The organism is Hominibacterium faecale, from assembly GCF_020734085.1.
Lineage (GTDB): Bacteria > Bacillota > Clostridia > Peptostreptococcales > Anaerovoracaceae > Hominibacterium > Hominibacterium faecale.
The window spans coordinates 1-57,671 of sequence record NZ_JAJAGH010000004.1 but is presented as its reverse complement, the minus strand read 5'-3'; the positions used below and the strand labels follow the sequence as shown (position 1 = coordinate 57,671).

The 57,671-nt window shown below is 46.4% G+C and carries 44 protein-coding genes, 2 pseudogenes, 2 CRISPR repeat arrays and 1 riboswitch (1 of these 49 running past the window's edge); of the genes and pseudogenes, 10 read left to right on the top strand and 36 right to left on the bottom strand.

All coding sequences use genetic code 11. The features are described 5' to 3' along the window. The 5 genes in view from LG211_RS05145 to LG211_RS05125 are tightly spaced (at most 42 nt apart) and all read right to left on the bottom strand, a layout consistent with a single transcriptional unit that may run on beyond the window. Nucleotides 1-277, bottom strand: partial view of a hypothetical protein gene (locus LG211_RS05145; RefSeq protein ID WP_269477099.1) — the 5' portion only. It extends 3,530 nt beyond the left edge of the window; the window shows 277 of its 3,807 coding nt (coding positions 1-277); the start codon lies at nucleotides 275-277; its stop codon lies off the left edge, out of view. Between the two features lie 12 nt (nucleotides 278-289). Further along, entirely contained in the window at nucleotides 290-1,087 is a 798-nt protein-coding gene (locus LG211_RS05140) for a hypothetical protein (RefSeq protein WP_269477098.1), read from the bottom strand. A gap of 13 nt (nucleotides 1,088-1,100) precedes the next feature. Further along, nucleotides 1,101-3,074 (bottom strand): alkyl/aryl-sulfatase, encoded by a 1,974-nt coding sequence (locus LG211_RS05135; protein WP_227755232.1) that lies wholly within the window; start codon nucleotides 3,072-3,074, stop codon nucleotides 1,101-1,103. 42 nt (nucleotides 3,075-3,116) lie between these two features. Beyond that, a complete protein-coding gene (locus tag LG211_RS05130) occupies nucleotides 3,117-3,434 on the bottom strand; it encodes a four helix bundle protein (RefSeq protein WP_227755233.1) in 318 nt (105 codons plus the stop codon). Nucleotides 3,435-3,439: 5 nt separating this feature from the next. Then, the gene (locus LG211_RS05125; RefSeq protein WP_269477097.1) at nucleotides 3,440-4,576 is read right to left on the bottom strand and encodes an InlB B-repeat-containing protein; all 1,137 of its coding nucleotides are present in this window, start codon (nucleotides 4,574-4,576) and stop codon (nucleotides 3,440-3,442) included. Nucleotides 4,577-4,796: 220 nt separating this feature from the next. Here LG211_RS05125 and LG211_RS05120 point away from each other — a divergent pair, with 220 nt between their 5' ends. After that, complete coding sequence (locus LG211_RS05120) at nucleotides 4,797-7,340, top strand: winged helix-turn-helix domain-containing protein (protein WP_269477096.1); 2,544 nt, start codon at nucleotides 4,797-4,799, stop codon at nucleotides 7,338-7,340. A gap of 88 nt (nucleotides 7,341-7,428) precedes the next feature. Here LG211_RS05120 and LG211_RS05115 read toward each other — a convergent pair whose 3' ends face one another. From LG211_RS05115 to LG211_RS05095, 5 genes are all read right to left on the bottom strand, one after another. After that, entirely contained in the window at nucleotides 7,429-8,553 is a 1,125-nt protein-coding gene (locus LG211_RS05115; protein WP_148394965.1) for a 4-hydroxybutyrate dehydrogenase, read from the bottom strand. Nucleotides 8,554-8,614: 61 nt separating this feature from the next. After that, nucleotides 8,615-9,931: an acetyl-CoA hydrolase/transferase family protein gene (locus LG211_RS05110; protein WP_148394963.1), complete on the bottom strand. Its 1,317-nt coding sequence runs from the start codon at nucleotides 9,929-9,931 to the stop codon at nucleotides 8,615-8,617. A 41-nt stretch (nucleotides 9,932-9,972) separates the two neighbouring features. Then, nucleotides 9,973-10,236 carry a hypothetical protein gene (locus tag LG211_RS05105; protein ID WP_148394961.1) on the bottom strand — a complete coding sequence of 88 codons (264 nt, stop codon included), beginning with the start codon at nucleotides 10,234-10,236 and terminating at the stop codon, nucleotides 9,973-9,975. A 192-nt stretch (nucleotides 10,237-10,428) separates the two neighbouring features. Next, nucleotides 10,429-11,901, bottom strand: a complete 1,473-nt coding sequence (locus LG211_RS05100; protein ID WP_227755235.1) for a 4-hydroxyphenylacetate 3-hydroxylase family protein — start codon at nucleotides 11,899-11,901, stop codon at nucleotides 10,429-10,431. Nucleotides 11,902-12,026: 125 nt separating this feature from the next. After that, complete coding sequence (locus LG211_RS05095; protein WP_227755236.1) at nucleotides 12,027-12,299, bottom strand: NifU family protein; 273 nt, start codon at nucleotides 12,297-12,299, stop codon at nucleotides 12,027-12,029. Between the two features lie 226 nt (nucleotides 12,300-12,525). Here LG211_RS05095 and LG211_RS05090 point away from each other — a divergent pair, with 226 nt between their 5' ends. The 3 genes from LG211_RS05090 (at nucleotide 12,526) to LG211_RS05080 (ending at nucleotide 14,725) form a co-directional block, all read left to right on the top strand. Beyond that, complete coding sequence (locus LG211_RS05090; RefSeq protein WP_148394955.1) at nucleotides 12,526-13,149, top strand: thiamine diphosphokinase; 624 nt, start codon at nucleotides 12,526-12,528, stop codon at nucleotides 13,147-13,149. A gap of 299 nt (nucleotides 13,150-13,448) precedes the next feature. Then, on the top strand, nucleotides 13,449-13,994 hold the full coding sequence (locus LG211_RS05085; RefSeq protein ID WP_148394953.1) for an ECF transporter S component: 546 nt from the start codon (nucleotides 13,449-13,451) through the stop codon (nucleotides 13,992-13,994). Beyond that, on the top strand, nucleotides 13,988-14,725 hold the full coding sequence (locus tag LG211_RS05080; RefSeq protein ID WP_269477095.1) for an amidohydrolase family protein: 738 nt from the start codon (nucleotides 13,988-13,990) through the stop codon (nucleotides 14,723-14,725). The genes LG211_RS05085 and LG211_RS05080 overlap by 7 nt, the downstream gene beginning before the upstream one ends. 187 nt (nucleotides 14,726-14,912) lie before the next feature. On the opposite strand, the gene thiT is transcribed toward LG211_RS05080, so the two are convergent. Next, the gene (thiT, locus tag LG211_RS05075; RefSeq protein ID WP_148394951.1) at nucleotides 14,913-15,548 is read right to left on the bottom strand and encodes an energy-coupled thiamine transporter ThiT; all 636 of its coding nucleotides are present in this window, start codon (nucleotides 15,546-15,548) and stop codon (nucleotides 14,913-14,915) included. Between the two features lie 69 nt (nucleotides 15,549-15,617). Beyond that, nucleotides 15,618-15,721: riboswitch (TPP riboswitch) on the bottom strand. A 125-nt stretch (nucleotides 15,722-15,846) separates the two neighbouring features. On the opposite strand from thiT, the gene LG211_RS05070 reads away from it, so the two are divergent. Both LG211_RS05070 and LG211_RS05065 read left to right on the top strand, forming a co-directional pair. Next, entirely contained in the window at nucleotides 15,847-16,773 is a 927-nt protein-coding gene (locus LG211_RS05070; protein WP_269477094.1) for an AEC family transporter, read from the top strand. A gap of 9 nt (nucleotides 16,774-16,782) precedes the next feature. Continuing rightward, nucleotides 16,783-17,358, top strand: coding sequence for a GDSL-type esterase/lipase family protein (locus tag LG211_RS05065; RefSeq protein WP_148394947.1), 576 nt, complete (start codon nucleotides 16,783-16,785; stop codon nucleotides 17,356-17,358). Nucleotide 17,359: 1 nt separating this feature from the next. On the opposite strand, the gene LG211_RS05060 is transcribed toward LG211_RS05065, so the two are convergent. From LG211_RS05060 to addA, 3 genes are all read right to left on the bottom strand, one after another. Continuing rightward, a complete protein-coding gene (locus LG211_RS05060) occupies nucleotides 17,360-18,253 on the bottom strand; it encodes an acetamidase/formamidase family protein (protein WP_148394945.1) in 894 nt (297 codons plus the stop codon). 205 nt (nucleotides 18,254-18,458) lie between these two features. Beyond that, nucleotides 18,459-18,992, bottom strand: coding sequence for a hypothetical protein (locus LG211_RS05055; RefSeq protein WP_148394943.1), 534 nt, complete (start codon nucleotides 18,990-18,992; stop codon nucleotides 18,459-18,461). A 71-nt stretch (nucleotides 18,993-19,063) separates the two neighbouring features. After that, entirely contained in the window at nucleotides 19,064-22,549 is a 3,486-nt protein-coding gene (addA, locus tag LG211_RS05050; protein ID WP_269477093.1) for a helicase-exonuclease AddAB subunit AddA, read from the bottom strand. A gap of 407 nt (nucleotides 22,550-22,956) precedes the next feature. Continuing rightward, a CRISPR array of direct repeats spans nucleotides 22,957-24,192; the repeat unit is 33 nt; unit sequence ATTTCAATCCACGCACCCCGTATGGGATGCGAC. Between the two features lie 560 nt (nucleotides 24,193-24,752). On the opposite strand from addA, the gene gpmI reads away from it, so the two are divergent. After that, nucleotides 24,753-26,291: a 2,3-bisphosphoglycerate-independent phosphoglycerate mutase gene (gene gpmI / locus LG211_RS05045; protein ID WP_269477092.1), complete on the top strand. Its 1,539-nt coding sequence runs from the start codon at nucleotides 24,753-24,755 to the stop codon at nucleotides 26,289-26,291. A 1,001-nt stretch (nucleotides 26,292-27,292) separates the two neighbouring features. Here the strand turns inward: gpmI and cas2 are convergent. The 12 genes and pseudogenes from cas2 to LG211_RS04985 form a co-directional block, all read right to left on the bottom strand. After that, nucleotides 27,293-27,583 (bottom strand): CRISPR-associated endonuclease Cas2, encoded by a 291-nt coding sequence (cas2, locus tag LG211_RS05040; RefSeq protein ID WP_227755242.1) that lies wholly within the window; start codon nucleotides 27,581-27,583, stop codon nucleotides 27,293-27,295. Nucleotides 27,584-27,595: 12 nt separating this feature from the next. Next, complete coding sequence (gene cas1c, locus LG211_RS05035) at nucleotides 27,596-28,627, bottom strand: type I-C CRISPR-associated endonuclease Cas1c (RefSeq protein ID WP_253019625.1); 1,032 nt, start codon at nucleotides 28,625-28,627, stop codon at nucleotides 27,596-27,598. After that, nucleotides 28,624-29,298, bottom strand: coding sequence for a CRISPR-associated protein Cas4 (gene cas4, locus LG211_RS05030; protein ID WP_269477091.1), 675 nt, complete (start codon nucleotides 29,296-29,298; stop codon nucleotides 28,624-28,626). The genes cas1c and cas4 overlap by 4 nt, the downstream gene beginning before the upstream one ends. Nucleotide 29,299: 1 nt before the next feature. Next, nucleotides 29,300-30,148 (bottom strand): type I-C CRISPR-associated protein Cas7/Csd2, encoded by an 849-nt coding sequence (gene cas7c / locus LG211_RS05025; protein WP_269477090.1) that lies wholly within the window; start codon nucleotides 30,146-30,148, stop codon nucleotides 29,300-29,302. 14 nt (nucleotides 30,149-30,162) lie between these two features. After that, complete coding sequence (gene cas8c / locus LG211_RS05020; protein WP_269477089.1) at nucleotides 30,163-32,022, bottom strand: type I-C CRISPR-associated protein Cas8c/Csd1; 1,860 nt, start codon at nucleotides 32,020-32,022, stop codon at nucleotides 30,163-30,165. Further along, on the bottom strand, nucleotides 32,009-32,746 hold the full coding sequence (gene cas5c / locus LG211_RS05015) for a type I-C CRISPR-associated protein Cas5c (RefSeq protein WP_227755247.1): 738 nt from the start codon (nucleotides 32,744-32,746) through the stop codon (nucleotides 32,009-32,011). Before cas5c ends, cas8c begins: the two co-directional genes overlap by 14 nt. A 21-nt stretch (nucleotides 32,747-32,767) precedes the next feature. After that, nucleotides 32,768-35,212, bottom strand: coding sequence for a CRISPR-associated helicase Cas3' (cas3, locus tag LG211_RS05010; protein ID WP_269477088.1), 2,445 nt, complete (start codon nucleotides 35,210-35,212; stop codon nucleotides 32,768-32,770). Nucleotides 35,213-35,485: 273 nt separating this feature from the next. Beyond that, nucleotides 35,486-37,168: direct repeats of the CRISPR family, unit length 32 nt; unit sequence ATTTCAATCCACGCACCCACAAAGGGTGCGAC. Nucleotides 37,169-37,346: 178 nt separating this feature from the next. Further along, nucleotides 37,347-37,649, bottom strand: a complete 303-nt coding sequence (locus tag LG211_RS05005; protein WP_269477087.1) for a YunC family protein — start codon at nucleotides 37,647-37,649, stop codon at nucleotides 37,347-37,349. Nucleotides 37,650-38,268: 619 nt separating this feature from the next. After that, complete coding sequence (locus LG211_RS05000; RefSeq protein ID WP_269477086.1) at nucleotides 38,269-39,768, bottom strand: NAD(P)/FAD-dependent oxidoreductase; 1,500 nt, start codon at nucleotides 39,766-39,768, stop codon at nucleotides 38,269-38,271. A 151-nt stretch (nucleotides 39,769-39,919) separates the two neighbouring features. Beyond that, the gene (locus LG211_RS04995; RefSeq protein WP_269477085.1) at nucleotides 39,920-41,377 is read right to left on the bottom strand and encodes an aminotransferase class I/II-fold pyridoxal phosphate-dependent enzyme; all 1,458 of its coding nucleotides are present in this window, start codon (nucleotides 41,375-41,377) and stop codon (nucleotides 39,920-39,922) included. Beyond that, nucleotides 41,374-42,366 carry an APC family permease gene (locus LG211_RS04990; protein ID WP_269477084.1) on the bottom strand — a complete coding sequence of 331 codons (993 nt, stop codon included), beginning with the start codon at nucleotides 42,364-42,366 and terminating at the stop codon, nucleotides 41,374-41,376. Before LG211_RS04990 ends, LG211_RS04995 begins: the two co-directional genes overlap by 4 nt. Before the next feature lie 25 nt (nucleotides 42,367-42,391). Then, nucleotides 42,392-43,009 (bottom strand): annotated as a pseudogene (locus LG211_RS04985) (amino acid permease); the annotation flags it as partial. Nucleotides 43,010-43,217: 208 nt separating this feature from the next. Here LG211_RS04985 and LG211_RS04980 point away from each other — a divergent pair. Beyond that, nucleotides 43,218-44,870, top strand: coding sequence for a helix-turn-helix transcriptional regulator (locus tag LG211_RS04980; RefSeq protein WP_269477083.1), 1,653 nt, complete (start codon nucleotides 43,218-43,220; stop codon nucleotides 44,868-44,870). A gap of 66 nt (nucleotides 44,871-44,936) precedes the next feature. Here the strand turns inward: LG211_RS04980 and LG211_RS04975 are convergent, their stop codons facing one another. Continuing rightward, on the bottom strand, nucleotides 44,937-45,347 hold the full coding sequence (locus tag LG211_RS04975; RefSeq protein WP_269477101.1) for an MFS transporter: 411 nt from the start codon (nucleotides 45,345-45,347) through the stop codon (nucleotides 44,937-44,939). On the opposite strand from LG211_RS04975, the gene LG211_RS04970 reads away from it, so the two are divergent. Next, complete coding sequence (locus LG211_RS04970; protein WP_269477082.1) at nucleotides 45,331-46,518, top strand: sigma-54 interaction domain-containing protein; 1,188 nt, start codon at nucleotides 45,331-45,333, stop codon at nucleotides 46,516-46,518. The two genes, LG211_RS04975 and LG211_RS04970, sit on opposite strands and share 17 nt — an antisense overlap. Before the next feature lie 115 nt (nucleotides 46,519-46,633). On the opposite strand, the gene LG211_RS04965 is transcribed toward LG211_RS04970, so the two are convergent. Beyond that, nucleotides 46,634-47,059, bottom strand: a complete 426-nt coding sequence (locus LG211_RS04965) for a LysR family transcriptional regulator substrate-binding protein (RefSeq protein WP_269477081.1) — start codon at nucleotides 47,057-47,059, stop codon at nucleotides 46,634-46,636. A gap of 100 nt (nucleotides 47,060-47,159) precedes the next feature. On the opposite strand from LG211_RS04965, the gene LG211_RS04960 reads away from it, so the two are divergent. Beyond that, on the top strand, nucleotides 47,160-48,095 hold the full coding sequence (locus tag LG211_RS04960) for a DMT family transporter (protein ID WP_253019614.1): 936 nt from the start codon (nucleotides 47,160-47,162) through the stop codon (nucleotides 48,093-48,095). Nucleotides 48,096-48,227: 132 nt separating this feature from the next. On the opposite strand, the gene LG211_RS04955 is transcribed toward LG211_RS04960, so the two are convergent. The 8 genes and pseudogenes from LG211_RS04955 to LG211_RS04925 all read right to left on the bottom strand — a co-directional run. Beyond that, nucleotides 48,228-48,860 carry an HAD-IB family phosphatase gene (locus LG211_RS04955; RefSeq protein ID WP_227755257.1) on the bottom strand — a complete coding sequence of 211 codons (633 nt, stop codon included), beginning with the start codon at nucleotides 48,858-48,860 and terminating at the stop codon, nucleotides 48,228-48,230. 84 nt (nucleotides 48,861-48,944) lie between these two features. Further along, entirely contained in the window at nucleotides 48,945-50,261 is a 1,317-nt protein-coding gene (locus LG211_RS04950) for a RuBisCO large subunit C-terminal-like domain-containing protein (protein WP_148394918.1), read from the bottom strand. 32 nt (nucleotides 50,262-50,293) lie between these two features. Then, the gene (locus LG211_RS04945; RefSeq protein WP_269477080.1) at nucleotides 50,294-51,736 is read right to left on the bottom strand and encodes an aspartate aminotransferase family protein; all 1,443 of its coding nucleotides are present in this window, start codon (nucleotides 51,734-51,736) and stop codon (nucleotides 50,294-50,296) included. A 16-nt stretch (nucleotides 51,737-51,752) separates the two neighbouring features. Continuing rightward, entirely contained in the window at nucleotides 51,753-53,291 is a 1,539-nt protein-coding gene (locus LG211_RS04940; RefSeq protein ID WP_148394916.1) for a xylulokinase, read from the bottom strand. A 65-nt stretch (nucleotides 53,292-53,356) separates the two neighbouring features. Then, on the bottom strand, nucleotides 53,357-53,902 hold the full coding sequence (locus LG211_RS04935) for a TetR/AcrR family transcriptional regulator (protein WP_227755259.1): 546 nt from the start codon (nucleotides 53,900-53,902) through the stop codon (nucleotides 53,357-53,359). A 628-nt stretch (nucleotides 53,903-54,530) separates the two neighbouring features. Next, complete coding sequence (locus tag LG211_RS04930; RefSeq protein WP_269477079.1) at nucleotides 54,531-56,687, bottom strand: leucine-rich repeat domain-containing protein; 2,157 nt, start codon at nucleotides 56,685-56,687, stop codon at nucleotides 54,531-54,533. A 166-nt stretch (nucleotides 56,688-56,853) separates the two neighbouring features. Continuing rightward, nucleotides 56,854-56,916, bottom strand: a complete 63-nt coding sequence (locus LG211_RS20105) for a hypothetical protein (RefSeq protein WP_417448592.1) — start codon at nucleotides 56,914-56,916, stop codon at nucleotides 56,854-56,856. Continuing rightward, nucleotides 56,913-57,671: pseudogene (locus tag LG211_RS04925) on the bottom strand (hypothetical protein); the annotation flags it as partial. The gene LG211_RS20105 and the pseudogene LG211_RS04925, both read right to left, overlap by 4 nt.

Sequence of the window (57,671 nt, the reverse complement as noted above, 5' to 3'; positions counted from 1 at the left end):
GGTCAGCTTCGCCTGCAAGGAACAGATTGTCCGCATCTACTACAAACTGTTCAATGTTTTTCAGTGTTTCGTTTTCCGTATTGTCGATCGCCTCGCCCATCAGCTTTAAAAATACTCCATTGACTACGTTTAGTGTTGCATCTAACACTTTTCCTATGGCCCAATCCGCAACAACCTCAGCGTGGGCTTCATTTTTCTTTACAAAAGCGCCGCCCAGCAAATAACTTGTCACTAAGGCAAAGCATATAACAAAAATCCCTATTCTTTTTCTTATCACTTCGCTCACCCCTTACTTTTCTGTATTTATCGCTTTATAACGGCTGAAATCGGGAAAATCGATTGTCAAACCCGAATTAATGCTGCGATACTCTATCTGCGCCTGATAACTCTCCCGGAGCGGTTTCTCTCCTTTGCTGTCAGGATCCATGCTGTAGACACAATCCATCTGTACTGTTTTCGGTATGTTTCCTTGATCCGCAGTAATCCGAAGCTCTAGCTTTTCTATATCTGCTGCCGTATCCGAGGCCGCAGCTCCGGATGGAACCGCGATTTTTCCCAGGTATTCCATAAATTGGCCGTCGTCTACCGTCAGCTGATAGACATACCCATCTTTTTCTTCCTTTTTGTCCAGGTTTTTTAGGGTTTCTTCATTGATTCCATCCAATAGATATTGACCCAGAGCAGCTGCAGTGACGGGAATTTGGTCTGCGGCAGCGCGGATTTTTTCAGTCCCGGTATCAAGGTAAGCTTGCTTTCCTTTTATGTAGATGGTAGATTGGCGTTCCACCCCATCTATGGTTTCTTTCTGACTGATTTTCATATCCGTCCCTTTGTTCTGGTTCGCGGCCAGTTCGGCTTTTACTTCGGTTTTTGCCGTCGTAGTTTTTGAAGCGTCACCAGATTTCATCGTGCTTTCGATCTTGGCATGGATTTGTGCGCTGCTGATTGTACGCAAGTTTTCCTGCAAGCTCTTTACGGCGTCAAGCGCTTCTTTGCCGTCCATTGAAGCATCGTCCGTTTTCCCGCAGGCCGTAAGCGCTGCGCCTAATATCAGCGCCAGCCCCAGACATACAAGTTTTTTCTTCATGACTGTTTCCTCCCTATGGCTCTACAATGTTAAAGAAATACTCGAATTCCACCATATGCTCGGTCAGCTTTTTGATTACGTCCTGATCGCCTGTGATTTTAATGGCTTTTTTCTGCGCCGCTTCATCTTTTCCAAGGATAGCGGCCATGCCCGCTTTCGGCATGGTCAGTGTGGCGTCTGCGTTCTTTGAGCTGGTGTTTTTTTGATAGAGCACTACGCCGGATTTGACGGTGAGCAGGTATTTGCTTTCATCAGTAAAGTCCAGGTTGATGGTCAGATTCAGATCCTGGGCCGCGTTGGAATCCAGCAGGATGCCCATATAGTCCAGCATCATTTCCGGGGTCATGGATTTTTTCAAATCCGCGCTGCCGGTTGCTTTCAGGTTATTGTCGCTGGTGGTACCCTGCCGCAGCTCTTTGGCTCCCGATAGGTAGGCGTTGCGCCAGGTACCGGACTCGGCTTGATAGGCCAGCTGCTCCAATGCGTCAGCGCACAGGTAACGGGCCTCCTTGTTTTCCGGATCCGCAAAGACCAGCACATTGGTAATTTCCGCTACCCATTGGTACTCACCTTTGTCAAAATCCTTTTGGGCTTTTTTCAGGATCTCGCCGGTATCGCCCATGTATTCCACATATTTCTTGGCGCTTTCGCTGACCGGCAGTTTGTTCAGGTTCACCGGATTGGCGTCGTACCAGCCCATGTAACGCTGATAGACTGCCCTTGCGTTGTGCGCGACAGTGCCGTAATACTGGCGGGTGTACCAGTTCTTTTCCAGGTTTTCCGGCAGCTTGATCATGTGGGCGATCTCGTCGGAATTGTAGCCCTGATTGATGTACGTTAAGGTCTGATCATTAATAAATTTGTACATAGCCGCCGTGTTTTCCATGTACTGGCCTATGACTTTATTTCCCCAGTGAGGCCAATTGTGGGACTGGAATACTACCTCCGCCTCTTTTCCGTATCTGCTGAGGGCTTCCATGATATATTCTGCCCAGGCGTTGCCGTCCCGCACCTGCGCGCCTCTTAAGGTATAGAGGTTATGCAGAGTGCCGGTGCAGTTTTCTGCCATCCACAGGGCTTTTTTATCAGCGAACCAGGTGTTCATTTCCGCCGGCGCTTCGGTGCCAGGGGTCATCTGAAATTCCATGACAACGCCGTCGACAGTCCTGGTTTCGCCGGTCTTTTTGATTTCATCGCTCGGGGAGATATAGGAAACGGTTCCCGTGGACTGGCCTAATCCGATGCCCATGGCCATGGAGCCTTTCGGTCCTTTGTCAAGGATGGTCCCGTACTGATAGCCGGCCCTGCGTCCCATGGCATTGCCCGCGTAGACGTTCTCACTGACCGCGTGCTCTTCGAAGCCCTGGGGCACGATGATCGGGATTTTGTCTCTCTTCACTTCCTCCGCAGAAACAATGCCTTTGATGCCGCCGTAATGGTCCACATGAGGGTGGCTCATGACAATTCCCTTAATGGGTTTCCTGCCCAGCTCTTTGTCAACCAGCTGCATAGCGGCTTTGGAACATTCGGTGCTCATGAGAGGATCGAAGACGATCCAGCCGGTCTTGCCTTCGATAAACGTGATATTGGTCATATCGTAGCCGCGGACCTGGTAAATACCGTCTGTTACTTTGAACAAACCGTAGAGATGGTTGTTCTGGGTGTTTCGCCAAAGGCTGGGGTTCACAGTGTCCGGCGCCTCTTTGTTTTCCACAAAATTATAGGCTTTCTGGCTCCAGATCACTTTGCCGGTTTCATCTTTCAGCTCCAGATTCTCGGGAGCCGCGATGAGTCCCTTTTCCGCGAATTCCTTTTCTTGCTGATCCTTAAAGTCCAGGGCCGCATATACCTGACCGTTGGCTTCTTTGGTGGTTGCGCTGGCTTCCTTGGATGTATCGCTTAAATCCGCCTGGCTGCCGCAGCTTGCGCCGGATACGGCCAATACGGCTGTCAGCACTAACATGCAGATTCGTTTTTTCTTTTTCATATCTGCCTCCTTTCCCACATCACATTCCTTGTTTTGCACTGCTTAAACAGTCGCATTCAGCAATTTGATTAATTCCTCTCCGTCTTCTCGGATATGAACACTCTGCAGCTCAGTCAGATAGCCCCCGTATACCGCCATCTCAATGATGTAATCGGCTTCTTTGATCTTATAGAGTGCCAGCTTGCGGAGGATGTCTTCTGCCGTTTCCCCCTTGAACAGCTCCTGGCAGTTCATTCCTGTCTCAAGGCCGCAGGCCAGAAGCCGTTCGCAGAGAGGAAAGTTTTTTCCGCTATCCTTTAAATAGCGAACCACTTCCGCAGTGCGTATGGCATAGTTGAATCCTTTTTCGCTAATATTCAATCTGATCACCTCCCGGCTTTCCTCATAACCAGTATTCCAGTCATGGCCGCAGCGGACAGGAGAGCAAGCGCCAGCCAAAAATAAATGGGAAAAGCATCTCCCGTGGCCGGACTGTCGCTTTGATCCGGGGGATCAGATTTATCAGAGCCCTTATCTGTCTGCGCGGCGGACTGAACCTGTTTTTTCTCAAAGACCACGTGGAGAACGTGATCTTGAATCACATTATAAAAGGTATAACCCTGCAAGGCCCCCAGTTCTTTTCCGTCCGCCTTTACTGATTTGATCTTCCAGCCTTTCGCAGGTGTGAAGGTGAAAGCAGCATCCTTTCCCTCGGTCACCTCAGTCAATCCCGATGGCGCTGCCGTACCGTTTCCTTCAGTGGTTACAGTAATGGAATGCAGCGGCGCAAAAACTGCCGTCATTTCAATCGCTGTGTTTTCCGGCAGGGTAAAAGAAATCGGATTAGTTGTTGGATCGATCTTCAAAGACGCGGCTACGGACGGCTCCGCATCAATGGCGTACTTCCATTTTACAAATCCGTAACCGGACGCCGGTTTTGCTTCCAGAGACATCGCGCCATGGAGTGACAATTGTTCCAGATGCGATACGGTACCGCCGCTGTGCGGTTCACTGGCCGTTCTTATGATCCTATTATTTCCGGGCAACCTTACTTCCTGCAGGGGGTTACCGGAAAGATTCAATGACGATAGCTTGCCAAGGCTGCTCAGGTCAGCGCGCGTAAACTGATTATCCGACAGGTCAAGAGTTGCCAGCTCCGGGTTCGCCAGTGTGATCTCCCCGGAGAGGCTATTTCCGGACAGATCCAGGTTTGCAAGGCTTGGTAAAGATGAAAGAAGATTCTTGAGCTCTCCATAGAGGTCTTTGTTTTCTAACTTTAAAATTTTTATGGACCGATTGCCGTTGTAGTGGTCCCACTCAAGAACAAACGGCCAATCATCCATCGGCTCGCACGCATCACTTTTTGACGCCTTTAAACCACGGCTGTCAGAAAGCGTATCGATCGCCTCGATATCTGGTTGATAGTACTGATAGCTCCAAGCGGCCCACACCGCAGTTGGCACCAAGGTAAATGCCAGCAGGAGCATAATGATTGCTGCTGCAAAGCTTCTTTTCTTTTTCATAATATCCTTCTTTCGCGTTTCCAAAATATCTTTAGATAAATTTTAATGGATTCTGCCTCTAATTAAAATCGTCCAGTATGAGGTTTTCTTTGCAAATTTTTCGTTAAAAATATAACAGTATGAGTTTTTTAATGCAAACATTGTCGAAGCCCGTCTTTTGTCGTATACTAGAGCTACCAGTTCCTTTGACCCCAGAATCTTGCATTAAGGAGACAGAAACATGTCCGAATTGAATTTTCTCAGCGATAAATTTGCTCCCAATATTTTGCCAGAAGTTTACGCGCCCCGCCTTAACCTGCGTTCCGCCTTCCACCATGCGGCTGAGAAGTCCGTGGTCTATGTCAGCGCTCCCGCCGGCAGCGGAAAAACCGTATCCACCCTGCTCTGGCTAGCGGAGAGCAAGAGAAAGCCGGTTTGGATCGGCCTTGATTCTTACGATAACGCACCCTCTGTTTTTTACAAGCAGATGGCCACCGGTATTTTTTCCATACAGCCGGAAAATCAGGCCATGAAGCAAGTCTTAACGGATCCTGCCTTTTCCGCCTCCCCTGTGGAGCACATGGTGCAGCTGCTGGCGGAAATGGTGCCGGAAGAAGGCTTTTATGCTCTGGTTCTTGATGATATGCACATGATTACAAGCGGCGAGATTCGTAAATCCCTGCCCTCTGTGATCCGCAGGCTCCCCCGCTCTTTTGCCGTGCTGATACTCTCACGCCATGAACTGCCCGAAGAGTTGGAACCTTTGATCCATGACCGAGGTGTGCAGATCATTACGCCGGATCATCTGCGGTTTTCTGAAGACGAGATCCGTGAATATTTCGGCAGTCTGGGACGTTTTTTGACTCCCGAGGAATCCCGCTTTGCTTATCAGGCTACGGAGGGCTGGGCCATGGGCGTCAACGCTATGGCAAAAAGCGGAGAAATCAGCCCCAAAAGCGGTTATATCTTTGATCAGTATTTTAAGGCGCAAGTATGGGATAAATGGGAGGAGCCGCTGCAGGAGTTTTGTCTCACTACCTCCATTGCAGATGAATTTGACATTGAGCTGGCTTCTATCCTATCCGGGCGCAGCGACGCAGACTATATCATGGAGCAGCTCAGCAGGACAAATTCGTTCCTCAGCCGTCTCCACGGCGATACATACCGTTACCACCATCTGTTTCTGGACTTCCTTCGGGAGCAGCTGTCCAAAAGCGGCCGCAAAACCAGCAGCCTGTATAAAAAGGCCGCTGAATATTATCGTGACAAGAAGGATTATTCCCGCGCCTTGCGTTTTTGGCTGGACAGCGGCGACTATAATGGCATCGATACCTATCTTTATTTATTTCTTTTTGAAAATAATAAGGGGATTATTGCTGATTACGCGGATTTTCTTCGAACCTTCTTTGTCAAGGATTTTCCCCAAGCGGCATTTAAACAGGTGCCGGCGCTGCATATACTGAGCGCTTGGTATTACTACCTCACCAGTCATCATCGGGAATTTGAGGAGCATATGGACGCGGTCTATAAAGCTCTTCCCCGGATCGCCCTGGGAGATTCCAAATTTGTGGAATATGCGATTTTGGCCTACAGCGTCGATCACCGCACCGGCATGCTGACCAAAATCCGCCAATTCAAGCGGTTCGGCCGCTATGTAAAAAAATTCACAGAAGGCGGTCTGGCCACCAACATCGCTTCCTTCAGCCACAATATGCCTTACATGCATCGGAGCAATCTGGACTATTCGGACTTGGCTCTGGATCCGGACAGTATGGAAAAGCTGGATAAAACCTTTGCCGTGCTTCTGGGGGCTGAGTGGAATTATATTAAATATGGAATTACCGCTTGTTTTACTTTTGAAAAAGGCCGGTTAAAAGAGGCGCTGACTGAAAATGAACAAGCGCTGACTGCCTTTGGCGAAGAAAATAAAGATGAGGGGCTGATCTGCATGCTGATCCTCCAGCACAGTATCTTATGGCGGCAGCGCAGGTATATACAGGCTCGCCGGGTGTTGGACCGGCTCACGGAAATCACCCGTACCTCCGCCCAGTTTTTCATCCCCAATCTGGAAGCGTATCGGACTCGGCTCAAGCTATACGAGGGAAATAAATCAGCCGCTTCCGCCTGGCTGGAAAATTATTATGTAATCGAGACCGATCATATTGAGTTGTTCCGTTCTTTCCAGCATTTTACCACTGCGAGGGCCTATGTGGTTTTGGAGGACACGGAAAACGCACTTCATTATTTATCTTTACTGAAGGACTTTGGAAAGAATGTCCGTCGGCCCCTGGATCTGGCCGAAGCCTGCGTTCTGCTGGCATCGCTCTTTTGGGCCGTGGGAAAGAAAAGGGAAGCGGAGGAAGAATTGGAAGAGGCCCTTTTGGTGCTCCAGCCCTTTGGCTTTATTCTTACTGCTGCGGATGAAGGCGCTTCCATCCTTCCGGTGCTGAAAAGGCTTTGGACAAAAATCAATCGGAATGATTATAACGGAGAGCTTCGGCGGACCTATGTGCACGAAATTTTGCTGGCGGCCCACGAAATGTCCAAACAGCAAAAGGGCATCACCTTCCACCTTGCAATTAACAGCAAGCCCATTAAATTGTCCGCTCAGCAGCAGCGCATGATCGAACTGCTGGCGGAAGGGCATCGCAATAGTGAAATCTGTCAGTTGACCGGTCTTAAGCTTCCCACTGTAAAGACTCACATTTCGGCAGCCTATAAAAAGTTGGGCGTCAACAACGCTATGGATGCGATTTTGAAGGCCCGGGAGCTGGGCCTGCTTTAAAGCAATTCCACGAAAAAACCGCGGCACCAGCATGTGATCATGCCGGCGCCGCGGTTTTTATAATACGATTCTAAACTTGTGCTTTTTCTTAGTACAGGTTCGCAAAGATTTCTTTGATTTCATCGTCTGTCAGGAATACATAGTTGTTTCCTAAAAGTCTCTGCTGGTTATCAACTGTTGACTTAGTGAACTCATCGATCTGAGCTTCTGTCATGCCATATTCCTTAAGCGGTTTCTTATCCAGGAATTTACCGAGGAATTTATCCAATTCTTCGTAAACAACGTCCAGTCCGCATCCAAGAGCATCAGCAAAGATTTGGTTCGCTTTTGCAATCTTGCCGTTCGGATCCTTTCTCATGTACATCTTGAATACTTCTGTGAAGAACTGGAAGTTCGCTTCACCGTGAGGAACGTGGAAAGCAGCTCCGATGGAATAGGACAGTGCGTGTACGGCAGCGCATCCGGCATTACCAAAAGCGATTCCAGCATAGTTGGATGCCAGTAAAAAGTCTTTCAGGAAAGGCTTTCTGTTTTCAGCTGTATTTCCGCCGGCAGCAACGATCGCTTTATAACCATCCATGATCATTTGGATCGCCTTCAGGGAATACATTTCTGTAAACGGAGAAGCTTTCGGTGACAGATAAGATTCGATGGCGTGAATCAGAGCGTCAACCGAGCTTGTTGCGAATACATAGTCAGGAAGTCCCTGGAGAGATTCCGGAATCAGAACTGCAGTATGAGCATATGTTTCCTCTACTGCGATACCTTTCTTCGTATGTAAAGCTTTCAGTTCCGCAATAGCAACGTTGGTTACTTCGGAACCAGTTCCGCAGGTTGTCGGAACAACGATCAGTTCCTTCATTCTCTTAGGAGCGACATCGCCGGTGTACAGATCGAGAGCTTTTGTCGGGATATCCAGAGCCAGGACTTTACAGATATCTACGATTGTACCGCCGCCAAATGCGATGATTCTGTCATATTCATACTGGTCCATATCCTTTTTCATAGCGTCCATCATTTCATCGGACGGTTCGCCTTTTCCGTATTTTTCCTGGAAAATAACCGGCATATCGATTCCCAGCGGTTTTACATACGGGTCATACATCCACTGGTTTGTAACCAGCAGGTCGCCTTTGCCTAATTTGAATTCATCGTTGAATTCCTTAAACGTGTCAAAATAATGAATTGCAGGTACTACTCTTAAAGCTTGCATAATGTTACCTCTCTTTTCTTTTAACAATTAACTTTAAACCATTAACCATGCTTTCGCATGTTTAGAATTCATCCTTAAATCTTTCTTTGAACTGTTCTTTCAGTTCCTCTCTGAAATCAGGGTGAGCGATGTTAATCAGCTGTCTTGCTCTGTCTTTCAGCGTTCTGCCCTTCATCTCAGCAATACCGTATTCGGTGATGATGTAGTCTGCATCGCATCTTGAAGTTGTAACTGCAGCGCCGTGATCGATGAATGGAACAATCTTGGAGATCTTGCTGCCGTCTTTCTTATTAGTTACGGAAGGCATTGCAATGATCGCTTTACCTTTTCCATCATGAGTCATGGCTGCGCCACGTACAAAGTCAACCTGGCCGCCGACGCCGGAAATCTGGTTGGTACCGATACACTCGGAAACGATCTGTCCCATAAAGTCTACCTGCACGCAAGCATTGATACATACCAGGTTCTTTAACTTAGCCACAGTTTCAGGATGGTTTACATAGTCTACCGGTCTCATTTCGACCATCGGATTTTTATCGCAGAAGTCGTACAGCTTCTTGGTTCCCATGAGGAAAGTTACGACCATTTTACCTTCGTCGATCCCCTTTTCACTGCAGTCGATTGCGCCCTTTTCATAGAGGTCAACAACGCCGTCAGCGATCATTTCTGAGTGGATACCCAGGTGTTTCTTTTCGCCCAGCTGAGAAAGTACGGCATCCGGAATGGCTCCGATACCCAGCTGCAGAGTTGCTCCATCCTCAATGAGGGATGCGCAGTTCTTGCCGATCGCTTCTTCAACCGGTCCAATTTTCGCCGGCTTGCTTTCGAAGAGCGGATGTGAATTTTCAACAAACGCATCGATTTCGCTTACATGTACGAATGTATCGCCGAATACAACCGGAACCTGATCGTTTACTTCTGCTAAAACTGTTCTGCAGGATTTGATCGCCTGCATCGTGTAGTCGGAAGAAACGCCTACGCAGCAGAATCCGTGTTCGTCCGGTTTTGATACGGAAACCAGCAGTACATCTTCATGGAAAATGTCCTGTCTTATGTATTTCGGCACTTCATGGAAGAATACCGGAACGAATTCACCATGACCCTGAGAAATGGATTTTCTCGTGCTCGGGCTTGTAAACCAGCCTTCGAATGTGAATACGTCGTGGTTTTCCGGCAGGGAATATTCGCCCTTGCCCAGTGTAACCATGTGAGATACCGTGATATCCTTATAAAGGTGCTTGTTCGCAACCATTGCGTCTACCAAAATCTGAGGTTCGGCAACAGCATGAGCAAACAGAACACGGTCGCCTGACTGAATCAGTTTCATCGCCTCATCAGCAGAGCATTTTCTGCTTTCATAAATTTCTTTCCAGTCCATAGTTTTGCATCCTCCGTTTAAACATTAACTTTTTTCTAATTCTAATTTTTTTTTTCGATTTCATCGCAGATCCGTTCAATATGGGTCTTATCCCACATTTTCAGGACACCTAATTTTGTCTTGAACTGATCAAAAGACGCACAGCAGTTGGTGCATCCGCCGATGACCAGCAGCAAATCGTGCAGTTCACCCTCCGCAGCATGAACGAAATCAATATCTTTCAGCTGTTCTTTTATTTCTTCAAGAGCTTTGCCCCGGTCATATCTTGGGTTACACCCACCGCAAAACCTTACTCCGCACTTCATTTGCCATAACTCCTTTTGTCGTCAATTATTTTATGCGCCGCCGCTTCCATCCGCACGCGCTGCATTACTGGGCAGCCCGGCCGTCCGGAAACGCGCAGGCGTCAAATTTTTCCTGCCCGATATCGTTAAAAAATAAGCCGCTACGGTATGATGCCCACAGCGGCCTATTATCATTTTTGTTACTACCGCAGGTTATTTAATTCCGGCAATAGCTTTTGCTAATTCTTTCTTACCTTCAATGTTGCCCTGACGGGAAATCATGATTCTCTGAGCCTGCGGGGATCCTGCGCCGTGCATGGATTCTGTTCTGTATCCAACAGCAGCAGCTCCTAAGCAAATGTTTTCTAAGAATCTTAATACTCTCATTCTTTCTTCAGTTGTGCATGCAGGTGATGCAGCAAAGAACTTGTTGCAGATTTCGCCGATTGTTTCGCCGTTTCTTCCTACCTTCAGGTCGGACTTGAAGTCAGCTTCGGATGGCATTGTTACCATCAGGCCGCCGGCAATATCTTCAGCCAGTCTTACGATCTCGTAAGGGAATCTGGTTACGTTCTGCTTACATACGTTTGCCAGCAGCAGGTCGATCTGATAGTTGCCAGCTTCTGTTGCATAACCTTCTGCGGAGCAAGCGATACCGCAGCAGTACAGAGTTTCGTTCAGGTGAGTCATTTCAATCAGCTTATCTTTAACGTGAGAAGCTTTCTGAGCTCCATTGTATTCAGCAGCCAGAGCAGCAGCGCCGATTACAACATCGCCTACGCCGACTTTACATCCGCCGTAAGACTGTCTGTGGTATCCGGCGAACCGTTCTACCATCATACCCGCGAAGTCATATTCGCCAGCCTGGAAGATGTACTTATTCGGAATGAATACGTTGTCGAATACTACTAATGCTTCCTGTCCGCCGTATTTTGCGTTACCCAGGTCTACATCAGCGCCTTCTTCTAATTTTCTGGTGTCGCAGGACTGTCTTCCGTAGATCATGTACATGCCTTCAGCATCGGACGGACATGCGAAGGATACTGCGAAGTCTTTGTCCTCTTCTTTCATAGCCTGTGTAGGCATGATGATATGCCAGTGAGAGTTGATGGAACCAGTCTGGTGAGTCTTAGCTCCGCTTACTACGATACCGTCATCTCTTCTTTCAACGATATGTACGAACAGGTCAGCGTCCTTCTGCTTGTGAGGCGGAAGTCCTCTGTCGCCCTTCGGGTCAGTCATGGCTCCGTCTACGATCCAGTCGTTCTTCTGAACCTCGATCAGGAAGTTTTTGAAGTTTTCGTGGTAGTTTGTACCATATTTTTTATCTGTTTCAAATGTTGTTGAGAATACAGCATTGAAAGCGTCCATACCTACGCATCTCTGGAAACAGGAAGCAGTCTTCTGTCCGAGCAGTCTCTGCATCTTAACCTTTTTTCTCAGGTCATCTGCGCTCTGGTGAAGATGTGCGAATCTGTTGATCGTTTCGCCAGTGAGGCTGGACTTAGCAGTCATCAGGTCAGCATACTGCGGATCCTGAGCCAGATCATAAGTCACTGCTACACAGTTGATGGAAGGCCGGATGATTGGATGATCCACCCAATTTTCGATCTCTTCACCAAACATGTAAACTCTGGTCTTCAGCTTTCTTAAGCTTTCAATGTACTGTTCTCCTGTCATAAGCATAATAAAATCACTCCTTTTTTATTCTTAGGTTCCATGCAGGACAATTCCAGCATGTCCCCCAGCATTAACCGTTTATAACTTATGCAATTCTTATACCAACCGAAATGCATTTGTTAACATGCCAATTATTTCCGCAAAAGTTTTTTCGCCATGTCGATCAAGTCTTCACTGACAGATGTGTCAAGAATCACATCTTCGACTCCCTCGCAATTTTCCATCACAATACTTTTTACCACATCTTCAATCGTGTATTGAGCGGATGGACAGGAAGCGCATGCCCCCGTCAGTCTCACTTTTGCGATATTATTCTCAAATCCGGTGAGCTTTGCCCCGCCATAATGGGCTGCCAGCACCGGATCAACTTTTTCTTTTAGAACTTTTTGAATTTGTTCTTCCACTTTTTTATCACCTCGAATTTTGTCATTTCAATTCGCATATCGCTTTATTGATTATATCCCTATCTCGTTCTTTTTTCAAGTGGATAATAGCTAAAAGTTTGTCTTATTTTAGGATTTTTGTTGCGTTTTTACAATTATTTTTTGGAAAAGCTTTTTCGTTTTGTGCTATAATGAATTTGTTCGTTATTTTCAGATTATTTAAAATAAGAATCAGGGTATCTCAATTATGAAAAAATGTATCATTATTACTTCTTATATAGAAGGTGAACTCCGCCAACTACTCAGCAATGAGCAGCCGGGATTCGTAATCTGTGCTGACGGAGGCTACAACCACGCGAGTAAAGCCGGTCTTGTCCCGAATTTTTTGATGGGTGATTTCGACTCTCTTACGGAACGCATTCAACCTGGAGTGGAAATTGTCACTTTCCCCTCAGAAAAGGATGACACGGATACAGGTCTTTGTCTCCAAGCCGCTCTCGATCTGGGATACCGGGACATCCTAATCATCGGCGGCATCGGCGGCCGTTTCGACCACGCAATCGCCAACATTCAGCTCATGGCCGGTGCTGTCGATCAGGTGGAACGCATTGCTATAAAAGACAAGAAGAATTACTGTACAGTCTTGAAAAACGGGGGTCTTGAATTGTCGAAAAAACAGGGGCAGCATGTGTCTTTGTTCGCCTTGTCTGATGTGTGTGAAGGCGTCACGATTTCCGGAGCCAAATATCCTTTGACGGATTATACGCTCTCCCGAACCTTCCCCCTGGGGGTCAGCAATGAATATCAGGAAGACACGGTCCGTATATCCGTACAAACTGGAACTCTATTAATTGTACTTTCTGAAGATTAGCAGCATCTGTATTGTATGAATAGCTGAAAACTGTATTTAAGGAATTGTACGGAGGGCCTGTACGGTTGTCTGGGATTGCACTAGTTTCGCGGCTTTTGTCGAAATTAGTGCATTTTTTTAAGCTTTCAGAGGTCGAATTTTGTCAAACGAAACAAAAATGCGGACATTTGAAGATTTCAGGCCTGCCATCCTCCCTTTTATTTTTCAAATCTGTTCTTATAAAAATTCTCATTTTTGTCTCTTTTCATAAATACAGACCAGTAGTATGCTGTTAACAGAAAAGAACTTGGAGGAAAAAAATGAGACAAACAGAACGAGTAAAAAATTTGTGCGAGACAGCGCTGTTCATCGCGATTGTCTTCTTCGGCGTATTCATTATTAAGTTTCCGGGGCCCTTCGGTTATGCCCATATCGGAGATTCCATGATCTTCCTTTCCGTCCTCATGCTGGGCGGCAAGCGGGGCGCCGCGGCCGGCGGGCTGGGTGCGGCCATTGCTGATATTGTCAGCGGATACACGATTTGGGCTCTCCCAACGCTGATTTGTAAAGTCTTAATGGCTCTGGTGATGGGCGCGATGATCAAGCACCATGTCTTTGGGCTGAAAGGAAGAAGCTTGTGGATCGTGGCAGCCGTGACCGGCGGATTGACCCAGGGAATCGGTTACGTCATTTTCTGGTACGCGCTCTTTGGGAAAGCTGCTGCCATTGCCGCTGTTCCCGGGCTGACATTCCAGGCGGTTTCCGGCATTATCATCGCTTTCGTAATCACAGAAGCGCTGCAGAAAACCAGCCTCAAAAGGCATTTTATTTACACCACGGACGGAAAAGGAGCAGAAACATGTTAGAACGTATGAAAAGCTTTAAGAAAATCGATGCCCACAGCCATATCGGATATTTCGGTGGCTGGTCGGATGTTGGAATCACACCGGAAGAGCTGATTGCGCAAATGGATGAATATAACGTGGAAAAAACCGTTATTTGTACATATCCCATCAAAGAAAGCCTGGACGCGGTGGACAAGTATCCCGACCGCTTTGTCGGCGCTGCCTGGGTAAATCCAAACGATACAGATCCTCTGGGACAAATCAGGGATGCTGTTGCAAACCATGGCTTTAAAGCGATCAAACTGCACCCTCTGATGCACAGCTATCTGCCCAACGACGAATGCGTATTTCCCATCGCTGAGCTGGCTATGGAGCTGGAGATTCCCCTTATGATCCACACCGGACACCCGCCTTATTCCCTGCCCTGGAGCGTAGCACAGCTAGCGGATTTTTATCCCGATCTGCCCATAGTCATGATCCATATGGGACACGGCAACGGCATGTATGTCCAGTCGGCCATCGATATGGCGAAAAAGTATTCCAACCTGTATCTGGAAACCTCCGGGATGCCCATGCATACCAAGATCAAAGAAGGCTATGAAAAAGTCGGAAGCAGTCGCATTATGTGGGGACTGGACGCGCCCTTCCACCATCCTACCGTGGAAATGCAGCGAACGATTGTCAGCGGACTTTCCGACAAGCAGCTGGAAGATGTCTTTTACAACAATGCTAAAAAATTATTAAAACTATAAAAACACTTTCTGAGATGCGGGGCCGCGCGATAGCCCCGCCTTTTTATAACGCAGGAAATATCGATGCAATCGATATTGACGGAGTTTCAAAGAAAGTACATTGCGAAGCGTCGGCCCCTGCGGCCGACATGTGTGCATAGGGAGCTATGCTCCCGTCATGCACACTTTTTTTACTTCCAAAATTTCATTAGCTTAACAAGAACTGTTTTTTCAAGCCCTGCAGGCTTCGTCTCAACGGCGGTATGGCCAGTAAGGCTACGGTGATAGCCGCTTCCGCTCCCAGATAGGCGAAATTATACCAGCAGGACCAGGTTACCGCATTGAACCCCTCCGGCACATACGCGCCGAAAAAGATAATGCCTGAAAGCGCGGAGCATATGTAACGTCCCAGCACACCCAGCAGATATCCTCCGATCAGGCCGCCCTTTTTGTTTCGCAGAATACCGGCAAGGCCGATGGCGCCAAAAGCCAGTGGATAATCCAGTAATAGCTGCACAGGGTGAATGACATAGGGGCTGAAAATCAAATCCACTAGCCCCACACACATCCCAGCCATCACACCCCTTCGAACGCCGAAAAAGTAGGCGCACAGAGCGATCGGCAGCATGCCGAAGGCCGACACATCGCCGCCCTGAGGCATGGGAAACAGCTTTACCTGTTTTAGGACCACGGCCAATGCCACTAAAAGCGCAGAGGCCACCATCGCTTTGGTATCCGGTTTTTTCCCTTTGCCGGAAATCAAAATCCCTGCAAACAATAAAACGATAATTGCGATCGCCGCTGCTTGGCCTGAAACAGACTCAAAAAATGTTTGTAATGACATAAAAAATCCTCCTTTTCATCAGGAGGGGAACTGAGAATTGTTCCAAATCGGAAATAAATTTCTTCCGGAATCGGAAATAAATTGCTTGCCTGCGCCGGCATTATCCGGATCAGGTCTTGAGGGTATGGCCGCCCATGCGGCTCCTCTCAGCCAAAGCTCCCCTAGCATTTTGTTAAGTTTTTATTATTATACGCCTGACTTTCCTTCGTTGTCAATGATACAATGTTTGCTCCCCGCTCTTGATTTGGTGCGCCAACTAAGGCTATAATGGATTTACCAAAAAAGAGAGGTAACCGTTTTGATAAATGGAATCATAAGCGTCCTGGTAGTATTTCTTTTGCTGGGAGTAGGCTTTTATTTTACAAAGACAAAGAAGTGGCCGGATAATACCAATCAAGTGTTTTCGACGGTCGTTGTTCAAATTGCAGCGCCGGCCCTGGCCGTAGTCAGCATTGAAAACCGGTTTACGCCTCAGATGCTGGCTTCATCCGTGATCAACCTGCTGATCATCACAGCATGCTTGCTGTTCTTGCATCTTCTGGGCAGAGTGCTTTCGAGTCTGATGAACCTGCCCCAAAAGAAGAAAGCCGTCTTTGACACTACCTTTACCTTCAACAATTCCATGTTTATCGGGCTGCCTATTATCAATATCATCTTTGGACATGACGGACTGCCTTATTTATTCACCTTTTATTTGGTTACGATTGTGCTTTTCTGGAGCCTGGGGGCCTGGACCCTTTCACAGGCTTCGGACCAGACCAGCCTCAAGGCGTTTTCCGTTCGGCGTATTTTCATCCCCGGCCTGATTGGCGTGATGATCGGCTGCCTGCTGGCCGGATTTGAGCTGAAGCTGCCGGTTATTTTTGAAACGGCCCTCTCCTATCTGGGGGATCTGTGCGTACCACTTTCCCTGCTGGTAATCGGGGCCAATCTGGCGCTCTCTTTGTCAAAGGGCATGGCTAAGATCACCATCGATCAGCTGCTGATTCTGGCCGGTAAGTTTATCATCAGTCCTCTGCTGGCCTGGGGCGCTTTCACCTTGGCTGGCATCAGCGGTCTGCCGCTTCATGTATTTATATTGTGCGCTTCCCTTCCCTGCCACGCTCAGACGGCCATTCTGGCACAATTTTATGATGTGGAAGGCGAATATGCATCCAACCTGGTCAGCTTGTCCACTCTGGTCAGCCTGATCACCATACCCGTTTATGCAAGTATTTTACTTTAGGAGGTTTTTATGCGTACCGTTTGTTTAGGCGACAGTTTTACCCAGGGATTCGGCGTCAACCGGGACGAAAACTGGGTATATCTTTTGAACACACCCTGCAGCACCTTTATCAATAAGGGCATCAGTGGTGATACCACCGGCGGAATGCTGGCCCGCTTCTGTTCCGATGCCGTACATGAAAAGCCCAACTACCTGTTCATCACAGGAGGTTTCAACGATCTGATCTCCGGCGTTTCGGAAACAGTACCCCAGGCCAATTACTTTGCCATGGTTCATCAGGCGTTCCACAATAATATGATCCCGGTTGTCTGCACGGCTCCCCCTTTTGATCCGGATGCAGCAAGAGCCGGCTGGCCGGAGCTAACGGACTTCGACCTGGTAAAAGACCGTTATTTAGCTTTACGAAATTGGCTGCTTTCCTTTGCAAACGCCTTCGATCTGTTTCATGTGGATTTTTACGGAGAATTTGAAAAAGTCCTCTCCCGCAATCCAGGAAAGGACTTTTATATCGATGGCATTCATCTTACCTCTGAAGGTCATGAACAAATCGCTGATATTGTGCTCAAGGCGCTCTACAGTTTTTAGCTTAAAATTCGATCTGCCCCAAGTAGCCCTTGGGTATCACAAAGCGAACCGTTTTCAGCGGATCTACCACCTGGCAGAATTGAAGCTGTCCGGCCAGACTCATTAATATGGTCAGGTCCGGATCGCTCATATCCACTCGCTCTTTCAGGAACAGAAACATGGTTTCCGTCGCGTCCGAAGCCGCCTGATCCAAGGATTCTCTAGAAACGATCACTGACCAATAATCCCGATCTTCCAGCACAGGCTCTGTCTGTGCTTTTTCTTTGATTAATTCCAGCGTAACAGTGACTTCCGCCGGTATTTCCAGTCCGGAAACGCCGATCTCCCCATCGCCCATAGCCGCATGGAGGTCTCCCATGGCAAAGAGCGCGCCGTCGACCGCCACAGGGAAGTAAATGGTCGCTCCTTCTGTCACCATTTTATTGTCCATATTTCCTCCATGATGTCCAGGCGTTCCCGCATTGATCGATTTTCCTGATTCCGGGGCCACTCCAATTACGCCGATCATAGGGTTGAGAGGAATATCGATCCCTGGAGCAAAATGTGCCTGGCCGTCGGAGACTGGGATTACACGGGTATGGCTGTCTTTGAGCAGATGGCCCAAAATACCCATGCCTTCACCGCACACGGATGTGCCTTTCTCATTGAGCTCGATCTTATCGATGGTGACCTTAAGGGTATCTCCTGGCTGGGCGCCTTGAACATAGATCGGTCCAGTTGCCGGATTAGTCCGGTCCCAATCCAGCGTTTCCATCTTGTCTTCCGGGCTTCTCAATTGGTTGGCGAAACAGTCCATCGTTTCGATCAGGATGGTCGCGCCTGGAGAAACCGTCATAACTGGTTCGTTCTGATCAGAAAACTGATAGATGGTTTTGTCGCTTTTCAAATGAAGCATCGTTTTCCTCCTTCGATATACAAAAGATCCTATTTTTTCTTTAAATGCGAAAACATATATAAATTGTCCTATGTAATAGTGTAAGGGATTTTACAGCGGGTGTCAAAGGCAAATCTCTCGCTGAGAAAAGATATTGGCAAAAGATAAAAGAATCCCCGCAGCCTGCTAAGAGGCACGAGGATGTCCTGACTTTTTTATTTATCTCCTAGCTTTCTTTTTTCTCTCCCTCTTGAAGTTCTACCGAATCGCCTTCCTCTTGTGTTTCCGGTTCGCCCGCTGCTTCCTCCAGCGCTTCAGCCTCCATTTCTCCTTCCGGGGTTTCAAGCTCCGCGTCTTGCTGCGGTTCCTCTTCGGTTTCCAGTGCTTCTTCCTTTGGTACAGCTCCTGTCAGCTGCTCTTTAAAGGTATTCTCCAGCTCAATCTGCTGTTGAGCCACTTCCGGTTTTGGTGAAAGAGCATCCACCTTTTTTAAAATAACGGCAGCTGCAAAAAACAATATGGCAAATCCCAGATAGTTTCCTGTACTGGAAGCCACATATTGAATTACATCTTTAATTCCTTCCGATATGGACATTCCATAGCTGGCGTAATAACTCGATACATAGGTAATCGAATAATACAGCATATAAATGACGCATATCAGCGATAATCCGGCACACACATACAGCCCGATCACACCTTTTCTGCACAACGAACTTTTCTTCTTTACTTTCACTCCGATCTCGGCTTTATCTCCCATTTCATTACCTCTTTCTTATCGTTTTCCTCATTATGACAGGATAAGGTGTCGACCGGTTGAGGGAATTGCGTTCATCCGTTGTTATTTGTGTGATAGCTGATCCAGTCATTTTCACTAAAAAGGTATAAACATGCTTCCGCGACCGGCTTTTGACGGATAATTTCCAAAGCTTCCTGATAGATTTGGACTTGGCCCTCATATGTTTGTTTCAGTTTCCGCAGCGCCTGTTCTCGATCTTTTTTATTTACATAACTATTTTTATAGTCAATTAAAACTAAATAATCTTCTTCCTCAAAATAGCAGTCAATCACACCCTGAACCATTACTTCTGTGCCGTCCACCTCTTTCAGCAGATTGAATTCCGTTTCCTTGTACAGCTGATCGGCTTTGGCCGCGCGCACACCAATGTCGCTTTGGAAAAATGCCGCTATTTTATCGCATTCCACGGCCTGCGCCTCATCCGGCAGCAGAAGTTCCTGTTCTTCCATCCGCTTAACTTGGGTGCGCACATATTCCTCGCCCTTCCCTGCCCTTGTCTGCGACAGCGCCTGGGCAAAGTTAATACACTCCATGACTTTATGCATAATCGTCCCCCGCTGAGCTGCGGTAAAGTCTTGCGTTCCCTGTAAAAATGCCGGAGACCTGAGAGCGATTTCTTCTTCTGCATGCTCGCTTCCCATTCGGCTCAGCTCTGTAACCGAGTATTTGGATTTTTTGGATAAAGCGGCCAAATTCTTATACTGAAAGGAGAACCTTCGATCGATTTCCTGGTACAGCGGCTCCTGCAAAAGCGATTGGTCCGCGCTCTCTAAAAAATAGTTCCTGACCTTTTCACGGTTCTGTCCCCGCTGCCGGCTTTCTCCGGTGAGCTGAGTCCTATCGTGCAGGTGTAGATCCAACTCTCCTTCCTGGATCAGCGGAATTAAATAATCGAGAAAGCAGTTCTTGGCTGGAGACGGTTTAGGCTGTCCATCTTCGATGGTTTTGCTGGTGCCTAAAAGGATTAGCTGGTCCATAGCTCTTGTAAATGCCACATAAAGGATTCGAAGCTCCTCTTCCAAATCTTCTTGGCGCATCTTCCGTTCAATGGCAGTCTGCATAAGGGTCTTTCGATACCAGTGCTCCTTATATTCCACCCGGGTCAGGCCCAACCCCAGGTCTTTATGGGCAATGAATCCTTTCCCGGTTTTATTGAAATTAAAACGTTTTCCCAGGCCAGCTGCAATGACAACTGGAAATTCTAGGCCCTTGCTTTTGTGAATGGTCATAATTCTGACAATATCGTCGTTTTCATTGATGAGCTTTACCTGTCCGGTGGGCACTTTCCGGTTTTCCAGCGCCTGTATATAGGTAAGAAACCCATAGATGCCGCCCCGTCCGGTTTCCTGGAAATCTTTGGCCTTATCCGCCAGCGCTCTCAGATTAGCCTGCCTTTGCTGTCCGGCCGGCAAAGCGCCGCAATAGGTGTAGTACTCTGTTTCCCACATCAATTTCCATATGAACTCTTCCAGCGGCAGTACCTGCGCCATTTCTCGGTATATCCGTAGTTTTTCTAGTACATCGGCACATTTTTCCGAAAGCTCTCGCTCCTCTGTCCCATCAGCAAACTTCTGGAATGCTTCAAAATACGAGACATCTTTATATGCAAGCCGAACGTGGATCAGTTCATCGATAGAAAAATGAAAGATCGCTGAACGTAACACGCTTAGAAGGGGAAGATCCTGGCGTTTGTTATCGATCACTTTTAAGAGGTTGAGAAACACTTGGATCTCGATGGTATCAAAATATCCGCCGCTGTCGTCCACATAAGAAGGAATATCCAGTTCCGTAAAAATTTCCTGAAAGACATCAGCATAGTTCTTCGTTCCTCGCATCAAAATTACAATATCCCGTTTTGTAACGGCTCTCTGGCAATTTTTTTTCACATCAAAGATGGGTTTTCCAAGCAGTTCCCGGATAATACCGGCGGCTGCATGGGCTTCCAGCTGGGCATTTTTCATCTCAGCCACATCTTCATCCAGGTCCATGTCCTCGGTAATTCTGCTGTCTACAATATGAAGCTGCGTCTTGTAATCCAGCTCACCTTCATAAGGAACACCCTGATACAAAGCGGCATCCTGATCGTAGCCTTTCATGATTTTTTCAAATACGCCGTTTACAGCAGCGATCACTCGGCCCTTGCTTCTAAAATTTTGGTTCAGGTCAATTTTGGTGTCAAATTTGTTTTTGCCGGAGGCGTATTGCTGGTATTTTGCCTGGAAAATCTCCGGTTCCGCCAGCCGGAACTTATAAATGCTCTGTTTGATATCCCCCACCATAAAGAGGTTATTTTCTCTTCGGATGCGGTCGATCAAGGTATCCTGCAATACATTGCTGTCCTGATATTCATCGATAAAAATGCAGGCAAACTTTTCTCTGTACTCTTTGGCAGCTTCCTCGTGTTCCAGAATTTCGAGAGCATAATGTTCAATATCGCTGAAATCAATCAAGTTCTTTTCCAGTTTTGCCTCGCGAAAACGACGGTCAAATTCCAAAAGCAAGTTCTGCAAATAGCGCGCGGCTGGATAGACACTCTGCAAATCCTCCACATAGGTATCCATGGTCTGGGCGAAATATCGCTCTTTCAACCCGCTGATCATTTTTTTGCTGAAATCCCGGCTGGCTTTCATCTCTTCTTTTATTTGCTCGTAATCTTCTTTTTCGGCTTTTCCCGCACGCATGGTATTGGCTTTAAAGGTAGCAAGGAGCCTCCCTATCCCTTCCAAATCTCCGGTTTTCGCCATTCTTTCCAAAGGCTCAAGGGCCTCCAAGTCCTCTTGATTCTTATGATAGATGCCTTCCGTTCCCGCCGTTTCCGCCAGTTGGCCAGCCTGTCTGAAGCCGTCAAGAATTTGGGAAACGCTTGTTTTCAGGTCTTGCATTATGAACTGGGCCAGGGGGCTTTCGCCGAACCGTTCTTTTGAGAAATCCAGGTCTTTTATATGCGTATCCAGCCATTGAAGCGGATGGGGTATGCTGCGGATGGTGGTGTAAAGGTTCAATAAATTTTCTTTGAGGGCGTGTTCGCTGCGGTCAGAAGCGTAGGCTCGGAGAAACTCCAGAAATTCCGGGTCTTCTGCTTCAAAATAATCCGAAAAAAGTTGATCGATCGTGTCCCATTTCATGATTTCCACAGTGCCTTCATCGCCGATTTTAAAGTTGGGCTCAATGTCGATCAGATAAAAATATCTGCGAATTACTTCCAGGGCAAACGAATGGAAGGTGCTGATATTGGCATTGGCCGCCAAATCCAGCTGTTTTCTCAAGAAAGCTGAACTTTGCGGGTCCTCCTCAATGGCTTTTGTGATGGCGGCAATGAGTTTTTCTTTCATTTCTGAAGCAGCCGCATTGGTAAAGGTCACGATCAGAAACTGGTTGAGGCCGATCCTGTCTTTTAAAATCAGCTGTTTGATCCGCTCTACAAGCACCGCCGTTTTTCCTGAGCCGGCGGCAGCGGAGACTAGTATATTATGGTCGCGCAGGTTAATGGCTTCTTGCTGCTGTTTTGTCCATTTCATCCTACTATTTATTCCTCCTAATATATGAATGTAAAGATCCAGCACCCAACATCCGGTTGGGGCTTCGCCTTCTCATTGTTCAAGTTTCTGTTTTGGTGTTGGTCAGTTGTTTGGTTGCGGCTGGCTTTTAGATGGAATTGACAGCATCTTATTTTACCGCTGATTCCGTCATTACTGAGAGGTTAAGAATAGGATACCTTACGGGCCGCATCTCAGCAAGTTTTATTTGGTTTCTACTAACCCTTTTTTCAATCCGGCGTTCAAGATATACTTCGTGGAAAAGCAGGATCACTTGTATGTCAGCTGGCCCAATATCGTGATTGCTGCCAGGAAGCGCTTATTCTGATAGTTATTGGTAACGAAACGATTCAATAACAACTGGAGTTTCAAAAAATTATCATTTTGTCATTTCAATCCACGCACCCCGTATGGGATGCGACCTGTCCTAGCATCTGATTGGCCGGTTCGTCCCTGATTTCAATCCACGCACCCCGTATGGGATGCGACTGGTATAGTAGGGGATAGAGTTCAATTTACATTAATTTCAATCCACGCACCCCGTATGGGATGCGACCAGATGGTATGGTCAGAGAATGAAAATATCAAGTATTTCAATCCACGCACCCCGTATGGGATGCGACGATAAGTATGGTTGTTCTCATTTTGTTACTATTATTTCAATCCACGCACCCCGTATGGGATGCGACCAAAATCTGTTTCTCTTGTTGATTAGGCTGCGATGATTTCAATCCACGCACCCCGTATGGGATGCGACCTCCAGTGGCCGGGTGAAAACGGCACACACACCATTTCAATCCACGCACCCCGTATGGGATGCGACCGATCAAGAATAGTAGTGTGATCCGGTGGCTGTTATTTCAATCCACGCACCCCGTATGGGATGCGACAAAGCAAGCGCAGCTGAGACAGCAGCGACCAATGCATTTCAATCCACGCACCCCGTATGGGATGCGACTGTTTTACTATTTATGTAATTTTCAAATGGATGCATTTCAATCCACGCACCCCGTATGGGATGCGACCGATCAGATGAAAGTGGGCGTCGCCATCGTGCGATTTCAATCCACGCACCCCGTATGGGATGCGACGCGGCTGGCTGACAACAACGGCGTTTCGATGACGATTTCAATCCACGCACCCCGTATGGGATGCGACCCAGAATAAATCAAATTAGAGTATTGCAATAAATATTTCAATCCACGCACCCCGTATGGGATGCGACGTGTGTAAAGGAGCTGGTAGTATGGCAGTAAAAAAATTTCAATCCACGCACCCCGTATGGGATGCGACGGAGGGAGCGTAATGAAAAACATTACAGTAAAAATTTCAATCCACGCACCCCGTATGGGATGCGACTTCCATAATCCTTCAGATCGTTTACCCAGTCTTATTTCAATCCACGCACCCCGTATGGGATGCGACTAAAGCTGTCGGCGGAGGACATGGAGCGTCTGATATTTCAATCCACGCACCCCGTATGGGATGCGACACGGATGAGCAAAGGTATCCAGACAGCAATGGCATTTCAATCCACGCACCCCGTATGGGATGCGACAAAATGTCAGCATTGCAAGTTTTGTATTGTCCTGATTTCAATCCACGCACCCCGTATGGGATGCGACTGCAAAACTATAAAGCATACCTCATATATTCATAACTAGTTTGTTTTTAACCTACCCAAATTCCATAACATCTCCAAAATTACTATCATTTATACCCCAATTTCACCTTTTAACTGGTGCGAAAGCCCCTGGGAATCCATGTTCACTTGCCTTTCGCACCACCAGCTAAAGCGTTCCTTATTCATTCAACTGCTCCTCATCAGCAAGTTCCTCCGCAGAGCGCACCACGCACACTAGAGAAAACGGCACGTCTATCCGCTTCAACCACGATATTTACCAATTTCTCTGCCGTAATTGGAATATCTCTTTAAGCAAAGAGTATTCAATACATCTTATTGTACCATATCTATCTATTGATTCGGCAAATAATTCGAAGAGATTTTTAAAGCTGCATTAATTGGCCTGTACCTCTGGGATAAGCAAAATTCGGATGATGACGATCCCACAAGGCAAAACTGGTCAGTGAAAGCGTTTAAAAACAAGTAGGAATCTATTCTGGAATTTGATATAATAAATAAGATATTGGTTTATAAATTTCTCTTAATATGGAGGTAACATACATGAATAGCTTCAAACGGCCGACCATGCTGATGATCTTGGATGGTTTTGGCTATAACAAAGATACTTATGGAAACGCCATTGCGCAAGCATACACACCAGAATTGGACAAAATTTTTGCTAAATTCCCGAAAACCACATTGCAGGCGTGCGGCCTAGCAGTCGGTTTGCCGGAAGGGCAAATGGGAAACTCGGAAGTTGGTCACTTAAACATAGGTGCTGGTCGGATCGTATACCAAGAACTGACTCGCATTACGAAAGAAATCGAAGATGGTGTGTTTTCTAATAACACAGTCATGAACGAAGCAATGGAGCACGTTCTTAAGAACCACTCCGCGCTCCATCTCTTGGGATTAGTGTCTGATGGAGGAGTTCACAGCCATATTAATCATTTATTAGCCTTGATCGACATGGCCGTTGAAAAAGGAGTTAAGGAATTATACGTCCATTGCTTCTTAGATGGCCGAGACGTGCCTCCCTGCTGCGCTGCTGCATATATCCAGCAGTTGGAAGCGCATATGAACAAAGTCGGTCTTGGGAAAATTGCGTCCATCGCTGGCAGATACTATGCCATGGACAGGGACAAACGATGGGACCGTGTAAACGCAGCTTATGATACCATGACACTTGGAAACAACCTTCGTGCTGCTTCGGCGGATGAAGCGCTAAAGGTTGCCTATGAAAGGGATGAAAACGACGAGTTTGTTCAGCCTACATTCATAGACCATGGACAGGTCGTGAATGATAATGATGCAATGATTATGTTCAATTTCCGGCCGGATCGGGCACGGGAAATAACTCGCGCTTTCGTTGCAAACGAATTTGATGGTTTTCAACGCAAGAAAAAACTTGAGAATCTTTATTATGTTTGTATGACTCAATATGATGCGGAAATGCCCAATGTCCATATTGCTTACCCCCCGCAGTCTCTCAAGGCCACGTTGGGCGAATATTTGTCTGATTTAGGACTGACTCAGCTGCGCATTGCAGAAACAGAAAAATATGCACATGTCACCTTTTTCTTTAATGGTGGTGTGGAAGCGCCCAATAAAAATGAGAAGCGTATCCTGATTCCTTCCCCAAAAGTAGCCACATACGACCTTCAGCCAGAAATGAGCGCCTACTTAGTCACGGAAAAAGTTTTGGAAGAAATCGCTTCTGACAAGTATGATGTAATTATTCTCAACTTCGCCAATGCCGATATGGTCGGCCACACCGGCATCATGGAAGCTACCGTTGCTGCTATTGAAACATTGGATAAATGCGTGCCCCAGATTGTGGACGCTGTTTTAAAAAAAGACGGACAAATTTTGTTGACTGCAGATCACGGAAATGCGGATAATATGTTGGACGAAAACGGAAACGTTGTTACAGCTCATTCGTTAAATCAAGTACCGCTGTTGCACATTTCCGATAACCCTGTTCAACTGAGAGACGGCGGAAAATTGGCAGATTTGGCTCCAACGCTGTTGGACCTGATGGGCATTGCTATACCGAACGAGATGACTGGTGAAAGTCTGATAAAAAAGAATAAACTATGAAATGATACAGGAGACCTCAAGTCTGGAATTTGAGGTCTCTTTGCAAAAAATTAGTAACTGCTTAAAATAAGAAACAAATAAAACTTACTTAGACATGCGAAGTGGTCCAATTCAGCTTCATCCAAAACTATCAGGATTTAAGAGTAATTATCTTTATATTGATACTTTTTCTATACAAGCTTGAAGAAAGTCGGCAAAGTATCAAATTTGGAAGAATTCAAACCAATCTTTGACAATTTTTAAGTTGCTTACTTCCAATCGATGTGATTTGGGACAGTAAACTATCAAACTAATTCTTTCCTATCTGAAATTTCGATATTGACAGATTCTAAAGACTTGTTTTTTTCTGCTGACCCAATATGCAAATCACGTCGCTGCAAATTATAGCTCTCCCTTCGACAATGTCGTTAAAAAATAGCAAGAACTATATGATCAGTATATAAATCCTTTTTGGTCACATATACAATACAGCCTCTATATGGTTTATGCTATCATATTTTGCGTTCGTATTTCAAATCTAGTATTTATACACCCTGTAGTATGGTACGGCACAAATATCTCGCAAACTGCTATGAGATCCCGCTTGCATTTCAATCCACTACCCCCGTATGGGATGCGACGCCTATTGCAATTACTTAGATGTAGCGGTTTGTACATTTCAATCCACGCACCCCGTATGGGATGCGACTGAGGGCTCTTATTTTTTACGCTGAACAAGATACATTTCAATCCACGCACCCCGTATGGGATGCGACCTCTCCAACACCGCACAATCGATCCATTCTTTGCAATTTCAATCCACGCACCCCGTATGGGATGCGACTGCAAAACAACACAAAATTTCAAATAGATTCTGTACAATCTTGCTTTAAATACGAAACTTTCAATTCAATTCCCTGAATAACTAACCATTTTCTGTAAAAACTCAATCGAATTTTAGTGCGAAAGACCCGGGGATTTCATGTTCGCTTGGCCTTCGCACCAAGCGCATCAGGCTGCTTTCAGACCATTAAAACGCCTTCTGCCTCATAACCCACCTTGGCCCCAAAATGTTCAACCTTATTCGCATAGTTATTTCCAAGATAATAAAACCGAAGGCTGTCTACTTCCGTATCAATAATAGATAACAACTTGTCCTTCAAAAGCAGCACCTGGGACGGATCGAGGATGCATTCAAACACAGAGTTCTGCACCCGCTGCCCATAATTCACACATTCTTTGGCCACTTTCCGTAGTCGCCGCTTCCCGCCGCTATTCTGAGTGGATACATCATAAGTAATCAATATCAACATAAAATCACTCCTTTATTTCCATAAAAACGGCGGATACGCTTCCAGATCCCCACGGATTGTCCTCGCCAAGAGCAGCGCCTGAACATAAGGCACCAGACCCCAGGGAATTTTTTCCTTTAAAAAGGGATGAGTCAGCGTCTCCTTTTTATGAGACTGCCACGCAGAAAAGAACTGCTTTCGGCCATCTTCGTTGAGCAAAACCGCTCCATCGCCTTGACAGTCGAAATGCTCCCCTTTTATTATCTTTTTATTTACCAAGGTGAGCACAAAGCGATCTGCCATAATTCCCCGCAATTCTTCCAGCATGTCTAGAGCCAGCGAGGTTCTTCCGGGCCGATCGCAGTGAAGAAAACCCACATATGCATCTAGCCCCGCGCCTTCCAATGCTCCGGCGCACTCATTGCCCAAAATGGTATAGGCAAAGGACAGGAGCGCATTGATATTGTCCATAGGCGGTCTGCGGCTGCGCCCATGGAACTTAAAGTCCTCTTTCTGATTGATGATCAAATTATCAAAGACAGAAAAATATTTGGAAGCCAGCTCTCCCTCAAGGCCTCGCAGAGAATCCAAATTTTCGCAGTTTTTGATATGAGGCAGACCTTCGTTCAAGGATTGAGAAACTGCTTTCACCCGGTCAGTATCAATACGCATGCCGTTGTCCCGAATGGTACGTTCCAAACTCCAGCGGCAGTTGAACACCTTCCCGATGATCATGTTTTTGGCATATGAAAGGCTTTTTTCTTCATGATCGGAAATCCGATATTGTTCTTTCCGCAATAAAACATTGCCAAAGGACGTCCCTGCAGTACGGGCCAAAAATTTACCGCGGGGAGAATAAAAACTCATTCCCACTTCTCTGGATGCGCATGCTCCCATCAGGGCAGGTGATGCTCCCTTATAGCTAAAGCTGACGATATTTTCCAGAGTGTGGAGGGGAAAGCGTCCTGCCGTTTCTTCTTCACGCAGAACAACAACATTCTCTCCGTCCAGTGCCAGATACACATCCTCAGAAAGGACATACAACGTATTCAAGAGTTTTTTCATTCACCTTCACCCGCCTCACCGATCTGATCATTTATGTACTTGGTCACATCCAGATTTTTATTCAGCTTGGGCAGACAGAGGTCTTTCAGCGAGCAAGATCTGCACTTTTTCGTGGTTTTTACCTTAGGTGTATATCCTCTTTTATAAAGCCTGTGCATTTCCTCACAGATCTCTTCCACATGGCTGCGCAGTTCACTGGTAAAAGCCACTTCCTCCCGCCGTTTGTTCTCTCCATAGAACAAATATCCCTTTGATATTTCGGTCAGAAACATTTCCTCCAGGGATATCGCCTGTGCACAAAGCTGAACTTCATCCTCCAACCCATCTTTTTTCGTGCCCCGCTTGTATTCCACCGGCACTACCTGCCAAAGTCCATCGTAACCTTCCAGGTTTATGCCTTGCTTCCTTTGGTGAAACTCCACCACATCGCACTGCCCAGAAATTCCAAGGCTGGCGGAGGCGATGCGAAGCCCCCGCATAATAAGCAGCTTTCCCCGCTTTTCAACCGACATTTCTTCATGAGCCTTTTTATGCATCAGTTCGCCGGCTGTGGTCCTGTAATTTTCCGCCCACTGCTGCTCAATATGAATTAACGCCCACTGCCTCCTGCAAAACTCAAAGTGCTGGATACCGGAAAGCAGCAAATATTCCTCTTCTTCATAGCGCGGCATACTAAATCCCCTCAATATATTCAGGTTCCAGGCCCTCCAATGGAATAATTCTGATATCATAGTCGTCGATGGAGGTTGGAACTTGAGATGGATCCTTTTCCTTGATTTCCAGGCTGCGATGAACCTTTGCGGAAGAATACTGTCCGATCTTATTATTATGCTTCCACCAATATACTCTGATCACTTCCATGCTCCCGTCCGGTCTGGCCGAAGAAGCATCGTTGACGAACAAAGTTCTGAGGCATTCTTTTAATTTCTCAGCATCCTCAGCCGAAAAACCGGTTTTTTCAGCCAGCTGAACGTTGATGGACCCTTTTATTTCATACAGCCCAAAATTGACCATATGTTTCATACCCATTGTATCGGATCCTTTTTTCTTATCATCCTCACTGTTTACGCTCTTTGTGATCTGCATGCTGGACACATCTACCGGTGTGATGCTCCTGGCCTGGTGAATGGATACCGGACCTCTGACACCAACGGAGACACCCTCCTTTGGTGCTGCGCCTTTAAATGCAAAAACCTGTCCAAAAGCACGAACATCGAACCAGGCCTCGCAAGCCTGTTTTGCAAAATCTTCCTTACTGAGCTTTTCAGGAAGTGTGTTTTTCGCCCGGTCATTTAGATTAGAAAAACCGTCGTCCGCACGATCATCAGACTGAACAAAAATTGACTCGCCTTCATCCTGAAGCCGGTTACGCAGTTTCCGTTTTATACAAACATCGGAAATTTCCCCATATCCTTCATAGGTTGTTCTCGGCCGGTTTCCATTCAGCGGATCACCGTTGGGATTGGCATTGCGGACTGCTGCTAATACAGCAAAATCGATTTTATGATTTAAAGTACTCATTCTATATTCCTCCTCTATGCATCTTTTTTACTCTTATACAATTCCGCCCTTTCCAGCCAATAGCCGGTCAGATACAGTTCGTTCAAAGCCTTATTTTGTTCTATACGGGATTCTGCTCCCAGGATTTCGGAAATCGTTCCGATTTCTTTTCTGAAATAATTCCTTGTTCCCGGTGTCATGCGATTGAAATAAGGGTTCAGCGCCTCTTCGATGATTTTACGGGTTGCACCCGGGTGCTGTGCAAAGGCCGTCTGGAAACGAATGGCATTCGGTTCCCGTCTTTCCTTATCATCATATGTACTTCGCTCAGCTAGTTCATAAACAGCCAGGAGCATTCCGTAAAGAAAACTTCTTCGGTCCTGCCCCGTCAGCTTTTCCAGATTTTGTTCCAAATTCATTTCGATTTCCACTCCTTTGTCTTTGTAGTATTTTGCAATTAATGCACATGCGGTCGATAAAATCCGTTCCCGGTTGCCGTAAGTATACCCCTGCGGATGGGATGCCTTTTGAAAAATAGCATGAGTAAAGTCACTTGGAATACGCTGCTGATCCACGATACAATGAAATAATCTCTGGTACTGCATAATCATCAGCTTGTCATCCACTTTTACCATTCCCCCTTGTTCGCTGCCGAAGGCATAAGCTACGATTTTGCCGATAGCCGGTGTTTTCACCTCCTGATGGGGCTTTTTCTGACTGTCGAAGGTGGTAAACTGCCAGCAGCAGCTTTCGTACCAGCTGCGAATCCGTGCAAAATAATCCATTGCATTCAGCTGATTATAATAGGTGATTGAAAGGCGGCCAGTCGTCGCTGCCTGCAGGGTAAGCAGAGCGATCTCGTCTGTTGCATTAAAGTTATCCGCATAACCATTTAAAAACTTCTGTAATTTCTTGCGATATTCCGGCATGGTATTGGGCCGAACATCTTCCTCATATTCCAAGTCCTCCCCTGCTCTCGGCATCTTGATATTTTTCAAATTCCAGCAGATATACGTCCTTTTATCGCTGTTTCCTATCGAATAGCCCTGCTGCTTAGCAAGCCACTTCAACGCATTGTGCGCTTTTTGAGATGCTTCGTATCCGAAGGCATATGCCTGTTCACCATCCCGGAAGCGGCCTCGATAAGTGAAGTCCGTATTATCGTTGGCAGAAAATAGTTTTGCTCCGTAACTGGAGGCGAGAATCCCCTTGGGATGGTTATCCGAGACGGCCGCTGGTTTTGCGGTCAAATAACAAATATCTTCCCGTCCTTTTTTCTCGTGAATATAGTAGTCCTGCCATGCTTGGAACAACGTCTTGTCCAGCCAGCATTCTTCCGGTTCTTCTGTGCCGAAAACAAGAAAACGAACCATACATTTATCATAAGTTCTACCCGCAATCTTGTCTTTAGTCAGTTTTCCCGTTTCATCCAGATTGACAATGCCATATTCCGATAAATCTTTGATCAATCTCTTTTGGGAAAGGTATTTGCAGATTGCGCTCACCTTCTCATAGCAAAACTCCGACCCGTTCCATTGTTCCAGTTCTTTCATATAGGCTTCAAATCGATTTTTTCCGGTATCCGCTTCTTTCTTAGTGGCCGCATACCATTGATAGTCCCCTGCCAAATAGGTAAGGTTGTCGCACAATGGATGAGGGGCAATGCCGTTAGCGCGGCCGGCAGAATCATCAGTTACCGGAATGATCGTCTCAGCATCTTTTTTATCCGAAATAATACTGGCATCTTTGAAAGTTCCCTCATCATCGATAGTCACTTCGATCTGGATGCTGGCAGTCATGTGAGATATAGGGCAAAGTGGATATTGCGTATAAAAATTGGCGACCATCGCTTGATTGGATTCGTAGGTGTCATACAGCATTTTAAAGAGACTCATCGATATCCCTCCCCGTCTTATCCACACTTTGAAAATTGCAGTGTTCTTCGCCGAAAGCCTTCATGGACATTTCCCGCACAGGTCGGTGAATACAGCTTTGCGGCGGAGCAAAGTCGATCACGCCCGAACGCATAATGCAGTGCCATAGACGAACGGTCATTTTCCCTTTTGTTTCCTCGCAATAAGCTTCATCCGCATAAGTGATTCCATGATACATCATACCAAAATCCAATTCCGGTATCTCATCATATGCGCCTTTTCCTTCTCCAAAAACACAAGGCTCCACATAGCCCTGACACTCCCTGGTGCCGAGAAAAATATCCCGCCTTCCGCCTTTTTTAATCATGCGCTTGGCGATATTATGATGCTTGTTTTCATTTCGGTCCTGGGAAAGCTCCGGCCGGTTTTCATTCCAGATAAAATGGGCCTTGACCTGATAACAGCAGTTTTTCAGATATGTATAATAGGAAAGGTCATTTTTATTGCTGGTGTATTTGATGGGCCGAATTCCTTTGGCCTCGGTCTGTATTGGATTCATGATCCGCACCGAATCAATTACCCAGACGAGCGTAGGTTTCCAGTAGATGCTTTGTAGAATTCCCTTCAGCGCTTCGTAGGTCGGAACCTGATAGGTGAATTTTTCTCCGCCCACTCTTGTCATGGGGTCGGAAAAAAGCGCATAATCTCCGGAGACTTGAAATTCCACAAAATTATCGTGCTTCATAGACTTTCTCCTTCCTTTGCATTACATGGACAAAAAATCATCGGACTGTACGTATTCGTCAGGACAAACACCGGTGTCATCGTTATAAGCGGTTTTGTCCAAAATGATCACCCCCTCTATGAGGTCGTCTGCTAAACGTCCATTTTCTCTCAACTTGTTCAATTCATATGGAAACAGGCTCACGGTATAGGGTTTCATGGCATCCAGCTGTTCTTTTTGATAAGCATAGTTCCATTTTGCCTTTTCGGAGCACAAATTCGCAATGTATGTATCAACCTTCTCATCGTATTTTACCACAACATCCGTCTTATCATCGTCAAAGACTTTGCAGTATTTGCCTGCTGTTTTAAATGCTTGTCTAAAATAAAACGGCGGGCACTCAGCCTCCATGGTTTCACAGTCCATGAGCATGGTGCGGATAAATTGTTCGGTGTCGTCGATGGTAACTGGGTATTTGAATTGCATTTTAACGCGAGTATCGCCAAACAAGCGTTTGTAATAAAACTGGATTAATTCCTGCGACAGGATGTCGTCTCCATACAGCTGCGGCTTTTTCTTAAAGTCATAAAGTACCTTGCTGCAGCATTTTTGCGCGGTTTCAATCTCCTTCAGCGGCCCCAGGGATTCTTCCTTCAGTTTTACAAGAAAGGCATCGCAGATATGCTGCCAATCATTATTTCGATTGCATCTTCCCGCTGCTTGTACGATGTTGTCAATGCCTGCCCAAATTCGGATAACGCTTTCAAAGGAAAAGTCGATACCAGCTTCTACAAGCTGTGTGGATATGCAGATCACTTTTCGATCTTCGTGAAGCCCGGGCGTCCTGCCAATCTTATCAAGAATGTCCTGCCTGTGCTGTTTGCACATGGCGGTTGATAAGTGATAAATCTCATAGTCCCTTGGACATGCTATTTTTACTTTCTGATACAGCCTCCTGGCTGTGGTTTTCGTATTGCAAATAACCAGAATGGAATCTCTGTCTTCGATCTTTTCCCTTGTGAAATCAGTGAGTTCGTCCAGTGTCATGCCCGGACCTTCTGTTTTATCAATTAACCTGACTCTCTTAAAGACCTCCATTCTTTCTTTGTCGATTTGGACGATATCCGGGTTATCCGCCAGGTGAAGCGACAGGCTCACTCGCTCAAATGCCGGTTGTGTTGCGGAACATAGGATTACGGTGCTGCCGCAGAAATCCGCCAGAAAGTTAATTGCAGTGGTGAATAGTTCGGTAAATTTTAACGGAAGGGATTGTACTTCGTCGATGATGATTACGCTGTTGCATAGCGATTTCATCCTGCGAACAGCGGAAGTTTTATGGGAGAAGAGGATATTCAAAAGCTGCACCATGGTCGATACCACAAAAGGAGCTGCCCAGGTTTCCATCAATAGTTCGTTATTGCCCAGCTCGTCTTGCTCCATGTTCGTGTTTACGATATTGGAATGGTGTTCTAAGACCAAATTATGATCCTTCACATAGTCTCTTATATCTTTGCTGTTTTGATCCAGTACGCTCAGCAAAGGTATGATAAAAATGATGCGGTCTTTTTCATATTCCGCAGCATGATTCAGTGCGTATCTCAGCGAGGCCAGTGTTTTTCCCCCGCCGGTAGGAACCGTTAATCGGTAGATACCGCCTCTCTTGAAAGCGGCCTTTTTGCATTCTTGTGAAATATAGGAGCGCGCTTCATTGATCGGCGAGTCCTTTTTAAAATCTTTTATTTTCTCTTCCATGTGCGCGCATTGTTCTATCCAAAATCTGCGGTCCGGCTGAAGTTGTTCAAGCAGGTTTCCGCTCATAAACTCCGCCGTATCTCTTCGATCCCCTTCAATAATTGCGGATAAAATCAACCTCTCAAGATAGCTGTACATCATCCGCTCACTCCGATTGTTGGGGGTTTTATTCTGTTTGCCGATGGCTTCCAGAAAATGTTCAACTTCTTCGCAGGCCTGTTGGAATAAGGTGTCAATTTGTTCTTCGTCAGCGACTTCTCGAAAGAAATTTTCTTTTACTTCCTGATAGCCGATTTCTTCTGCATCGCACTCCATTCGATGCAGAAATCCATTGGTCTTTTCCTGATCGGTCGGATCTTGTATGTCAAACAGTCCGTGATGAGACCCCATGGCAGCAGCAAGGATTTCGCAGGTTATCCGCTCAATTTTCGGCGCGTCCGGTGAATGGTAGCGTTCCATAATGTAGCGAACTGCCGCAAAGGTGTGGTTAACGCTTCCCCGTGCCGGCTGTCCACCTGCATATTGCTCCTCAAGGTATTTGGTAAACCTCTCTCTGGCCTTACCCATGTCATGAAGCAGCCCGCCAAGATAACTGATAAAAAAGAGTCCGATTCCCTTTAGCGCTTCCCCGGCGTATTCAGCGACTTTTACAGAGTGCTCTTTTATGGTCTGTTCGTTTCGCTGTTCATTGATCTTTGTAATATGCGCGAATAGTTTGCTGTTTTTCATACCCATGCTCGCTTCCATAATTTTCTTACTTGTATCATACCATAAATGGAATTCAATCGTGGATAAAAAGTGAAATTTTTCGTCTATTATGACGATTATTGGAGGGATTGGGTTACGAGATAACGATCTTGTCTGGTGCCATGCTCATAGCATGCTGAATATTGCCTTATTTGAACAATTCAAAAGCATCTACAATACAGGGTACCGGCAACTTGGAGTATATGGGGATGCCAGGAGCTAATTACATACCTGCAGTGCACTCGGCTGTGAGATTTTGCCATTTCAATCTACGCACCCACAAAGGGTGCGACGTAAAATGGAAGCTGCTTTAATCGAAGCCATTACATTTCAATCCACGCACCCACAAAGGGTGCGACAATATTGCCCTGTTGGCCGATGTGATGGGGCACTGATTTCAATCCACGCACCCACAAAGGGTGCGACCGGCGCTGTCCGATATGATATTTTGTTCAACATCATTTCAATCCACGCACCCACAAAGGGTGCGACAATATTTCCGGTCGTATCCGGTCCACTTGATCCGATTTCAATCCACGCACCCACAAAGGGTGCGACATAGCCACCGCCAATTTATTCAGCGGCTAGTATATATTTCAATCCACGCACCCACAAAGGGTGCGACCTGTTTCGTCAATCGGCAAAACAAACCAAGCGAAAGATTTCAATCCACGCACCCACAAAGGGTGCGACCAACAAGCTAGTGCTTTCAACTTCCAAAGCTTTATTTCAATCCACGCACCCACAAAGGGTGCGACAATCTGTAAATTATGTTTTTTCCTATTGTCTTTTATTTCAATCCACGCACCCACAAAGGGTGCGACTCGATTTCAAAAGTCTGAGTATCTGTATGTTTAATTTCAATCCACGCACCCACAAAGGGTGCGACCCAGCAAGCGCATCCGTTAAAGTATTCGCAATTATTTCAATCCACGCACCCACAAAGGGTGCGACGTCGCAGTTTCCCGGTATATCTGCAAGTACGTCACATTTCAATCCACGCACCCACAAAGGGTGCGACGTCTTAGAGTGTCAGAGCTTTCACAGATAAAGCGTATTTCAATCCACGCACCCACAAAGGGTGCGACGTTGTGTCAGGTTTAAACCGTCAAGGTATTCCTGAATTTCAATCCACGCACCCACAAAGGGTGCGACGCCGGTACTGCACTATTTTGTCTGCCATAAACAATTTCAATCCACGCACCCACAAAGGGTGCGACCTTATCTTCCATATTATTATCGAGAGTAATTTGATTTCAATCCACGCACCCACAAAGGGTGCGACAAGCTGGGAAAGAGGAAAATGTTTGAGATAAAAGATTTCAATCCACGCACCCACAAAGGGTGCGACATAAGTCCCAGTACGAACAACCAGGTGCCAAATATTTCAATCCACGCACCCACAAAGGGTGCGACCAATTTTTAAATCGAAGAATCATATTTATAGATATTTCAATCCACGCACCCACAAAGGGTGCGACTTGTGCAGATTGTAATCAAGCAATGGTAAGAAATATTTCAATCCACGCACCCACAAAGGGTGCGACTTGTAAATGTGCTCTGCTTCATCCACCACTTCCAATTTCAATCCACGCACCCACAAAGGGTGCGACATGACAGAGGCGATGCTTGCCGCGATACCGTCAATATTTCAATCCACGCACCCACAAAGGGTGCGACCGTTTCTCTTGTGCCAGTTTCTCAGATTCCGCTTATTTCAATCCACGCACCCACAAAGGGTGCGACTCCGGCATCCTTACAACTCCTTTCTATGACTTAATTTCAATCCACGCACCCACAAAGGGTGCGACCGCTTCCAATTTTCATGATATACTCTGCAATAATGATTTCAATCCACGCACCCACAAAGGGTGCGACTATTGTTATTCCCGTTGCCTTCTTGTTCCTTTTGATTTCAATCCACGCACCCACAAAGGGTGCGACTGCAAAACTGTTAAAAATATCTCCGATATTTATTACTATTTTGCTTTTACTCTACTTGTTTTCAAACTACTTTCCCAAATCTCTTACAATTTACGATTAAATTCAGCTTATTCTAGGTGCGAAAGCCCCAGGGAATCCATGTTCGCTTGCCTTTCGCACCTCGCATTTACAATTTCCCTTATCCGTTTAGTTTTACAACAGCCTCTGCGCCTTTCATCCCAACGGTAACACCCAGTTTTTCAGCTTCGGGAGTTACCGTTTTTACAGTGTTTTCCAACAGTTCATCAAAGCTGCTGCCACTGATGATCGCAGCGGCGTCGCTAAACTTTTCCGCTGCGGCTTGATTCAAATATCCACACATAATATATCCCCTTTTGCAAAGTAAAATCAGCATATTGGGGTGTCCTTCACCGCCGGGTTCTTTGATCGAAAGCCCTTGTATGGTTTGTCCGGAAACGTTTAGCAATTCAATCTTTATCATAATTTCAATCCTTTCATTCATTTCCTATTTACAAAATATTCGTTATTTCTTTAATTGTAACATATGAAACCACTGATGCGGCAAGCAATTTTCAAAATACCATTCTGACCAGCGAGAGTGAATCATGCTTTTTAAATGGAAGTGCTATCCTTTGGAAAAAACAGAACAATCTTTTTAAAATTTACGCCTTTTTCAACGATTGAGCCCTCTCAAATTAAACTTCGAGCAGCCAGACGGCCTTTTTCTCAATATGAGGCCTCTCTGGCCCACAACTTTGCGAAAAAAGTACAAAATTTTCATGAAATTTTCCCAGTTACCAAGTCCAGCAGGGAACAGTCTCGGATCAAATTTCAATCTCCGCACCCTGTAAGGGATGCGACGCTTCACCTTGGGCATTTGTCGTTATCTCATCTTTATTTCAATCCACGCACCCCGTAAGGGATGCGACGGCATCTGTTACTATTACATCCATTCCTAAAACTATTTCAATCCACGCACCCCGTAAGGGATGCGACTGCGATTACCCAGAAGCTTTCGATCTCCGAAGCTATTTCAACCCACGCACCCCCCATATTGAAATTCCGCTTTCACTGCTGGAACACGACATACGTCTTTCCATTCACTCCTTTTCGGGAGGGCGGCACTTACGGATAATCTGTTCAGCAGCCTTAATCCCATCTACGGCCGCCGACATAATACCACCGGCGTATCCCGCACCTTCGCCGGCCGGATAAATACCTTGAATTTCAGACTCCATCCCCTCGTTTCGCAAGATGCGGACCGGAGAAGAACTGCGGCTTTCCACAGCGGTCATCCTTGCGCTTGGATTATCGAACCCGCGCAGTTTCTTCCCCAGATGAGGCATAGCTTCTTTTATCGACTGAACTGCGAAATCAGGAAGGCTGGCTGCCACCGGATTCATTTTATCCGAAAAGGCTCCCCAGGTTGTGCGCGGTGGATTGCCGTTCTCAAATGCCATCCGTTCATATTTTTCCTGAAATTCCACCCCTGCCAGCACATCGGCGGATGGGAAATCAGAAGTTCTCACATCTACCAGAAGACCGCTGTTGGCAAACCGGCTGTCCCGCGCGTGGTTGCTCATCCCATTGGTCACCGTCATTCCTTTCTGTGAAGCAGCCATAATCACTTCGCCGCCCGGGCACATGCAAAAAGTATAAACACCTCTCCCATTTTCACAATGGTAACTTAGCTTGTAATCCGCCGGGCCAAGCAGCTCCGCCAGAGCCGGGTCCCCGTACTGAGCCCTGTCGATCCATTCCTGAGGATGCTCGATTCTGACGCCGATGGAAAAGGGTTTTTGCTCCATTGGAAGCCGCCGCTTTCTGAGCATGCGCAAGGTATCCCGGGAGCTATGGCCCAAGGCCAGAATCAAATGCTCCGTATGAAAAATCGGCCCGTCATTGATGACTGCACCATGCAATTCACCGTCCGACACCAGCAAATCCGTGACTTGGCTTTCAAACAAAATTTCGCCGCCCTGTTCCTGGATTCTTTTGCGCAGATTTACAACCACGCGGCGCAGCACGTCCGTTCCGATATGGGGTTTATGCTTGTACAAAATATCCCGGCTGGCTCCGGCATCCGCAAAGGTTTCCAGCACTTTAAAAATTCTTGGGTCTTTGATGCCTGTCGTCAGCTTTCCATCGGAAAAGGTCCCTGCGCCGCCTTCTCCAAACTGCACATTGGAAACCTCGTCCAGCTGGCCGGTCTGCCAGAACCGCTCCACATCTTTTACCCGCTGCTCCATAGCCCGCCCCCGCTCAGCAACAATAGGCCGGTAGCCCATCTCTGCCAAAATCAACGCCGCAAACATTCCGCAGGGACCGAACCCAACAATGAGCGGACGCTCGCTCATGGGAGTGTTTCCCGACTTTGCATATTGATAGGTCAGATCGGGCGCCAAAGGCAGTTTGAGCTTTTTATCACAGGAAAAGTCCACCGTATACACCAAACTGATGCGGCTTTTGTCCCTCGCATCCACCGACTCCCGGCGGATAATCCAATCCGTGACAGCCGCCCCGGTTTTCTTTTTTATTTTTTGTGGGATCAGGCTTTGATCCTCTCCCGGTTTTAAACGAATTTGATGAATTCTATACATTTTTTGCTGTCCGGGGCAAATCAACTCCCCGTATCCTTTCCAGGGCAGACCCCGTAATTTTTCAAAGACAGCACTATTATATCGCACAATCCTTCCGCGGACAAGATACATAAAGAGCCGGACAGTATCAAGCCAGCATTGTCATTTTCTTTCACTTTACAACCCGGACCATATCCAACGTGCCGCCGTGGATCCCATGAAGATGCCTTCCTTGCTCATTCTGATCCCCTAAAAATCTTAGAATCTCATCATTGATCCTTTCTCCCGGGCAAATGGCCGGTATTCCCGGCGGATAAGGCACGATCATCTCAGCGCTGATGCGGCCGCAGGCATCTTCCCATGGAATCTTTTCCGTCTGGGACACATATGCCTGACGGGGCGTCATAACGGCCTCCGCCATTTTGGGCAGTTTATTCCTCCATTTGGCAAGGGGCGCTTCTCCTTTGTGCCGGACGGATATCTCCCGGCACGCGGCAATGAGTCTGTCCAAATCAGAGCGCGTTCCACCCAGGCCGACCATACAGACCACATAAAAGTTATCCGAAAATTCGATCTGTATGCCGTAATCATCGATCAGCGCGCGCTCCAGCGCATAACCGGTAACGCCCAGGTCTTTTGCGGAAATGACCAATCTTCCCGGCTCCATATCAAAAATATGACAGCTTCCGGCAATGCGCCGATCAAGAACCGAAAATCCTTCTATGGATTCAATCTCCGCTTTTCCGTATTCGACCAGGTTATAGACCCGTTGGAGAACACCTTCCCCCTGCACGGCCATATAATGGCGGGCAAGATCCAGCGAAACCTCCAGCAGCGCCGACGGGCTTGTGTTTTGGGCCATCTGTAAGTTAAAGCGCAGCCTGTCCAAATCGATCCGATCGCTGTTCACGTGGACCATGGAGCTTTGGGACAGGGACCCGGAGACCTTGTGAGTGCTCTGTGTTACAAGGTCCGCCCCGCAGCGAAGTCCGCCGGCCGGATATTTATCATGAAAGTACACGTGGTTGCCGTGGGCCTCATCGACCATATGAACGCCCCCGCGCATATGTACAATTTCTGAAATCGCATTCAGATCACTGTATACGCCGTGATAAGTGGGCACGACTGACAGGACCGCTTTTGCTTCCGGGTGTTCTCCATAGACCCTTTCGATTTCAGCTGGATCCATGCCTCCAATGAGCCCCAGCTCATCGCTCACATCAGGGAATGCGAAAACAGGTACCGCGCCGCTGATAATCAGTCCGTATATGACGGATTTGTGACAGTTTCTCGGCACAATGATCGTTTCTCCTTCCGAAACCACCGAGCAGATGGCTGCGATATTTGCGCCGGAAGTGCCGTTTACCATGAAAAAGCTTTCCTTGGCTGCCCAAGCTTGGGCAGCCAGCCTCTGCGCTTCCATGATAACCCCGTCCGGCTCGTTCAAATCATCCAATCCGTCCACCTCGCAGATATCCATTTTAAAGATATTTTCGCCTGCAAAGTCCGTCCACTTGGGGTTTATGGCCCTGCCCATCATATGGGCCGGCATAAACATCGGCGCAATGTCCCTCTTTGTGTAAGCGATGATCGCATCAAATAATGGTGTTTTATTTTGATCTAAACTCATGATACCAACTCCTTTGCTAAACAATGATCCTTTTTCCGTCCAACGGCAAAGACCGCAGCGCCGACCAAAGTCATGACGATTCCATAGATGAGCAGAATGTTGAGCATGCAGTCAAAATCGCTCAAGAATCCTGTTCCGTAGGTCTGGGCATAATATTCAGGGCCCCAACCGCCTTCGTACCATCTTAGAAACGGTACGCTGATCATGGAATATACGCCGACAAACAGGCCGAACACCCCGATCCTGACAATATCGCCGGCAGCAAGACCGGTCGCCGGGTTGATGGGATATAAAACTGGATTTTCTTTATAAAAGCCGCCATAACATTTTTTAAAAAAGATATAAAAAACCACAGCAAGGGGCAGCAGCATGATCCCTCCCAGAAAGTAGTCGGTTCCATTGATCAGCATGACAAAAGCAGCAGCCGCAGCTGGCGTATACCCGCAGTATTTCAAGCCCAGCTTGCCTCCGGGAACTTTGAACAAGGCTTTGTCTCTCTGCTCCAGCGGAATCTTTTTTCTGATTCGCAGCAAGGACAGGGCCACTAGCGCGTAAGTTCCCAGGCTGAAAGCTACCTCCAGCAAAACAAGGGCCGTAAAATCATACTTGAGCAATAAGATTGTCACAGCTGAATATACAAGAATACTTACGTAAGGCACACCTTTGTTCTTTGATACCTTGCTCATAAATCTGGAGAAAAGATTGGCATCCGACAATACGAAGAATCCCCTCGACCCCGATGCGATCTGGCTGTTGAAGATGGCCAGGTTTGACGCAATCGCAACCACGCAGAAGAATAAACCCATGTACGGTCCTATATTTTCTGTCAGAACGGTGGAATAGCCGACTCCTCCCGTCGCTCCGTCCGTTGTCCAGTTTTCCCAGTTTCCCACAGACGCCAAGCCTGCCAGCGTTGGCAGCACATAAGTCAGCGTGACCAGCGGCAAAGAGATAATCGTTGCTTTTGGTATCAGCTGCGGATTTTCCATTTCGCCCGCCAGAGCCGGTATACATCCATACGCAAATGGCCGCGCAACCGCCGATTCCCTCCATGACGCCGCTGCCCTGGGGGATCATCGGCTCCATCGGATTCTGGTTCCAGTTGGCAAAACCCACCACTGCCACAAGGGCAAACGCCAATAATACAAGCGCCGTCAGCACAACGCTGACCTTGCCGACTTCCTTGACGCCCATGAGATTGATAACCGTGAAGATAATCACAAAAAACAGCTTTATCAAGGCTTCTTGCAAGACAGTCAGTTCAACAATATAAGAAAGATATCCCACGGACAGAACAACGAATATGGCATTGCCTACATAGAATGAAATACCGAAAAGAAAGGTGCTCATAAAGGACCAGAACTCGCCGAACGCTTCCTTGATCCAGACAAAGGGTCCTCCTTCTCCCGGCAGCACAGAGCCTAGCTCCGCCACCCCTAAACAGATGGGAACCGACCACACAAAGGGAAAAAAGACCAGCATCAGAATGGATAGTCCCGGTCCGCTTTCGGTTATCATCTCTTCGATGCCAAAAGCCCCGGCCGCACAAGCGCAATAAAGCATTGCTACCACGGACAATAATCCTACCTTGTGTTTTTTCAAAGCGCCTACGCCTTGGTTTTTTGTGCTCATAACAACGAATCGCCTCCTTTAAATTTTCTTACAATTCATTCTATTCATTCTTTTTCAGCAAAGCTATCCTTTACCCGCTCTAAAGATGGTCTTATTAAAAAGAGTTTCCGCAAAAAACCTCTTTGTGACAGAGATCTGCCGGTATGATATAATGAAAGAGCGCATCTTTGTCCTTTTTTTCACGATTATGCCCTTTGGAGGTATTGGTATGTTTGAAGCGATTCAATATGAAAACGATCTGCCAGTGAACATGAAACTTTATCATGTGCAGGAATATCCGCTGCATTACAACGATGACATTCAGCTTCTCTGTGTCATGAAAGGCTTTCTTGATCTGAAGTTAACGTGCAATACTTATCACTTGGAAGAAAGCGATATTCATTTCATCCACGGCGGTGATCTCCACGGCATTATCCGCAGTTCGGAGGACAACCTGGTCCTTGTGATCAGCCTCAATACAAAGTCTCTGATCGACCGCTACCCGGATCTGCACTGCCAAATCTTCACCACAAAGGTGGACAAAAATTTAGTTACTTACCAAAAAAAGATTGAGCTGCGAAATGATATTTTTCGCATTTTATCCGAATTATACCGAAAACACGACGGCTACCAGGCTAGAATCGATCATGCTGTCACAAATCTGATCGATAACCTCTATGAGAATTTTCGTGGATTTCGAGTGGATGGTGACGACAAAACCTTCGAAGGCGCCATCACCGGGGATGTCACCCAAAGGGACCGTATTGCCCGGATCGTCGATTATCTCTATGATTACTATCCGTACAAATTGAGCCTGGAGGAACTGGCAGGCAAAGAACATTTGAATAAGGATTACTTGTCCCATATGTTCAGCCGCTATACGGGCCAGAGCTTTAAAAACTTTCTCAACATGGTGCGGGTGGAAATGTCGGAGCGCCGCCTTCTTGGCAGCACGGTTTCCATTACCCAACTGGCCATGGAATCGGGATTCTCCAAACCCAAATATTATGTAGAACATTTTATAAAATGGTATGGAATGCATCCGAAAAAATACCGGGAGCTTTATCGAGATAAAACGCTCGCTTCCTGTTCTCCTGTCATTGAGGAAATTCCTCTGGAACAGTTCAATGTATTGCTGGATGGGGGTGCATTGGCAAACGAGCCCGGCGTCACAGTCCTTGATTTGGAAAGCTTGCCCAAGAGCAAAGCGGCTTTCCATGTCCCAAGTATTATGGTCAATAACCATTCTTTGTCCGAAAGTTTTCTTGATGAGCTCTTTATGGCTTTTTATAAAAGAAACAAAACAGCAAACTATGTTTTTGAAGACCGGGAGAAAGTCCCTTCACTTGATACCTACAGGAACGGCTATTCACCAGCTAAGGAGGCGGAGCAGTTTCTTCATGCCCTGACCCATAATAAAGCTAAAAGCATCCCATTTTTCGATCACGCTCCGGCAGGCGGTATGGTCACGGAAAATGGCCTTATAAAACCGCTTTATTATCTCATGCAGTTTCTGACAGGTCTCAGCGGCCAGATCTTTTTCTGCGACAAAGGCGCCATTGTTTTGAAGGATGCGGATGATTATGCCTGGATTTTTTTTGGAAAAGACGGGAAAGCCGCCCATTGCTATGAAGTTACTTTTCCTTTGTGCGCAGCAAGCTATAAATTGACCCATCAAACGCTGGAAAACGCCTTTGCGTTTTATGAGTTATGGCAGCAGCTGGACTTGGAAAGCAATCTGGGGGAAGAGGATAAGCGGAAAATAAATGAAAGCTCCCCTATTAAAACCCAATTTAAACGCATAACCATGCGCAAAAAATATAAGGCTTCCTTTGAGGTAAAGCCAGGAAGCCTTTTGTTTGGAACGCTTATTCATTGTTAAGCTGTTTCTCGGATTTTTAGCTGTCAGTATAAATTTCTAAAGGCAGACGTAAACGCTCGCCTGATGCTATTCATACTTCTTTTTTATTCGGAATGCTGCAATTCTTGCTGCGGCCGCTACGATCATCGCTGTGGCTGCTATGATCCAAAAGGCCCGGTAGCTGCCTGAAACATCGAAAATCCAGGCTGCAACGGTTCCACCAAATGCACCGCCTATGTTGTTTCCCATGGTAAGTACCGAAATGATTTTACCATAATCTTTTTCTCCGAATAAACGATTCGTCATCAGTGGAGGATTAACCGTAATACCACCTCCTCCAATTCCGTAGCAGAGGATTACAAAAGGAATAAATATCCATGGGTTTATAGGTAATAAAGCAAGTGATAAAAAAGCTCCGGAGAAAATCAAACAAGCGGAAATCGCACCTGCTTTCGCACCGAATTTATCACTGATCCATCCCATGGACAGTTTGCCGATAATAAGAGCTCCTACGGTAAAGGATCATATCAACTCCATATACCGCCGCACTCTGACTTCCAGGGGCAATGATACGGAATTTATCTTTGAGAACAAAAAAATGAAAGAAATCAAAACATTGATAAACTATATCAAAGATTCTAATAGCACCGTACTGATCACAGGGGAATCAGGGACAGGCAAAGAGGAGGTTGCCAAACTTATCTTTCGGGAAAGCAACAGAAATACAAAACCCTATATCGCTCTTAATTGCGCGGCCATTCCGGAAAACCTATTGGAATCCGAGCTTTTTGGTTATGAGAAAGGCGCTTTTACCAACAGCGATCCTAAAGGAAAATCCGGCATCTTTGAATCCGTAAATGGCGGCACATTATTTCTTGATGAGATTGCAGAACTACCAATGGATCTACAGGCAAAATTACTGCGGGTCTTACAGGAAAGTGAAGTCAGGCGAATCGGCGGTATGAAAAACATATCGGTTGATGTAAGAATTATAGCCGCAACAAATAAAAATCTGGAGAAAATGGTGCAAGATCATACTTTCCGAGAAGATCTTTATTATAGATTGAACATTATACCGATCCATATTCCTCCACTAAGGGAACGCAAAGAAGATATCCCTCTTTTAGCCTATCATTTTATTCAAGAATTCAATCAAAAATACAACAAAAACAAAAACATTACCACAGAGGCATACAATGAACTGCTGCGTTTGCCTTTCAATGGTAATGTCCGACAGCTGAAAACCTTGATCGAGCGTATTATCCTGTTATGTGCCGATGATAATATTCTATCCCGCGATGTTCGATATTGTTATTCAATGACAGAAGATCAGGGCCCCGTCATCGATACTCCATTAGACCATTCTTGGAAAAATCAAAAAGAACGTGAGGTAAACGAACTGATTCTGCACTATAAGAGCGAGGGCTTGAGTACATATTTTTCGATCGTGTTCCCCGCGATCGATTATTTTAACATGGTATACGCCAGATCAAAATCAGGCTATTTAGCAGATTTCAGCGATAAGTTGAAGACCGCATACTGCTCTGGTGAGCCAGGTACTCCGGCCGCAGGAGGCGATGGCGAAGCCGTCAAACAAATACCCATTATCCACCTGCTGATCCTGGTCGTCCACAGCAGTTCTTTGATCATTATGGTTTTATCCACGTAATACATGCCTCTCCTGATGATTTCTTTCAAATCTTCATATCCAACCGGAATAACAGCTTTTTTCTTCATCCGATTCCCCCTCCTTTTCCTATTAATACACGGGATACAGCTTCCACTTACAACGAAAAATCCAAACTTAAGACATAATCTACGAATGCCTTAGCAGCAAGGGAACCGTTTTCGTATGACCTGACTCCCAGCGATATTGGGGTATATGAGCCATGATCAATCGGGATCACTTTAACTGGAAATCTGCAATTTTCAGCTATCATGCGCGGATAAATTCCAAACCCTAAATTTTGGCTTATCATCGAAAGGTTTCCATAATCATTATCTACCGTCATCACCTGGTTGAATTTAATGCCAAGCTCTCGCGCCTTTTTATACACAAATGGAGCCTCTTCTTCCGGATATCCGATAAACGGATAATTTTCCATTTCCGAAGCAGGAAAAACCGTTTCATTTGCCATGGGATGATTTTCTGCCACAACAGCCACATCCGGCTCATCTCCATTTGGTTTTCTCCTTTCACAAGGTGTCAAGTTTACTTTGCTATTATATCAAGTAACTCCAGTTTTACTTTACTGCGCCTGTATATTATAATATTGATATACAGAAAAAGAAAGCCAATCGATCAGTGAAATGAAAAATACAGAAAATAGAAAACAAAACAATTTAATAATCGGATGTCTTTGCGCCTTAACGGCTGAAACCCTTTATGGGCTCAGTTATGTCTTCACGAAGAATGCTACGGATGACGCAAGCGCTTTATCTCTTCTTGGCTGGCGGTTTTTTATCGCTTTTATTGTTATGAGCCTCCTTGCAGCCACAGGCGTTATTAAGATCAATCTAAGGGGAAAAAAGCTCCAGCCTTTATTCGCTATCGTAATCTTTAATCCTGTTATATATTTTATCGGAGAGACGATGGGAATCAGTCACACTACCGCATCTGAAAGCGGAGTTTTCCTCGCATGCATACCAGTAGCTTCTTTGGCAGCCTCCACATTAATCCTCCACAAGCGGCCTACAAAGGCTCAGATTCTGGGAATACTAATAACATTAGTCGGTGTCCTTATTACGGTACTGGCAGTTGGTATGTCATCAAGCCTTTCGTTAGTTGGCTATCTATGTCTTCTTCTGGGAGTTGTCTGCTTTGCACTGTACAGTGTATACGTCGAAAAAGCGTCAGACTTTTCCGGCATGGAAATAACCTACGCTATGCTTATATGCGGTGCTATTGTTTTTACTCTCCTCGCCTTTATCGAAGGCGGCTTAAATGGGAATTTGAAGAATATGCTCAGCCTGCCATTTTACGATATGGGATTTCTGGCTGCCATTTTATATCAGGGCATTGGATGCTCTGCGATTGCGTTCTTTCTATCTAATGTTGCGATTGCAACGATTGGTGTGAATCGCACTTCGTCCTTCATCGGTATCTCAACGGTTGTCTCAGCTGTTGCCGGGGCTGTAATACTGGATGAAATCTTTTCAATATCACAGATCATTGGTGCTGTCGTAATCATCGCAGGCGTTTATATCGCGAATATTAAGAAAAAATCAGAAGGGTTGGAAAAATAATATGGGGTCGCCTTGGATGACGAAGGCAGCCAAACTCTGTGACATTTTACCATATCTCAGAACACTCCCCTTCATCCTTTCCAAGGCAACCCCTATTTTTCCGTAATCTAAAACTTGTTTGTGAGAAAAACGCTACAAGATTTCTTTCAGGCCGTTCATGACCTCATAAAAATCCTCGTAAGGGTAATACGGTTTTCCAATCTGATCCAGATATTTTGCCAGTACATCCCTGGCAAAGCAGCTGTCCACAGCCTGGGCCATATTTTTATCCGTATAGCTGTCGCCGATTCCGATTGCGTGTTCATACTGATAAAGTTTCATCACGTCGGTTTTTTTCAGCAGTTCGTTGCCGTCGTCGTACTGGGATACCAGTTTGATTTCGTCTCCTTCCACGGTCATCTCTACCGTGTGGAGAGCTGTGATCCGATCCATGTACGGGGCCAGCTTCCGCTCGGAAAATTGGCGAAAACCGCCGGAAATAACGACAACCGGAATCTCCTGCTCCGCCATCTTGTCGAGGAACTCCTCAAAGCCGGGACGGATTTCAACCGTATCGATGTATTCCAACATTTTTGGCATCCACTCTGCGGGCCTGCCGTCATAGGCGTACCGGACAACTTCGCTGAGGGTCATCTCCCCTTTTTCCAGCTTGCCGTTATACTCCAGGAATTCCTGGCGGTCTACGAAAGGAAGGATGGCTCCCGTCAAAGTATCTTCGGTGGTGATGGTCCCGTCAAAATCCACAAATACAATATTTTTGTACAATGCATTCACCTCTGTTTTCGATCATTTTGATCTATTCTTACCAAAATGGGGCTGGATAACAGCCCCATTTTTATCAATCTGAAATTACAGCATCAAGTCAAAATTCTTCTTCAGGTCAGGATTGAGGAATGCCAGCATTCTTGCCAATTCCACATGATCCTTTGCATATTCTGTAACCGGAATGCCCTGCAGCGCCGCATCGATCGCCTGACGCATGGATTTTGCCCCTTCTTCACTGCCATTTGGATGACCGTGGACGCCGCCGCCTGCAGCCAGCATTACGTCAGTGCCTACTTCCTTGATAATCTTTTCAACCGCCATCTGCGTCGTTCCGCCGGAGCATGCATACATCATCGGCTTAATGTTCCACCACGGCTGGGTGAAGAACTTGAAGCAGCGATAGAATACCTTGTGGGAAACAGGGAATTTACCGAACGGATGGCCGTTGATCTGGAAGTCCGCACCTGCAAGACGCGTAAGCTTACCAATCATCAGCGGAGCTGCGATACCTGTGTAAGTGGAAGCTGCCATAGTTCCTGCAAAGTTGACGTGGGCGAGGATCGGTACATTGATGTTCGGATCATCGGCCAGCATTTTCAGCGTATCGTGTCCTGTGGTATAAACATTGACCATGAGACAGTTTCCGCCTGCTTCCAGCGCTCTGTATGCGTTTTCTTTTACTTTGTCCGTGCTGTCCGAAATATTTACTGCATATAAGCTATGCTCTCCTGTTTCTTCATAGACCTTCTTTTCCATGGCCATGAACTTTGAAACACGTTCTTCCAGCGGGCAGAACGGTCCGTCAGCCAGCATCAGCTCGTCATCTTTGATGACATCCACGCCGCCTTTGCAGGCGCGATAGAAGAGTTCTGCCCCTTCATCCGGCGTCCAGCCGATATTCGGTTTAATCATCGCATTGAGCAGCGGTCTGTCTTTGACGCCCAGCACTTCTCTCATACCTTCCACGCCGAACTTCGGTCCCTGGAATTTTTCGATAAACTTCTTCGGGAATGCCACGTCAATCAAACGAATCATACCGGAAGCAGAAATGTTTCCGAATAAAATGGTCTCAATGGCGGACATGCTGGTGGAGAAGTTTTCCATCGGATAAGCCACCTGAATGATATAGATCGGCGGTTCGTCAGAATTGTAGTCACAGCCGATATCCGGAACTTCATACAGCGCAACCAGCTTAGAGCCAAAGCGCTTGGTTTTTTCCAGTGAATCGGCTCCAACCTTGATCCATGTACCGGTAGTCTGTTCTGCTGCGATGGCCATTGCCAGCTTCTCAATGTGGGAAGTCTGTACCTTTGCCTGGTAAGTTGCAATCACATAATCTTCCGAAAATGCCACTTCCGGAAATGCGTAGGTCAGGTTTTCCATGTCTAATTTACGAATCATAAATTTACCTCCTAAATTCGTGATAGAATTTTTTATCTTTCAATATTACTGAATACTTCTTCAAATGCAGCCAGTGTTTCCGCAATGGTGTCGTCGTTGTCGGCCATGCTGGTGTAAATTCTGCTGCCGGCCAGGGTGATGACCCCATTTGCAGTCAGGGCAGCGCCAAACTCTTCGATATAGTGCTGACGTTCAGGAATCTTCTTGAAGATGTCCGGGTCAGCCGCACTGAGGTACATGACGCCGGAAACCTCAAAGTGGACGATGGAGCCGGTGTTCCAAGTGACGAACGGCAAATCGTATTTGTCGATGAGGGCCTGGATTCCGTCGCACAGCTTGTCGCCGTTTTCTCCAGCTTTTCTCGCTGCATCCTGCTTGATAATTTCGTCGATGGCAAAATATCCTGCTGCGCAGCTAAGCGGGTTGGCTGTCAGCGTACCGCCTACATAAGCCTTCTTTTTGCCGGCTTTTACGCCTGCGGCCACACAGGACATGATTTCTGCGCTTCCGCCTACGCCGCCGGCCATCGGATATCCGCCTGCGACGATTTTACCGAATACGGTAAGGTCCGATTTTACATTAAAGAACCCTTGCGCACCGCCAGGTCCCACACGGAATGCGGTTACAACTTCGTCAAAGATCAAAAGGGCCTCGAATTCGTCACACAGTTCCCGTACCTTAGCAGCAAAGTCCATTGCTACCGGACGAGTTCCGCTTTCCGGTCCGAACGGCTCGATGATTACGGCCGCCGTACCGCCGTTCTTTTCATTTTCTTCCAGCACCTTGCGAAGACCGTCTAGATCGCCAGGGAAGAATTCTTTTGTATTCTGAGAAGCCTCCTTTGGAATTCCGTGGGCTTCGAATGTCTGGGTATATGGAATATGGAGGGAATATACAAGCTGGTCGCTCCATCCGTGGTATGCGCCTCCCACCTTGATAATGTTCTGCTTTCCGGTATGGGTACGGGCAATTCGGATTGCCACCATGTCCGCTTCCGTACCGCTGGCCAGGCACCGGTACATCTCTACCCACGGCATGCATTCATGGATTTTTTCTGCCAGTTTCATTTCATAAGGGTGGAACATTCCTGTAACTGGCCCGGATTCTTTCACCACTTCCCACACTTTCTGATTAACAGGTTCGTAATTGCTTCCAAGGAGCGTTGGACCGCCTGCCTGCAGGTAATCTACATAGCGGTTGCCGTCAATATCGTAAAGATATGCGCCCTCTGCTTTTTCTACTACCAGCGGGAACGGATAATTGAAGGCCAGGTTATGCTGTATACCGCCTGGAACAACCTTCTTTGCTTCTTCAATCATCGCTTTGGAGCCTTGGCACTTCTCTTCAAAATGCTTCATGTATTTGGCCATGGCTTCCGGTTTAATGTGGTGAAGGGGCTCGTTTACCAGCCTCTCCATCTTTTTTAAAACTTCTTTTTCGTCCGGCCAACGGGACACTCCGTACTTTGCTTCCATTTTCTTGTACCTCCTTTTAGCCGTTTAATGCGGCAAAACTCTTTTTATTGTTCTTATATAATTCCTTAAACACTGGCAGAATCTTTTGATATACTGCGTGGTTTTCAGCATTTGGTTTATAGGTGGCGCTGACCTTGATGATCTTTTTGATCTCCTTGATATCTTCAAGCATTCCAAAGCTTACTGCCATCAATGCCGCGGCTCCCATGGCCCCTACCTGTCTTGGATTCTCGATGGTCTCCACGTCCCGGCCTAAAACATCGGCCATGACCTGACAGATGAACGGCGCGATGGCACTTCCGCCGGAAAAGCGGATTACCGGATTGGTCTTAAAGGTCTTTTCGGTCGCTTCAAGAAGCCAGAGCATATGCATGCACACACCTTCTATAACAGCCTTCATCAAGTCACTGCCTTTGGTTGTAATATCCAGGTTGAAAAAAACACCTCTGGAATTTGCGTCATCAAACGGGCAGCGGTTGCCATGCATCCAAGGGGAAAAAATTACGCCGTTGCTTCCCGCAGGAGACTCTCTGACATAATCAATCATCTGGTCATAGGTCATCTCCATCTGGTCGATACGGTCTTTCACCCATTCGATACACTTGCCGGAAGTTTCAACTTCTGCAATATAGTTGTAAGTCTCTGGGTCGGCACCTACCAGCGCGCCAATCAGATTGTTCAGGTCCAGGTGCAGCTTATCAACCGTAGTCGCGACCCACCCACTGGTCCCTGAGTAGACCAGGACATCTCCAACCTCCACACAGCCTGCACCTACCGAGCAAAGGCTGACATCACTACCGCCGGAAATAACTGAAGTTCCCTGCGCCAGCCCCAGCTCTTCCGCTGCCTTTGGCAAAAGTTTACCCACCTCATCGGTAGAATCACAGATTTCCGGCAGATGCTCCATATTGATTCCCAGCATTTTGCACAAGGTCGGGCTCCAGCAATTTTTATGTACGTCATATAGAAATGTGCCCCCTGCGTCATCTTTGCTGGCGAGCATCTTTCCGGTAGCACGGCAGGTAAGATACTCTTTGGCATCCAGCCATTTATAAGTTTTGTCAAAGACCTCCGGCTCATTTTCTTTTATCCACAGATATTTCCATGCCGGATCCTTGGCACTGGCCGAAACAGCTCCAGTAATCTTCAGGTATTTTAGTACTTTGATGATATCCAGGCCTTCTACTTTGATTCCTGTGCTCATGCGGTCCTTAAATTGCTTATCTGCCCGGCTGTCCATACAGCTCATACCTCTGTGAAGCGGTGTGCCATTTTCATCTACCATGACGACCGTCTGAAACTGAGAGCAGAAAGAAATCCCTTTGATTTCCTCCTTTGCAACGCCCGTTTTCCCGAGCAGCTTTTTCGTGGCAACTGCCATCGACTGCCACCAATCGTCCGGCTCCTGCTCGACGCCGCCGTTTTTCAAGACATGGAGTTCATAGCCTTCGGTTTCGCCTGCAACATACCGTACGCTGTCTTCGGCAGAAATATCGAACATACAGGCTTTCATACCAGTTGTTCCAACGTCGTAAGTAATAACCTTCACTGCCATTGTTTTCCTCCTTATGCTTTCAATCCCCAAGAGAGCAAGCCCCTGCGCCGCTCGTTTGGTTGGATTTAACCATGATGCGGCTCCCCGATTATCCGCTCTATCATCCTTCTCATCTCCACTTTCATCGCTTCACCATCAAATGTCTTGCCATACAAATGATAATGATTGATCAATCCGTAATAAGCCCCCATCAAAAGCATGGTTGTTTCGCTGTCCGTCTCTTGCTCCAAATTTCTGGCGATCAGTCCTTCAATCGATTTAAGCGGATTATCTGCAATGCCGCTTGTAATTGCGCTGATAATAATCTGGGTCACAAGCTGCGGGTAGCGGGCGGTATCTTCAATAAATTTATCAAAGATGCAGATAATTGCCGCTTTTCCTTGAAAACCGCTCTCACGGTATGCCTGCTCCAAGTCATCGATTTCCCTGCTGCATAAAGCTGTCAGCAATTCGTTGCTGCCCGCAAAATAATTAAAAACTGTGCTGCGGGAAACCCCGGCCGCTTCGGCAATATCACGAAAGTTTGTCTGTTCAACCCCTTTCTCCTCATATACCCCTCTGGCCGCACGCATGATCGTGCGCCTAGTCAATTCTTTTTTTCCAAGTTCCATAGGCTTTCCCATCTGCCTTTCTTAAATTGGACTGCAGTCCAATTGGACTATGGTCTAATTATCTCACTTTTTCGAAAATAGTCAAGAGGTATTTAAAAAAAATACCTCTTAATCGATTTTTTTATCGTGCCAATTCCATGAATCAAACGTCCTATAAAAACACCTCAATAAAAAATTCTTTGTTATCATGAAAAGCTAGGGCAATCAAACCAGCCGTCAGCAGACCATCGGCGCAAATGCCGGACAAAACCGTCTTCTCCCACTCTGGGATATGGTGTTTACAAAGCCGGCGAGACGTGTTCTACTGATCGATTCAATACGGACAGTGGAACAACCGCATTTATGGGAGTTGAAATTCCGGAGAATTGTCCGATTGTAACGGATATGACAGCTAATTCAACGTATACGAAAGTGTTTAGATAGGACAGCACAAAAAAAGGGAGATCGAACATGTAACATGTGTATCTCCCTTTTCTTATAGTATCGGGAATATCGCCTTTTCGCATAAAGCAATATTTCCGTATACTTCAAAGAAAGTACCTTGCGACCGACATGTGTGAATAGGGAGCTTTGCTGCCGTCATTCACACTTTTTTATATCCGCCCTAACTTTAAAATGCGATGATTAGCTATTTTTTATGTTCTTCTTTTCTTGTAAGAAGGAACATGCATCCGGCAGATAACAGGATCATTGCAGCAAGCAATCCAATACTGGTATGATCGCCTGTCTGTGCGGCTTTTTTATCTGTCTTTGTGCCGTCAGACTTATTGTTGCCCGAATCTTTAACGCCGCCGGAAAGCGCTTTTTCTTCGACAGTATAGGTATTGTTCAAATTTTCTGTAATGGAAATGGTACTCTCCAATTTAATGTTCAAAGTTACCTCGATTGTCTCCTTTTTTCCACCAGATGATGTACCGCAATGGTATGTATATTTAATCGGTGTTCCTGCACGGTAATTACTCATAGTACCGGTTGTTTTGTCGTAATCTGCACCTCGTACCGTCTTATCATCAACCGCACCGGCATCAATGCCAGCAAATTTGTCCGCCATCTGAAAGCGATCGCTTGGAACCGTTACTTCTACAGGTTTCAGGCCAGTACTGGATACGTTAGTTAACTTATTGTTGGTTCCTATATTCAGATAGGCAAGTGGATTGTTAGAGCAATTCAAGTACGTCAGCTCCGTATTGCTGCTGACATCCAAGCTTCTGATCCCTGTGGTATAGCAATACAAGATCTTCAGAGCCTCAGCTCCTTCTACTTTTAAACTTGTAAGGCTTGCATTGGCAGAGCAATTTAAGTCAGTCAAATTCTTATTGCTGCTGACATCCAAGCTTCTGATCCCTGTGGTATAGCAATACAAGATCTTTAGAGCCGTAGCACCTTCTACGGTTAAATTGGTAAGGCTTACATTGTTATAGCAACGCAAGTCAGTCAAATTCTTATTGCTGCTGACATCCAAGCTTCCGATCCCTGTGTAAGAGCAATCCAAGGTCTCCAGCTCCTTAGCGCCTTCTACTTTTAAATTTGTAAGGTTTGCATTGTTAAAGCAATCCAAGTCAGTCAAATTCGGATTGCGGCTAACATCCAAGCTTCTGATCCCTGTGGTATAGCAATACAAGGTCTTAAGAGCCGTAGCACCTTCTACGGTTAAACTTGTAAGGCTTGCATTGGCATTGCACTGCAAGTCAGTCAAATTCTTATTGCTGCTGACATCCAAGCTTCTGATCCCTGAGGTAAAGCAATACAAGATCTTTAGAGCCGTAGCACCTTCTACGGTTAAACTTGTAAGGCTTGCATTGTGAGCGCACTGCAAGTCAGTCAAATTCTTATTGCTGCTGACATCCAAGCTTCCGATCCCGGTGTTATAGCACCACAATCTATTCAGAGCCGCAGCACCTTCTACGGTTAAACTTGTAAGGCTTGCATTGCCATGGCACTGCAAGTCAGTCAAATTCTTATTGCTGCTGACATCCAAGCTTCCGATCCTTGTGCCATAGCAATTCAAGATCTTTAAAGCCGTAGCACCTTCTACGGTTAAGCTTGTAAGGCTTACATTGTTATAGCAATACAAGTCAGTCAAATTCTTATTGTGGCTGACATCCAAGCTTCCGATCCCGGTGTAAGAGCAATCCAAGGTCTCCAGAGCCGTAAAATGTTCAATCCCTGTTAAGTTTTTAATCTTGTCCTTACCTCGAACATCTATCCTTGTAATAGCAGCAATCTCTGCCTGCGTAATCGTTCCGTCTGTACCATAAGATTGCTGTTTTAGCCATTTCTGAAACTCTGCGTCCGGAAAGTTGTCTGCATTGATTGCTATATCGCCGGCATCATAGGTTGTCGGGGGATCTGCCGGCAATCCGCGTGGTTTCCCCTTTACTGGATTTGTTGCTTTCTCTGCTTCTGCAGTGACCGCAACCATCCTCTCTACGTAAGACCCCCCCACATTATATCCCTCTACCTTGCTGTAATCATATGCGGTGTCATCTACGCAAAGCCGGGCCGGATATTCTGCCGTTTCTGCCGTAATAACTGTGCTGTCGTCCGCCCAGGTCCAAGGTTCCGGAAGCGCCACGTCTTTCAATGCTGTTCCGGCTTTCGCCCGCAGGTTCTCCGGCAAGCGGATGGCTGGGGCGGTTTCCTTCTGTACGTTCCCGTCCCGCGTGATCGCTGGGGCAGCAGGGGCAGTCTCCTGTGCCGTGACAGCCAGTGGGCTGGCGATTATCATGACGCTGAGCACTGCTGCCATTGCCATAACTGCCGTCTTTCTCTTCTTGTCCTTCATTCCTTTTTTCCTCCGTTTTGTTTCCAATATAATCGATAAAGCCTGTTATCTTTTTAGTTTATCAGGCTTTTCGTTCGAAAGAAATCAAACCCCTGTGAAACTTGCAGAATTGTCAGTTTCACAGGGTCTGCCTTACTGTTCGGGTCGTTTTAACTGCGAAGCTTAACTATTTTTTCTGTCCTTTTTTCCTTATGAGAAAGAACATGCATCCGGAAGATAACAGGATCATTGCGGCAAGCACGCCAACGTTGGCAGGATCGCCTGTCTGCGCCGCTTTTTTATCCGTCTTTGTACCGTCAGATTGTTATCCGAATCCTTAACGCCGCCGGAAGGCGCTTTCTCTTCCACGGTATAGGTCCTGGTAATGGTACTCCCCAATGTAATGTTCAAAGTTACCTCGATCGTCTCCTCTTTTCCACTAGATGATGTACCGCAATGGTATGTATAGGTAATCGGTGTTCCTGCACGGTAATTACTCATAGTACCGCTTGTTTTGTCGTAAACTGCACCTCGTACCGACTTATCATCAACCGCATTGGCGTCAATGCCAGCAAATTTATCCGCCATCTGAAAGCGATCGCTTGTAACCGTTACTTCTACAGGTTTCAGATCCCTACTGTATACGTTAGTTAACTTGTTGTTTGTTCCTATATTCAGATAGGCAAGTGGATTGTTAGAGCAATTCAAGTACGTCAGCTCCGTATTGCGGCTGACATCCAAGCTTCCTATCCCTGTGTTATCGCAATCCAAGAAACTCAGAGCCGCAGCACCCTCTACTTTTAAATTTGTAAGGCTTGTAGTGTTACCGCAATCCATGTTCTCCAGCTTCTTATTGCTGCTGACATCCAAGCTTCCTATCCCAGTGTTATAGCACCACAATTTAATCAGAGCCTCGGCTCCTTCTACGGTTAAACTTGTAAGGCTTGCATTATCACTGCAAGACAAGTACTCCAGCTTCTTATTGCTGCTGACATCCAAGCTTCC

Coding starts and splice junctions, on each gene's coding strand:
- LG211_RS05140 (WP_269477098.1), bottom strand. CDS start 1,087: ATGAAGAAAAAACTTGTATGTCTGGGGCTGGCGCTGATATTAGGCGCA.
- LG211_RS05135 (WP_227755232.1), bottom strand. CDS start 3,074: ATGAAAAAGAAAAAACGAATCTGCATGTTAGTGCTGACAGCCGTATTG.
- LG211_RS05125 (WP_269477097.1), bottom strand. CDS start 4,576: ATGAAAAAGAAAAGAAGCTTTGCAGCAGCAATCATTATGCTCCTGCTG.
- LG211_RS05120 (WP_269477096.1), top strand. CDS start 4,797: ATGTCCGAATTGAATTTTCTCAGCGATAAATTTGCTCCCAATATTTTG.
- LG211_RS05115 (WP_148394965.1), bottom strand. CDS start 8,553: ATGCAAGCTTTAAGAGTAGTACCTGCAATTCATTATTTTGACACGTTT.
- LG211_RS05110 (WP_148394963.1), bottom strand. CDS start 9,931: ATGGACTGGAAAGAAATTTATGAAAGCAGAAAATGCTCTGCTGATGAG.
- LG211_RS05105 (WP_148394961.1), bottom strand. CDS start 10,236: ATGAAGTGCGGAGTAAGGTTTTGCGGTGGGTGTAACCCAAGATATGAC.
- LG211_RS05100 (WP_227755235.1), bottom strand. CDS start 11,901: ATGCTTATGACAGGAGAACAGTACATTGAAAGCTTAAGAAAGCTGAAG.
- LG211_RS05090 (WP_148394955.1), top strand. CDS start 12,526: ATGAAAAAATGTATCATTATTACTTCTTATATAGAAGGTGAACTCCGC.
- LG211_RS05085 (WP_148394953.1), top strand. CDS start 13,449: ATGAGACAAACAGAACGAGTAAAAAATTTGTGCGAGACAGCGCTGTTC.
- LG211_RS05080 (WP_269477095.1), top strand. CDS start 13,988: ATGTTAGAACGTATGAAAAGCTTTAAGAAAATCGATGCCCACAGCCAT.
- thiT (WP_148394951.1), bottom strand. CDS start 15,548: ATGTCATTACAAACATTTTTTGAGTCTGTTTCAGGCCAAGCAGCGGCG.
- LG211_RS05065 (WP_148394947.1), top strand. CDS start 16,783: ATGCGTACCGTTTGTTTAGGCGACAGTTTTACCCAGGGATTCGGCGTC.
- LG211_RS05060 (WP_148394945.1), bottom strand. CDS start 18,253: ATGCTTCATTTGAAAAGCGACAAAACCATCTATCAGTTTTCTGATCAG.
- LG211_RS05055 (WP_148394943.1), bottom strand. CDS start 18,992: ATGGGAGATAAAGCCGAGATCGGAGTGAAAGTAAAGAAGAAAAGTTCG.
- addA (WP_269477093.1), bottom strand. CDS start 22,549: ATGAAATGGACAAAACAGCAGCAAGAAGCCATTAACCTGCGCGACCAT.
- gpmI (WP_269477092.1), top strand. CDS start 24,753: ATGAATAGCTTCAAACGGCCGACCATGCTGATGATCTTGGATGGTTTT.
- cas2 (WP_227755242.1), bottom strand. CDS start 27,583: ATGTTGATATTGATTACTTATGATGTATCCACTCAGAATAGCGGCGGG.
- cas1c (WP_253019625.1), bottom strand. CDS start 28,627: ATGAAAAAACTCTTGAATACGTTGTATGTCCTTTCTGAGGATGTGTAT.
- cas4 (WP_269477091.1), bottom strand. CDS start 29,298: ATGCCGCGCTATGAAGAAGAGGAATATTTGCTGCTTTCCGGTATCCAG.
- cas7c (WP_269477090.1), bottom strand. CDS start 30,148: ATGAGTACTTTAAATCATAAAATCGATTTTGCTGTATTAGCAGCAGTC.
- cas8c (WP_269477089.1), bottom strand. CDS start 32,022: ATGAGTCTCTTTAAAATGCTGTATGACACCTACGAATCCAATCAAGCG.
- cas5c (WP_227755247.1), bottom strand. CDS start 32,746: ATGAAGCACGATAATTTTGTGGAATTTCAAGTCTCCGGAGATTATGCG.
- cas3 (WP_269477088.1), bottom strand. CDS start 35,212: ATGGGTATGAAAAACAGCAAACTATTCGCGCATATTACAAAGATCAAT.
- LG211_RS05005 (WP_269477087.1), bottom strand. CDS start 37,649: ATGATAAAGATTGAATTGCTAAACGTTTCCGGACAAACCATACAAGGG.
- LG211_RS05000 (WP_269477086.1), bottom strand. CDS start 39,768: ATGTATAGAATTCATCAAATTCGTTTAAAACCGGGAGAGGATCAAAGC.
- LG211_RS04995 (WP_269477085.1), bottom strand. CDS start 41,377: ATGAGTTTAGATCAAAATAAAACACCATTATTTGATGCGATCATCGCT.
- LG211_RS04990 (WP_269477084.1), bottom strand. CDS start 42,366: ATGGAAAATCCGCAGCTGATACCAAAAGCAACGATTATCTCTTTGCCG.
- LG211_RS04980 (WP_269477083.1), top strand. CDS start 43,218: ATGTTTGAAGCGATTCAATATGAAAACGATCTGCCAGTGAACATGAAA.
- LG211_RS04970 (WP_269477082.1), top strand. CDS start 45,331: ATGGACAGTTTGCCGATAATAAGAGCTCCTACGGTAAAGGATCATATC.
- LG211_RS04960 (WP_253019614.1), top strand. CDS start 47,160: ATGAAAAATACAGAAAATAGAAAACAAAACAATTTAATAATCGGATGT.
- LG211_RS04950 (WP_148394918.1), bottom strand. CDS start 50,261: ATGATTCGTAAATTAGACATGGAAAACCTGACCTACGCATTTCCGGAA.
- LG211_RS04945 (WP_269477080.1), bottom strand. CDS start 51,736: ATGGAAGCAAAGTACGGAGTGTCCCGTTGGCCGGACGAAAAAGAAGTT.
- LG211_RS04940 (WP_148394916.1), bottom strand. CDS start 53,291: ATGGCAGTGAAGGTTATTACTTACGACGTTGGAACAACTGGTATGAAA.
- LG211_RS04935 (WP_227755259.1), bottom strand. CDS start 53,902: ATGGAACTTGGAAAAAAAGAATTGACTAGGCGCACGATCATGCGTGCG.
- LG211_RS04930 (WP_269477079.1), bottom strand. CDS start 56,687: ATGAAGGACAAGAAGAGAAAGACGGCAGTTATGGCAATGGCAGCAGTG.